55 protein-coding genes and 3 tRNA genes (2 of these 58 only partly in view) are annotated in these 54,973 nt (G+C 72.7%); 33 read left to right on the top strand and 25 right to left on the bottom strand.

Going from position 1 to position 54,973, the window contains the following annotated elements; genetic code table 11:
• The 4 genes from ACFVNO_RS27900 to ACFVNO_RS27885 form a co-directional block, all read left to right on the top strand.
• A protein-coding gene (locus ACFVNO_RS27900; protein ID WP_355268271.1) for a helix-turn-helix transcriptional regulator crosses the window boundary here: on the top strand, window positions 1-772 show its 3' portion. It extends 47 nt beyond the left edge of the window; 772 of the gene's 819 nt are visible here — the last part of the coding sequence; its start codon lies beyond the left edge, outside the window; the stop codon is at window positions 770-772.
• 101 nt (window positions 773-873) lie between these two features.
• A complete protein-coding gene (locus ACFVNO_RS27895; RefSeq protein ID WP_218619584.1) occupies window positions 874-996 on the top strand; it encodes a DLW-39 family protein in 123 nt (40 codons plus the stop codon).
• A gap of 194 nt (window positions 997-1,190) precedes the next feature.
• A tRNA-Ala gene (locus ACFVNO_RS27890) sits at window positions 1,191-1,263 on the top strand.
• A 285-nt stretch (window positions 1,264-1,548) separates the two neighbouring features.
• Entirely contained in the window at window positions 1,549-1,923 is a 375-nt protein-coding gene (locus ACFVNO_RS27885) for a YciI family protein (RefSeq protein WP_355268274.1), read from the top strand.
• Between the two features lie 127 nt (window positions 1,924-2,050).
• Here ACFVNO_RS27885 and ACFVNO_RS27880 read toward each other — a convergent pair whose 3' ends face one another.
• Window positions 2,051-2,587: a dihydrofolate reductase family protein gene (locus ACFVNO_RS27880; protein ID WP_355268277.1), complete on the bottom strand. Its 537-nt coding sequence runs from the start codon at window positions 2,585-2,587 to the stop codon at window positions 2,051-2,053.
• Between the two features lie 1,124 nt (window positions 2,588-3,711).
• Between ACFVNO_RS27880 and ACFVNO_RS27875 the strand changes: the two genes are divergently transcribed.
• On the top strand, window positions 3,712-4,044 hold the full coding sequence (locus ACFVNO_RS27875; protein WP_220564073.1) for a WhiB family transcriptional regulator: 333 nt from the start codon (window positions 3,712-3,714) through the stop codon (window positions 4,042-4,044).
• A 295-nt stretch (window positions 4,045-4,339) separates the two neighbouring features.
• Window positions 4,340-4,960 carry a DUF1707 and DUF4870 domain-containing protein gene (locus ACFVNO_RS27870; RefSeq protein WP_378896987.1) on the top strand — a complete coding sequence of 207 codons (621 nt, stop codon included), beginning with the start codon at window positions 4,340-4,342 and terminating at the stop codon, window positions 4,958-4,960.
• 83 nt (window positions 4,961-5,043) lie between these two features.
• Here the strand turns inward: ACFVNO_RS27870 and ACFVNO_RS27865 are convergent, their stop codons facing one another.
• Entirely contained in the window at window positions 5,044-5,640 is a 597-nt protein-coding gene (locus ACFVNO_RS27865) for a hypothetical protein (protein ID WP_378896984.1), read from the bottom strand.
• Between the two features lie 310 nt (window positions 5,641-5,950).
• On the opposite strand from ACFVNO_RS27865, the gene ACFVNO_RS27860 reads away from it, so the two are divergent.
• Together ACFVNO_RS27860 and ACFVNO_RS27855 are read left to right on the top strand one after the other, a co-directional pair.
• Window positions 5,951-6,475, top strand: coding sequence for a peptidylprolyl isomerase (locus ACFVNO_RS27860; RefSeq protein ID WP_378896981.1), 525 nt, complete (start codon window positions 5,951-5,953; stop codon window positions 6,473-6,475).
• 89 nt (window positions 6,476-6,564) lie between these two features.
• Window positions 6,565-7,473, top strand: coding sequence for a rhomboid family intramembrane serine protease (locus ACFVNO_RS27855; protein WP_378896978.1), 909 nt, complete (start codon window positions 6,565-6,567; stop codon window positions 7,471-7,473).
• A 159-nt stretch (window positions 7,474-7,632) separates the two neighbouring features.
• On the opposite strand, the gene ACFVNO_RS27850 is transcribed toward ACFVNO_RS27855, so the two are convergent.
• The 8 genes from ACFVNO_RS27850 to ACFVNO_RS27815 form a co-directional block, all read right to left on the bottom strand.
• Entirely contained in the window at window positions 7,633-7,887 is a 255-nt protein-coding gene (locus tag ACFVNO_RS27850) for a cell division protein CrgA (RefSeq protein WP_220564078.1), read from the bottom strand.
• Between the two features lie 167 nt (window positions 7,888-8,054).
• Window positions 8,055-9,869, bottom strand: a complete 1,815-nt coding sequence (gene pknB, locus ACFVNO_RS27845) for a Stk1 family PASTA domain-containing Ser/Thr kinase (protein ID WP_378896975.1) — start codon at window positions 9,867-9,869, stop codon at window positions 8,055-8,057.
• A gap of 62 nt (window positions 9,870-9,931) precedes the next feature.
• Entirely contained in the window at window positions 9,932-11,425 is a 1,494-nt protein-coding gene (locus tag ACFVNO_RS27840) for a serine/threonine-protein kinase (RefSeq protein ID WP_355268289.1), read from the bottom strand.
• Window positions 11,425-12,873, bottom strand: coding sequence for a peptidoglycan D,D-transpeptidase FtsI family protein (locus ACFVNO_RS27835; protein WP_378896971.1), 1,449 nt, complete (start codon window positions 12,871-12,873; stop codon window positions 11,425-11,427). The genes ACFVNO_RS27840 and ACFVNO_RS27835 overlap by 1 nt, the downstream gene beginning before the upstream one ends.
• A complete protein-coding gene (locus ACFVNO_RS27830) occupies window positions 12,870-14,279 on the bottom strand; it encodes an FtsW/RodA/SpoVE family cell cycle protein (RefSeq protein ID WP_355268295.1) in 1,410 nt (469 codons plus the stop codon). The genes ACFVNO_RS27835 and ACFVNO_RS27830 overlap by 4 nt, the downstream gene beginning before the upstream one ends.
• Window positions 14,280-14,285: 6 nt before the next feature.
• The gene (locus tag ACFVNO_RS27825; RefSeq protein WP_355268298.1) at window positions 14,286-15,683 is read right to left on the bottom strand and encodes a Stp1/IreP family PP2C-type Ser/Thr phosphatase; all 1,398 of its coding nucleotides are present in this window, start codon (window positions 15,681-15,683) and stop codon (window positions 14,286-14,288) included.
• Window positions 15,680-16,240, bottom strand: coding sequence for an FHA domain-containing protein (locus tag ACFVNO_RS27820; protein WP_277615496.1), 561 nt, complete (start codon window positions 16,238-16,240; stop codon window positions 15,680-15,682). Before ACFVNO_RS27820 ends, ACFVNO_RS27825 begins: the two co-directional genes overlap by 4 nt.
• 252 nt (window positions 16,241-16,492) lie before the next feature.
• Entirely contained in the window at window positions 16,493-17,251 is a 759-nt protein-coding gene (locus tag ACFVNO_RS27815) for a DUF3662 and FHA domain-containing protein (protein WP_220565429.1), read from the bottom strand.
• Window positions 17,252-17,519: 268 nt separating this feature from the next.
• On the opposite strand from ACFVNO_RS27815, the gene ACFVNO_RS27810 reads away from it, so the two are divergent.
• A tRNA-Leu gene (locus ACFVNO_RS27810) sits at window positions 17,520-17,602 on the top strand.
• 209 nt (window positions 17,603-17,811) lie between these two features.
• Here the strand turns inward: ACFVNO_RS27810 and ACFVNO_RS27805 are convergent.
• Window positions 17,812-20,193 carry a beta-glucosidase gene (locus ACFVNO_RS27805; RefSeq protein ID WP_378896966.1) on the bottom strand — a complete coding sequence of 794 codons (2,382 nt, stop codon included), beginning with the start codon at window positions 20,191-20,193 and terminating at the stop codon, window positions 17,812-17,814.
• 270 nt (window positions 20,194-20,463) lie between these two features.
• Here ACFVNO_RS27805 and ACFVNO_RS27800 point away from each other — a divergent pair, with 270 nt between their 5' ends.
• Window positions 20,464-21,078 (top strand): TenA family protein, encoded by a 615-nt coding sequence (locus ACFVNO_RS27800; protein WP_378896964.1) that lies wholly within the window; start codon window positions 20,464-20,466, stop codon window positions 21,076-21,078.
• Window positions 21,079-21,148: 70 nt separating this feature from the next.
• Here ACFVNO_RS27800 and ACFVNO_RS27795 read toward each other — a convergent pair whose 3' ends face one another.
• Window positions 21,149-21,697, bottom strand: coding sequence for an SSI family serine proteinase inhibitor (locus ACFVNO_RS27795; RefSeq protein ID WP_355268306.1), 549 nt, complete (start codon window positions 21,695-21,697; stop codon window positions 21,149-21,151).
• A gap of 95 nt (window positions 21,698-21,792) precedes the next feature.
• Between ACFVNO_RS27795 and ACFVNO_RS27790 the strand changes: the two genes are divergently transcribed.
• From ACFVNO_RS27790 to pheA, 7 genes are all read left to right on the top strand, one after another.
• Window positions 21,793-22,122 (top strand): rhodanese-like domain-containing protein, encoded by a 330-nt coding sequence (locus ACFVNO_RS27790; protein ID WP_220564088.1) that lies wholly within the window; start codon window positions 21,793-21,795, stop codon window positions 22,120-22,122.
• A gap of 76 nt (window positions 22,123-22,198) precedes the next feature.
• Window positions 22,199-24,247: an ATP-binding protein gene (locus ACFVNO_RS27785; protein WP_355268309.1), complete on the top strand. Its 2,049-nt coding sequence runs from the start codon at window positions 22,199-22,201 to the stop codon at window positions 24,245-24,247.
• A gap of 123 nt (window positions 24,248-24,370) precedes the next feature.
• A complete protein-coding gene (locus ACFVNO_RS27780; RefSeq protein WP_378896959.1) occupies window positions 24,371-25,003 on the top strand; it encodes an ATP-binding protein in 633 nt (210 codons plus the stop codon).
• A gap of 121 nt (window positions 25,004-25,124) precedes the next feature.
• The gene (locus ACFVNO_RS27775; RefSeq protein ID WP_355268315.1) at window positions 25,125-25,481 is read left to right on the top strand and encodes an STAS domain-containing protein; all 357 of its coding nucleotides are present in this window, start codon (window positions 25,125-25,127) and stop codon (window positions 25,479-25,481) included.
• Window positions 25,482-25,492: 11 nt separating this feature from the next.
• Window positions 25,493-26,281 (top strand): glycosyltransferase, encoded by a 789-nt coding sequence (locus ACFVNO_RS27770; protein ID WP_355268318.1) that lies wholly within the window; start codon window positions 25,493-25,495, stop codon window positions 26,279-26,281.
• A 69-nt stretch (window positions 26,282-26,350) separates the two neighbouring features.
• Window positions 26,351-26,995 (top strand): DUF4446 family protein, encoded by a 645-nt coding sequence (locus tag ACFVNO_RS27765; protein WP_378896955.1) that lies wholly within the window; start codon window positions 26,351-26,353, stop codon window positions 26,993-26,995.
• 37 nt (window positions 26,996-27,032) lie between these two features.
• Complete coding sequence (gene pheA / locus ACFVNO_RS27760; protein ID WP_220564093.1) at window positions 27,033-27,980, top strand: prephenate dehydratase; 948 nt, start codon at window positions 27,033-27,035, stop codon at window positions 27,978-27,980.
• Window positions 27,981-28,005: 25 nt separating this feature from the next.
• On the opposite strand, the gene ACFVNO_RS27755 is transcribed toward pheA, so the two are convergent.
• A complete protein-coding gene (locus ACFVNO_RS27755) occupies window positions 28,006-28,161 on the bottom strand; it encodes a hypothetical protein (RefSeq protein ID WP_355268517.1) in 156 nt (51 codons plus the stop codon).
• Between the two features lie 137 nt (window positions 28,162-28,298).
• Here ACFVNO_RS27755 and serS point away from each other — a divergent pair, with 137 nt between their 5' ends.
• The gene (gene serS, locus ACFVNO_RS27750) at window positions 28,299-29,564 is read left to right on the top strand and encodes a serine--tRNA ligase (protein WP_378896950.1); all 1,266 of its coding nucleotides are present in this window, start codon (window positions 28,299-28,301) and stop codon (window positions 29,562-29,564) included.
• 86 nt (window positions 29,565-29,650) lie between these two features.
• On the opposite strand, the gene ACFVNO_RS27745 is transcribed toward serS, so the two are convergent.
• Together ACFVNO_RS27745 and ACFVNO_RS27740 are read right to left on the bottom strand one after the other, a co-directional pair.
• The gene (locus ACFVNO_RS27745; RefSeq protein ID WP_355268330.1) at window positions 29,651-30,190 is read right to left on the bottom strand and encodes a bacterial proteasome activator family protein; all 540 of its coding nucleotides are present in this window, start codon (window positions 30,188-30,190) and stop codon (window positions 29,651-29,653) included.
• A 34-nt stretch (window positions 30,191-30,224) separates the two neighbouring features.
• On the bottom strand, window positions 30,225-31,199 hold the full coding sequence (locus ACFVNO_RS27740; protein WP_378896945.1) for an NAD(P)H-quinone oxidoreductase: 975 nt from the start codon (window positions 31,197-31,199) through the stop codon (window positions 30,225-30,227).
• Between the two features lie 188 nt (window positions 31,200-31,387).
• Here ACFVNO_RS27740 and ACFVNO_RS27735 point away from each other — a divergent pair, with 188 nt between their 5' ends.
• From ACFVNO_RS27735 to ACFVNO_RS27725, 3 genes are all read left to right on the top strand, one after another.
• Complete coding sequence (locus tag ACFVNO_RS27735; RefSeq protein WP_378896942.1) at window positions 31,388-33,040, top strand: MinD/ParA family protein; 1,653 nt, start codon at window positions 31,388-31,390, stop codon at window positions 33,038-33,040.
• Window positions 33,041-33,100: 60 nt separating this feature from the next.
• The gene (locus ACFVNO_RS27730; RefSeq protein WP_355268339.1) at window positions 33,101-34,018 is read left to right on the top strand and encodes a universal stress protein; all 918 of its coding nucleotides are present in this window, start codon (window positions 33,101-33,103) and stop codon (window positions 34,016-34,018) included.
• Window positions 34,019-34,091: 73 nt separating this feature from the next.
• Window positions 34,092-35,015, top strand: a complete 924-nt coding sequence (locus ACFVNO_RS27725) for a universal stress protein (protein WP_355268342.1) — start codon at window positions 34,092-34,094, stop codon at window positions 35,013-35,015.
• 81 nt (window positions 35,016-35,096) lie between these two features.
• Here the strand turns inward: ACFVNO_RS27725 and ACFVNO_RS27720 are convergent, their stop codons facing one another.
• The 3 genes from ACFVNO_RS27720 to ACFVNO_RS27710 all read right to left on the bottom strand — a co-directional run bounded on the left by ACFVNO_RS27720 (window position 35,097) and on the right by ACFVNO_RS27710 (window position 36,214).
• Window positions 35,097-35,471, bottom strand: a complete 375-nt coding sequence (locus ACFVNO_RS27720) for a VOC family protein (protein ID WP_378896937.1) — start codon at window positions 35,469-35,471, stop codon at window positions 35,097-35,099.
• Window positions 35,472-35,557: 86 nt separating this feature from the next.
• Window positions 35,558-35,989 carry a DUF6892 domain-containing protein gene (locus ACFVNO_RS27715; RefSeq protein ID WP_378896934.1) on the bottom strand — a complete coding sequence of 144 codons (432 nt, stop codon included), beginning with the start codon at window positions 35,987-35,989 and terminating at the stop codon, window positions 35,558-35,560.
• A gap of 136 nt (window positions 35,990-36,125) precedes the next feature.
• A tRNA-Ser gene (locus ACFVNO_RS27710) sits at window positions 36,126-36,214 on the bottom strand.
• Between the two features lie 131 nt (window positions 36,215-36,345).
• Between ACFVNO_RS27710 and ACFVNO_RS27705 the strand changes: the two genes are divergently transcribed.
• Both ACFVNO_RS27705 and dnaN read left to right on the top strand, forming a co-directional pair.
• A complete protein-coding gene (locus ACFVNO_RS27705) occupies window positions 36,346-36,804 on the top strand; it encodes a DUF4442 domain-containing protein (protein WP_220565431.1) in 459 nt (152 codons plus the stop codon).
• A 137-nt stretch (window positions 36,805-36,941) separates the two neighbouring features.
• Entirely contained in the window at window positions 36,942-38,087 is a 1,146-nt protein-coding gene (gene dnaN / locus ACFVNO_RS27700; RefSeq protein ID WP_355268348.1) for a DNA polymerase III subunit beta, read from the top strand.
• 277 nt (window positions 38,088-38,364) lie between these two features.
• Here the strand turns inward: dnaN and ACFVNO_RS27695 are convergent, their stop codons facing one another.
• Window positions 38,365-39,174: a DUF2786 domain-containing protein gene (locus ACFVNO_RS27695; RefSeq protein ID WP_355268508.1), complete on the bottom strand. Its 810-nt coding sequence runs from the start codon at window positions 39,172-39,174 to the stop codon at window positions 38,365-38,367.
• 88 nt (window positions 39,175-39,262) lie between these two features.
• The gene (locus tag ACFVNO_RS27690) at window positions 39,263-39,661 is read right to left on the bottom strand and encodes a hypothetical protein (protein ID WP_220564102.1); all 399 of its coding nucleotides are present in this window, start codon (window positions 39,659-39,661) and stop codon (window positions 39,263-39,265) included.
• Window positions 39,662-40,044: 383 nt separating this feature from the next.
• On the opposite strand from ACFVNO_RS27690, the gene ACFVNO_RS27685 reads away from it, so the two are divergent.
• Window positions 40,045-41,679, top strand: coding sequence for a serine hydrolase domain-containing protein (locus tag ACFVNO_RS27685; protein ID WP_378896929.1), 1,635 nt, complete (start codon window positions 40,045-40,047; stop codon window positions 41,677-41,679).
• A 58-nt stretch (window positions 41,680-41,737) separates the two neighbouring features.
• Here the strand turns inward: ACFVNO_RS27685 and ACFVNO_RS27680 are convergent, their stop codons facing one another.
• Entirely contained in the window at window positions 41,738-42,223 is a 486-nt protein-coding gene (locus ACFVNO_RS27680) for an NUDIX hydrolase (RefSeq protein WP_355268354.1), read from the bottom strand.
• Between the two features lie 166 nt (window positions 42,224-42,389).
• Between ACFVNO_RS27680 and ACFVNO_RS27675 the strand changes: the two genes are divergently transcribed.
• On the top strand, window positions 42,390-43,664 hold the full coding sequence (locus ACFVNO_RS27675; RefSeq protein ID WP_378896997.1) for a hypothetical protein: 1,275 nt from the start codon (window positions 42,390-42,392) through the stop codon (window positions 43,662-43,664).
• A 9-nt stretch (window positions 43,665-43,673) separates the two neighbouring features.
• On the opposite strand, the gene ACFVNO_RS27670 is transcribed toward ACFVNO_RS27675, so the two are convergent.
• From ACFVNO_RS27670 to ACFVNO_RS27660, 3 genes are all read right to left on the bottom strand, one after another.
• A complete protein-coding gene (locus ACFVNO_RS27670; protein WP_378896926.1) occupies window positions 43,674-44,459 on the bottom strand; it encodes a hypothetical protein in 786 nt (261 codons plus the stop codon).
• A gap of 718 nt (window positions 44,460-45,177) precedes the next feature.
• A complete protein-coding gene (locus tag ACFVNO_RS27665) occupies window positions 45,178-45,831 on the bottom strand; it encodes a hypothetical protein (RefSeq protein ID WP_378896923.1) in 654 nt (217 codons plus the stop codon).
• Between the two features lie 2 nt (window positions 45,832-45,833).
• Window positions 45,834-46,367 (bottom strand): hypothetical protein, encoded by a 534-nt coding sequence (locus tag ACFVNO_RS27660; protein ID WP_355268370.1) that lies wholly within the window; start codon window positions 46,365-46,367, stop codon window positions 45,834-45,836.
• 638 nt (window positions 46,368-47,005) lie between these two features.
• On the opposite strand from ACFVNO_RS27660, the gene ACFVNO_RS27655 reads away from it, so the two are divergent.
• Both ACFVNO_RS27655 and ACFVNO_RS27650 read left to right on the top strand, forming a co-directional pair.
• The gene (locus ACFVNO_RS27655) at window positions 47,006-47,170 is read left to right on the top strand and encodes a hypothetical protein (protein ID WP_355268373.1); all 165 of its coding nucleotides are present in this window, start codon (window positions 47,006-47,008) and stop codon (window positions 47,168-47,170) included.
• A gap of 130 nt (window positions 47,171-47,300) precedes the next feature.
• Complete coding sequence (locus ACFVNO_RS27650; protein WP_378896918.1) at window positions 47,301-50,282, top strand: BTAD domain-containing putative transcriptional regulator; 2,982 nt, start codon at window positions 47,301-47,303, stop codon at window positions 50,280-50,282.
• Here the strand turns inward: ACFVNO_RS27650 and ACFVNO_RS27645 are convergent.
• On the bottom strand, window positions 50,215-51,063 hold the full coding sequence (locus ACFVNO_RS27645; protein ID WP_355268379.1) for an oxygenase MpaB family protein: 849 nt from the start codon (window positions 51,061-51,063) through the stop codon (window positions 50,215-50,217). The genes ACFVNO_RS27650 and ACFVNO_RS27645 overlap by 68 nt on opposite strands.
• A gap of 72 nt (window positions 51,064-51,135) precedes the next feature.
• Between ACFVNO_RS27645 and ACFVNO_RS27640 the strand changes: the two genes are divergently transcribed.
• The 6 genes from ACFVNO_RS27640 to ACFVNO_RS27615 form a co-directional block, all read left to right on the top strand.
• Entirely contained in the window at window positions 51,136-51,651 is a 516-nt protein-coding gene (locus ACFVNO_RS27640; RefSeq protein WP_378896915.1) for a hypothetical protein, read from the top strand.
• A gap of 539 nt (window positions 51,652-52,190) precedes the next feature.
• Window positions 52,191-52,736: a lytic polysaccharide monooxygenase auxiliary activity family 9 protein gene (locus ACFVNO_RS27635; protein ID WP_355268511.1), complete on the top strand. Its 546-nt coding sequence runs from the start codon at window positions 52,191-52,193 to the stop codon at window positions 52,734-52,736.
• Window positions 52,737-52,895: 159 nt separating this feature from the next.
• Entirely contained in the window at window positions 52,896-53,666 is a 771-nt protein-coding gene (locus tag ACFVNO_RS27630) for an ABC transporter ATP-binding protein (protein WP_378896912.1), read from the top strand.
• On the top strand, window positions 53,666-54,397 hold the full coding sequence (locus tag ACFVNO_RS27625) for an ABC transporter permease (RefSeq protein WP_355268388.1): 732 nt from the start codon (window positions 53,666-53,668) through the stop codon (window positions 54,395-54,397). The genes ACFVNO_RS27630 and ACFVNO_RS27625 overlap by 1 nt, the downstream gene beginning before the upstream one ends.
• A gap of 87 nt (window positions 54,398-54,484) precedes the next feature.
• Window positions 54,485-54,832 (top strand): ribosomal protein L7/L12, encoded by a 348-nt coding sequence (locus ACFVNO_RS27620; RefSeq protein WP_355268391.1) that lies wholly within the window; start codon window positions 54,485-54,487, stop codon window positions 54,830-54,832.
• A 1-nt stretch (window position 54,833) separates the two neighbouring features.
• Window positions 54,834-54,973, top strand: partial view of an Lrp/AsnC family transcriptional regulator gene (locus ACFVNO_RS27615; RefSeq protein WP_220564114.1) — the start only. Its footprint extends 817 nt past the window's final position; 140 of the gene's 957 nt are visible here — the first part of the coding sequence; its start codon is at window positions 54,834-54,836; its stop codon lies off the right edge, out of view.

The following is a 54,973-nucleotide window of genomic DNA, read 5'->3' as shown; positions in this document are numbered from 1 at the left end:
CCGCCGTCGTGTTCAAGCGGGTCTGACCCTCAGCGATGTCGCCGAAGAACTGGAATGGTCGCCGGCGAAGCTGGGCCATATCGAAACGGGGATCCGCAAGTGGCCGTCGGTCATGGAGATCTCCGCGCTGCTGCGGTTGTACGGGGTCACCGGCGGACAGCGGGAGGCGATCCTGACGCTGGTGCGCGAGTCGCGGATGCGGCCCTGGTGGACCGAGTACGAGGACGTCCTCTCCTCCGCCTACGTCGGCAACGAGGCCGGGGCGGTCGCGCTGCGGGTGTACGGCGGGATCCTCGTGCCGGACCTGCTCCAGACCCCGGACTACACAGCGCTGGTGGGCCGCGCCCTCGGGTACGGGGACGCGGCGGTGGAGCGGATGGTCGCCGCCTACCTCAAGCGCCAGGAGCTCCTGGAGCAGGTGCACTACCACGCGATCGTGGAGGAGGACGCCCTCCAGCGGATCTCGGGCGACCGAGGGCTGCTGCGGGCGCAGGCCACCCGGATCATCGAGTCGGCCTCCGAGCGGGTCACCGTGCAGCTGCTGCCGACCTCGGCGGGGCCGCACCCGGGGATCGCCGGACCCTTCTCCGTGCTGGAGTTCGACGAGGACGAGGCGGACCTCGCGTACGTCGACGCCACCCAGGGAGGAACGATCGTGGAGGCGGACGAATCGGTCGCCACCTGCAAGAAGGTCTGGGCGGAACTGACCCGGATCGCCCTGCCCCCCAAGGCCACGACCGGGATCCTGCGGCGGATGGCGCTCCTCACCTGACGGCTTGCTAGTCTGCTAGGTGACAACCTCATAAAGTTCTCTACGGAGCCCCCTGACGGGGGTCTTCCATGACGAACCGGATCAACGAAAGGGTCCAGACAGTGAAGAAGATCATCGTTCTGGCGCTGGTGGCCCTCGGGGCTTTCGCCATCTACCGCAAGATCCAGGCGGACCGTGCCGAGCTCGACCTGTGGACCGAGGCCACGGCGGCCGGCGAGAACTGAGCCGGTTCGGCGCGGCGCGCGCCGTCCGATGCCAGTGCGCGGCACGAAGACGTGGGTGGGCCGGCGTTCCCGTGGTGCGGCCCACGGCTTTGTGGCGTTCGATCCCTGACTCCACGGCCCCGCGGTCGTGAACGGGGCCACGCCCTGGTGAGGGTATGCTCTGCGTAGCGACCGGGCCTGGTGCCGGGGTGCGAGGGGCCATAGCTCAGCTGGCAGAGCGCCGGTTTTGCATACCGGAGGTCAGGGGTTCGACTCCCCTTGGCTCCACAGCGGACAACAGCAGGTCGGAAGTAACGGGCGGGGACTCCTTCGGGGGTCCCCGCTTCGCGTTCCCGGGGATCGCGGCAGGACCCGGCCGGAGCCCCCGCCGTTCCCCGGCCGACTCCCCCGGGCTCGGCTCCGCGGACCCCTGGCGCGGGTCTTTCGATCCCCATCAAAACTGTGGCGGGCGTCATGCCTTTCGGTGGAGGGTGGGGTCAACAGGAGGCCGGAACCACGGATCCGCGAACGGGTCCCGACCCGGCCGGCAGCCCGAAGGAAAGAGAGCCGATCATGCCGCAGTACTTCCTCACGATGCCGCACGACAGCGCCGACGAGCCGACCATGGAGTCGATGCAGGAGATGGACCCGGCCGAGCTGGAGGCCGTGCTGGCCGCGGCCAACGCCCTCAACACCGAGCTCCAGGAGTCGGGCGCCCTCGTCCACGCCGGCGGCCTCCACCCGCCCTCGACCGCGGTCACCGTGGACGGCACCGGGGCCGAGGTCAAGCGCACGCCCGGTCCGTTCGTCGAGGCCGCCGAGTACGTCGGCGGGTTCTGGATCATCGACGTCCAGGACGAGGAGGCGGCGCTCGGCTGGGCCGAGAAGTGCGCCACCGCCCTGAAGGCGCGCATCGAGGTCCGCGCCTTCCAGGAGGTCCCCGAATAGGCTCGGGACGGCGCACCGGCACCGTTGACGGCTTCCCCGGCCCCGGGGGAGCCGCCGTGGCGTCGGGGCCGCGGAACCCGGTGTGCGCGCCGCCCGGCCCGCCGCCGGGGACGGCCGCACCGATCCGCTACACGCGCCGATAGGTCAGGAACAGCGTTCCCGCCGCCGACCGGGAGAGGGCGGTCAGTTCGAGCCGCTCGGCGGGGAACCCCTCCTCGAACAGCCGGCGGCCGCGTCCGGCGACGGCCGGGGCGACGACCAGCTCGAGGACGTCGACCAGCCCCTCCCGCCAGAGCGACCGGGCGAGCCGGATGCTCCCGTGGACGCCGATGTCGCCGCCCTCATCCCGCTTGAGCCGGGCCACGTACTCAGCCGCGGGCGAGGACACGAACGTGGATCGCTCCCACCGTTGGTCGGGGTCGGCGGAGCCGAACACGACCTTCTCCGTCCGGTTCACGAACGTCGAGAACGGCTCGACGTCCGAGGTCGGCCAGTAGTCGGCCCAGTAGTCGTAGGTGCCGCGGCCCAGCAGCACCGTGTCCTGTCCGGCGATGACCCGGCCGAGGTTGTCGAAGACCTCCCGCCCGGGGTCGGAGAACCAGTCCCCCGGCTCCTCGGCCACTCCGTCGAGCGACAGCAACTGGTAGAGCACCACGTCCCGCATCGGCGAGACTCCTTCCGTCCGTGCGCGGCCGGGGGCCGGGCCCCGGGCTCCGCCCCCGAGTATGGCGGGCCGGGCCGGCGGTGTCAGGGCCATTCGGTCGGGTTCCCGGACATCCCGGCCGCACGGCGGCCCGGGCCGGCCGAGCACCGTCTTCCGCCGGAGCGCGCAGGAGGCCCCTCGGTGCGGAACAGCGGCAACGCCCGCACGGCCGCCATCGCCCCCCGCCGCCGGGGCGCCGACCCCGGCCGCCCGGTTCCGGCCGCCCGCTCCGCCTCCGCTTCCCGACTTCGCGCTTTGTCGATGTGGAGAGATGTCGCCGGGTCGCCGCCGGGCCTTCCCCGCCCCCGGCCCGACCCTCCCCGCCCCCGCTCCCGGACCGGGCACCGGTCCGGGACGGGCACGTGCCCGGGTCCGTCGGGGCCGGAGGGGCGCGTGTTCTCCCAGGCCCGCCTTATCCGAATTCATCGCCATTGGAGTGTTCGCCTGATAGGCGAGAAAAGCGCGCGTTGAGGCTCCGTGTCAGGGTCGAATGGGGGCTTTGTGCGCACGACGCCGGGAATCCTTTCCGTTACCGGCCGGTAGGGATGCGGGGCCTGTCGACCCCGTGCGAAATGGGTGACCTGCGGGGTTGCGGAGTGTGTGTGCCGTGGCGGCCGTATAGTCCGTTCGGGGGATGCGAGGGCCGGGTAGCCCGCTTCGGTGAGCTGTGTCCGACCCGGGACGAACGCCCGTCGGGCGAGATGAAACCGCAGGTCATCCCGCTTGTCGTGGAATGGTGCGGGTGGAGTGTTTCGCTGGGGTCACAGTAGTCCCCTTCTCTGATGTGGCGTAACTCTCCGTGTGTGTATGATGACACTCCATCTAGGTGCAATGGTCCTACTGGGCCATATGAGAAATAGGCCAGTTGGGGTCTGTTGGTGAACTGAGACGATCCGTAGTTTCGACACCAGCGACAACGAGGAAGACAGCGCGCCGAAACGATCGACCCCCGAAGTCGGCCCGGGCGGCCCCCCGTCCGGACACGTTCCCGTCCTCGGGTTCGGCCCGCGTCCTCCTCCCCCGCCGGTGCTGCCGGCCGGCGGGTTTCCGATCACCACACATGCTGATCTTGGGAGTGGGGCAACATGTGGAATGAGAAGATGGCGGCCCGCGCCAAATGCCGGGAGATCGACCCGGACGCCCTGTTCGTGCAGGGAGCGGCCCAGAACCGCGCCAAGCTGATCTGCCGGGGCTGCCCGGTCCGCACCCAGTGCCTCGCCGAGGCGCTGGACAGCCGCATCGAGTTCGGTGTCTGGGGAGGCATGACCGAACGCGAGCGGCGGGCCCTGCTGCGCCGGCGCAAGGACGTCACCAGCTGGTACGACCTGTTGACCAGTGCCGAGCGCCGCTACGAGGAGAACCGGGGCCGCCAGGAGGCCCCCCGCGAGGAGACGTCCCCCGTCACCGCGCACCACTAGACCCACGGGGGCCGCGGGGGAGGACGCGGCCCGTACCGGACGCGCCGGACACGGCGCGGGCGGGGCCGGGGAGGGAGAGCCCCGGCGGGGACCGTGCACGGCACGCGGCCGTGCGGAGGGACGGTGCCCACCCCCTACGAAGGTCGGGGCCCGCACCCACGAAGGTCCGCCACCGGGAGGAGAGGCGGATCAGGGGAGCATCAGGGTCGATCCCGATACCGGAGGACCCTCACGTTGCGCATCATGGAGGGAGTGCGGCCGTCGCGGTCGCACTCCCAGCGCGGGGGAGAGGGAAGTGGTCGTGCAGGAACCTCAGCACCCTGTGAGGCGCCCCTGGGAGCGCCCACAGCCTCAGATCCGGCTCACCCATGCCGACAGGGACGCCGTGACCGAAGTCCTTCGGGAGGCGTACGGCAAGGGTCAGCTCGACGAAGACGAGTTCGAGGAGCGCCTCGACCGGGCGATGCGCGCCAAGTTCGGCGCCGACCTCGAACCCCTCACCCAGGACCTGGGGCTCACCCCCCAGGGGCGTCCGGCCGCGCCGGTCGGCGCACGCGCCGCCGGGGGCGGGGAGGCCCCCGAGAGCACGTCGGTGGAGCGGGTGGTCGCCGGGCTCGCCCACGCGGGCAACTACTTCTTCCCGCTCATCGCCCCGCTGGTCCTGTTCCTGGGGGCCGCCAACGTCTCGCCGTACGTCCGCCGCCAGGCGCTGGAGTCGCTCAACTTCCAGCTGGCCTGCATCATCGGCGCCGTCCTGAGCCTGGTGACCTTCTGGCTGGTGGTCCCCATGTTCTTCCTGGTCGCCATCATGGTCGGCTGGGCCGTCATCCCGGCCATCGGCACCATCGCCGCCCTCATGGGCAAGGACTGGCGCTACCCGCTGCCCCGCCGGCTCCGCCTCGTCAAGGACGAGTAGGAGCCGCACGGGGCACCGAGCGCACGGCGGCGGGCGGGGGCGCGGGCGGGACCGCGTCGTCCCGGCCCGCCACCCGCGGCCGGCTAGCTTCCGGAGCGGCCGTTCTCCTTCGAGCGGTCGCCCGCGGCGGCCTTGACCGCCTCCTTGGCGTCCTTCGCCTTCCGAGCGGCGGCCCCGGCCTTCTCACCGGCCTTCTCCGCCGCCTTCCCGGCCTTGTCCTCCAGGTCCTCCCGGGTCTCCCTGACCTGCTCGCGGGCCTGGTCCAGGTGCTCCTGCCATTCGGCGTCCTGGGACGCCTGGCGCATCCGGACCAGGGAGTACACGATCACACCGCCCACCAGGGCGGCGCCTCCGATCAGGACGGCGCGGGGGACGCGGCGCCCTCCGTTGCGCAGGCCGCGCAGCCCGCGCCGGGCGGGCCTGGGGTCGACCCGCTGGGCCGCCGCCGTGAGCAGCCCTGCCACGCGGGGGGCCACGGTGTCCTCGACCCTGCTGGCCGCCGTCTCCAGACGGGGCGCGGTCCAGCCACGGGCCTGGAGGAGCGTCCGGGCCGCCTGCTCACGGGCCTGGTCCGCGTACGGGCCGAACCGGTCGGCCTGTTCCCTGGCCAGGTCCTGCAGCCGGGTGATGGCCACCTCGGCCTCCTTGCGTGCCTTGCGACGCTTGGCAGTGATAGGCACGTCGTCAGCTCCTTCGGTCGTTCACCGGTTTCATGCGGTCGCACCCGGTGCGGCCGACGGCGGTGCCGACGGCTCGCGTCCGGGCCTTCCCGTCGTCCTTCCCCGTTATCCGGGTGTTATCTCAACATACGTCCTCTCCGTCGGCGATCGGCGTTTCGACACCGCGGACGGGGTACGTCCGCCACAGGGGGCGAACCGGGCGTACCGTGACGTGGGGGACGTTCCCCCCGGTCCCGCCGGGTTCCGCCGAAGCCCGTGTGTCGGACGGGTAACGTGATCTCGTCAACGAAGTCGACCGAAAGGCACTCAGGTGTCGGACTCCAAGGCCCAGCCGACCGCACGGCTGAACACCTCCAAGGGAACCATCGTCATCCGGCTCTTCGAGGAGGAGGCGCCCGAGACGGTCGCCAACTTCATCGGCCTGGCCGACGGCTCCAAGCAGTGGATGGACCCCGCCACCGGCAAGCCCGGCAAGGGCAGCCTCTACGAGGGCACGGTCTTCCACCGCGTCATCGAGGGCTTCATGGTCCAGGGCGGCGACCCGCTGGGCAGCGGCCGCGGCGGCCCCGGCTACACGTTCAAGGACGAGATCCACCCGAGCCTGCGCTTCGACCGCCCCTACCTGCTGGCCATGGCCAACGCGGGTCCGGGCACCAACGGCTCCCAGTTCTTCATCACCGTGGACAAGCCCTACTGGCTCGACGGCCGCCACACCATCTTCGGCGAGGTCACCGAGGGCAAGGAGATCGTCCAGGCCATCTCCGAGGTGGAGACCGACGCCCAGGACCGTCCCCGCGAGGACGTCGTGATCAACAGCGTCGAGATCACCCGCTAACGGCCCGGAGCGCTCCCTCCGGGGGTGCGACCACGGGACACGGGAGCACCCATGGGATCACGGCAGCGCACAGGAGGTAGACCCAGACCATGACCGCCTCTCCCCCGCCGCCCGGAGCCGATCCGAAACCGCAGCGGCCCGTCCGGCCCACCTGCTACCGGCACCCCGACCGGGTGACGGGGCTGTCGTGCACCCGGTGCGAACGGCCCATCTGCCCGGACTGCATGACGGCGGCGTCGGTGGGGCAGCACTGCCCCGAGTGCGTCGCGGAGGGCAACCGGAGGGTGCGCCGGGCCCGCACCGTCTTCGGCGGCGGGGTCGTCTCGGCCCCGTACGTCACCTGGACGATCCTGGGGCTGATGGGCGTCGGCTACGTCGCCCAGATGCTCACCTCGGGCTCGCCGCTCAGCACCTCCGGTTCGTCGCTGGTGCAGTGGCTGGCCATGTGGGGGTACGGGGTGGCCTTCCAGGGGGAGTGGTACCGGCTCATCACCGCCGCGTTCCTGCACTCGGGCCTGTGGCACATCCTGTTCAACGGGTGGGCCATGTACGCCCTGGGCCCGCAGCTGGAGCGGTGGCTGGGCCACGGGCGCTTCCTGGCGCTGTGGGTGCTGGGCGCGCTGGGCGGTTCGGTGCTGAGCCTCCTGGCGACGCCGGACGCGGCGTCCATCGGTGCCTCGGGCGCGATCTTCGCGCTGTTCGGAGCGGTGCTCATGCTCGGCCGCAGGCTCGGGCTGGACGTCCGGATGGTGTTGATGCTGATCGGCATCAACCTGGTCATCACGGTCGTGTTCCCGAGTATCTCCTGGACCGCCCACATCGGGGGGCTGGCCGTCGGCATACTGCTGGGGGCGGTCTTCGCCCACCTGCCCGGCAGGTCGGCCTCCCCGCGCACCAGGAACCTCGTCCACACCGCGGCGCTGGTCCTGCTGGCGGCGGTGCTGGCGGCGCTGGTGTTCGCGTCCCCGGTGCTCCTGACGGCGTTCTACGCGAGCTGAGTCCGCCGTGACGCCGAAGGCCCCCGGAGCGGTGCTCCGGGGGCCTTCGCGCGTCCGCGGCCGGCCCGACCCGGCCGCGGGCAGCATGGAGGGAGCCGCCCACCGAACGGGGCGGCCCTTCATCGCGGGGGCGCCGGCCGGGGGCCGGCGCGCGGGAGGTCAGTGCCAGCGGGTGGCCAGGATGATGGCCACGATGATGCCGGAGAAGCCGACGGCGAGGTTCCAGTTGCCGAGGTCCTGCATGTAGGGCACGTACTGTCCCGCGATGTAGAAGACCGCGATCCACAGGATGCCCAGGATGAAGAAGCCCAGCATGGTGGGGACCAGCCAGCGTGGGCTGACCTTGGGCTTCTCCTTCGAAGGAGGCGGCGTGTAGACGACCTTCTTCTTGCGATCGTTGCGGGACTTGGGCACGGTCGCTGCTCCAGTACGGGTGGGGCCGATCATAACGGAAACACAGTCTATGCCCAGCCCGTACCCCGCCGTCACCCCCGGGGGCGGCTACGCCGGGGACGCGAACGGCGGCGGGGCCGCCCCTTCAGGGACGGCCCCGCCGTTGTCCGCTTCCGTACCGCTCCGGTCTAGTCCCGGGTCCCGTGCTCGAACACGAACCCGTCCCCCTCCGGCGGGTTCTCGCCCTCGGGGGGAGTCTCCCCGCCGTTGTCCGGCGGCTCCGGCGAGTTCGGGTCGGTGGGCGTCTCGGGCTGGCTCGGTGCGATCGCCACCGTCACGGTGACCGTGGTGCCCGGCGCCACCTCCTGGTTGGCCGCGATCGACTGGCTGACGACCGTGTTGGGCGGGTTGTTGGGGTCCTCCACCTCGTGGAAGGACGCCGTCAGGCCGCGCTCCTGGAGGGCCGCCTCGGCCTGGTCGCGGGTCATCCCCACCAGGTCCGGGACCTGGGCGTTGCCCGGGCCGCTGGAGACGTAGAGCCGGATCTCGGTGTCCGGGGCGACCGCGCTGCCCGCGGGCGGGTCGGTGTTGATCGCCGTCCCGGCCGCGACGGTGTCGTGGTTCTGCTCTTCGACCGTGACGTTGGTGAACCCCGCCTCGCTGAGCGTGTTCTGCGCGTCGGTCTGGCTCTGCCCGTCCACCGAGGGGATCTCCTGGGCGTCGGGGCCGCTGGAGACGTACAGGACGATCCGTTCGTCCAGCGCGATCTCCTCGCCCGCGGGCGGGTCGGTCTCCACGACCGTCCCCTCCTCGGCCTCGGGGTCGGCGCGCTGCTCGACCGTGACCTCGGTGAACCCGGCCTCCTCCAGCTCGGCCTGGGCGTCCTCCGTCGACGCCCCGACCACGTCCGGGACCGCCGTCGTCTCGGGCTCCCCCGGCCCCTGGTTCATCAGGAAGAAGACCAGGATGATCGAGGCGACGACGCCGATGCCGAGCAGCGACCACAACACGATCTTGCCCGTGTTGTTCTTCTTCTCGTCCCGGTAGTCGTCGTAGTCGTCGTCGTAACCGTCGTCGTAGCGGTCACCGTACCGGTCGTCCGCGGGCGGCAGCATGGTGGTCGCGCCGGCGGCGGCCATCGCCATGTTGCCCGCCTGGGTGGGCATGCCCGCCAGGCCGCGCTGGATGTCGGCGCGCATCTCCGCGGCGCTCTGGTACCGCTGGTCGCGGTCCTTGGCCATCGCCCGCAGGGTGATGTCCTCCAGCCAGGCCGGCACCTGCGGGTCCACCTGGGACGGCGGCACCGGCTCCTCGCGGACGTGCTGGTAGGCGATGGACACCGGGGAGTCGCCGGTGAACGGCGGACGGCCGGTCAGCAGCTCGTAGAGCACGCAGCCGGTCGAGTAGAGGTCGCTGCGCGGGTCCACCCGCTCGCCGCGCGCCTGCTCCGGGGAGAGGTACTGGGCGGTGCCGATGACCTGCGAGGTCTGGGTCATGGTCGCCTGGTTGTCGTCCATGGACCGGGCGATGCCGAAGTCCATGACCTTGACCTCGGCGTTGCGGGTCAGCATCACGTTCGCGGGCTTGATGTCCCGGTGGACGATCCCGTTGTCGTGGCTGTACTCCAGCGCGCGCAGGATGCCGTCGACGAGCTCCGCGGAGCGGTCCGGCAGGAGCCTGCGGTCGTCGTCGAGGAGTTCCTTGAGCGTCCGGCCGTCCACGTACTCCATGACGATGTACGGGATCGACAGTCCGTCGATCACGTCCTCGCCGGTGTCGTAGACGGCGATGATCGTCGGGTGGTTGAGGGAGGCCGCCGACTGGGCCTCCCGACGGAAGCGGGCCTGGAAGACGTGGTCGCGGGCCAGATCGTGCCTGAGCGTCTTGACGGCGACCAGGCGGTCGAGTCTCAGGTCACGCGCGCGGTAGACCTCGGCCATGCCGCCGCGCCCGACGATGCCGTCGAGTTCGTAGCGCCCGCCGAAGAGCCGGGGTTGGGACATGTCGTGTACTGATCCTTGTTCTGGGCCCGCGTGCGGACCTTCTTACTCCGAGCGTCTCTCGCTCATGGCCTCGTCACGGAATCCGTGTCACCGCCGGCCGGGGGGCCCTCGCCGCCGCCACCGCCGCCACCGCCGCCGTTCTCACCGCCACCGCCCCCTTCACCGGGGTCGGTGGTGCCGGGGTCGGTCTCGCCGTCGGTGGGCTCCTCGCCCCCCTCTCCCGGGTCGGTGGTGCCGGGGTCGGTCTCGCCGTCGGTGGGCTCCGGGGTGCTGCTCGGGGTCTCCTCGGGGGTGGTCGGCGTGTAGTCGGGTGTGTAGTCGGGGACGGCGGGCACGTCGGCGGTCTCCTCCTCCACAGGTTCGGAGGAGGGGCTCGACGAGGGCTCGTCGACGACGGCGGGGGACCGCGTGTCGCGCACGTTGTTCGCCCCCTCGGAACCGTTGCCGCTCAGGAAGAAGCCGCCCAGGACGGCTGCGACGATGAGGACCGTCGCACCGAGGGCGGCGAGGAGCACCGGCAGCCCGATCCGCCGTTGGGACGCCAGCCTAGCGGAGTCGTCTTCCTGACCAGGCGTTACGGTCTGCTGTCCGGTGGTGCGCCGGGGTGTGGCCCCGGTGGTGCGCCCGGCGTCGGGGACCGCGGCCGCCACCCGGGTGGCGGCCACTCCGCCGAACCCGGCGGAGGGGGTGGGCGGGCCGGTGCCTGCGTTGGACCGGATGACCGCGGCCATGTGCGCGACCTCGCCCGCCGACGCGGGCCGGTCCTCGGGGTCCTTGCACAGCAGCAGGAACACCAGGTCGTCGAGCTCGGCGGGCACGTGGTCGGGCAGGGGCGGCGGCTCGTCGCGGGTGTGCGCCAGGGCGAGCGCGACCGGGCTGTCGCCGGTGAACGGCGGTTCCCCGGCCAGGCACTCGTAGGCGACCACGCCGAGCGCGTACAGGTCCGAGGACCCGGTGGCGGGCCGCCCCGACGCCTGCTCGGGGGAGATGTACTGGGCGGTCCCCATGACCATGCCGGTCTGGGTCAGGGTGACCGACATGTCGCCGCGGGCGATGCCGAAGTCGGTGAGCTTGAGCCTGCCGTCCCCGGTGACGAGCAGGTTGCCCGGCTTGATGTCGCGGTGCACCACCCCGCGGGCGTGCGCCGCGGCCAGCGCCTGGGCGGCCTGGCCGATGAAGTCCAGGGTCTCGTCGGGGGTGAGGCCGCCGCGCTCCTTGAGGACCTGGGAGAGGGGCTCGCCCACCACCAGTTCCATGATGAGGTAGGCCCGGCCGTCCTCCTCCCCGTAGTCGAAGACCTGGGCGATGCCCGGATGGGACAGGCCCGCGGTGATCCGCCCCTCGGTGCGGAACCGCTGTCTCGCGGTGGGCTCGGCCATCTGCGACGGGTGCAGGAGCTTGACCGCGACGGGCCGGTTGAGCAGGGTGTCGGTGGCTCTCCAGACCGTGCCCATGCCGCCGGAGCCGATCTGCTCCTCGAGTCGGTAGCGGTCGCTCAGAACGGTCCCGGTGAGTCCACCGGGACCGTTCTGGGAAGAAGGTTCGTAGGTGCCCACTACTGAACCACTGCCTCCATCAGTGCCCGTGCGACCGGAGCCGCGAGTTCGTTGCCGCTGCCGCCGCCGAACTCCACCACCACGGCGACCGCGACCTGCGGGTCGTTCGCCGGGGCGAACCCGATGAACCAGTTGTGGGTCGGAGTGTCGGGGCCGGTCTCGGCGGTACCGGTCTTGCCCGCCACGTCGATGCCCGGGATGGCGGCGTTGGTGCCGCTGCCGCCGGGTCCGGTGACCAGGACCATCATCTCGGTGAGCAGATCCGCGGTGCGGGCGTCGACCGCCTCGGAGTAGGTCTCCGGGGAGGTCTGCGTGATCACCGACAGGTCGGAGTCGCGCACCGACTCCACCACGTAGGGTCGCATGACCTCGCCGCGGTTGGCCACACCGGCCGCGACCATGGCCATCTGCAGCGGGGTCGCCTCGATCGTCCCCTGGCCGATGCCGTTGCGTCCCAGGATGTTGTTGTCGGTCTCCACCGGGGCGTTGCTGGGGACCACCGACAGCGGGACCGTGAGCTCCCCGTCCGGGTTGAACCCGAACGCCGTCGCCTGCTCGCTGAGCGCCTCTCCGCCCATCGCGATCGCCCAGTTGGCCATCGAGGTATTGCACGAGATCTGGATCGAGTGGGCCAGGGTGTCCGGCTGGCCGCCGTTGCAGCTGCCCATGGCGTTGCGCAGCTCGGCTCCGAGCGGGAGCACGTCCGGGGCCTCCTGCCTGCTGTCCGGTCCCGCGTCCAGGTTCTCGATCGCCGCGGCGGCCGTGACCACCTTGAACGTCGACCCCGGCGCGTAGCGCTCGTTGAGCGCCCGGTTCAGCAGCGGCTTGCGCTCGTCGTTCTCCAGCTCGACGTAGTTGGCGACCGAGTCGTTGGGGTTGTTGATGTCCACGACCGTGTTGGGGTCGTAGGACGGGTAGGAGATCGCGCCCAGGATCGCCCCGGTGTTCGGGTCGAGGGCGACCGCCGCGCCGTTCTTGTCGCCCAGCGCCTCGAACGCGTTGAACCCGGCCTCCTGGACCTCGGGCAGCAGCGTCAGCTGTACCTGGGCGCCCTCGGGCTCGCGGCCGGTGATCATGTCGCGGAAGTTGCGCACGGCCAGCCGGTCGTCGCTGCCGTTGAGCAGGTCGTTCTCGACGGCCTCGATACCGGAGGCGCCGTAGTTGCGGAAGGAGCCCACGATCGGCGTGTACATCGAGCCGCCCTCGTAGACCCGCTGGTAGCGGGCCGGGTCGCCCTCCTCCGCGATGTTCTCCGAGTAGGCGACGTTCTCCCCGCCCACCAGGATGGGGCCGCGGGGGGCGCTGGCCTGCTCGGCGTACTGGCGCCGGTTGAGCGGGTCCTCCTTGATCGTGGGCGCCTGGATGCCCTGGATCCAGGTGATGTTGGCCATGAGCACCAGGAACATGAGCAGGCAGAAGATGCTCAGTCTGCGGATCGTCGTGTTCATCGTCGGATCACCTGGGTCGCGCCCTCGTCCTGGATCGCCTGCGGTGCCGGCCGTCGTGCGTTGTCGCTGATGCGCAGCAGGATGCCCATCATGATCCAGCTGGTCAGCAGTGCGGTGCCGCCGGCGGACATGAACGGTGTGGTCGAGCCGGTCAGCGGGATGACCCGCGAGACCCCGCCGAGCACGATGAAGGTCTGGTACACGAGCACGAACGCCATACCGCTGGCGAGCAGCTTGTTGAACGTGCCGGTGGAGGCCAGCGCCACCCGCATCCCGCGCTCCACCAGGACGAACAGGACCATGAGCACGGCCAGCAGGCCGGTCACGCCCAGCTCCTCACCGATGGAGGCGAGGATGAAGTCGCTGTCGGCGGCGAAGATGTCGGTGGGCCGCCCGGCGCCCAGGCCGGTGCCGAACAGGCCGCCGTAGGCCATGCCCACGATGCCCTGCACCAGCTGCTGGCTGCCGCCGACCGCCTCGTAGACCTCCTGGTCGAAGGCGTTGATCCAGATGTTCACACGTGCGCGCACGTGCCAGAACAGGAAGTAGGCGATGGTCGCGCCGCCGCCGAACAGCACCAGGCCCAGGGTCACCCACGAGGAGCGCTGGGTGGCGACGTACAGCATCGCCAGGAAGGTGCCGAAGAGCAGCAGCGAGGTGCCCAGGTCGCGCAGGACGACCAGCATGCCGATGGCGATCAGCCAGCCGACCAGGATCGGGGCCAGGTCGCGGGCGCGCGGCAGTTCCATGAGGGTGAAGCGGCCGACCTTGATCGGCTTGCCCACGATCTGGAGCACCTGGCGCTTGCTCATCAGGTACGAGGCCAGGAAGATGACCAGCGCGATCTTGGCGAACTCCGAGGGCTGGAACGTGATCGGGCCGATCTTGATCCACAGCCGGGCGCCGTACACCTCGTGGCCGATGACCGGCAGGGCCGGCAGGGCCAGCAGGACCAGCGCCACCAGGGCGCTGATGTAGGTGTAGCGCTGCAGGACCCGGGGGTCCTTCAGGAAGATGATGATGAGGAAGCAGAAGATCAGGCCCAGGGCCGTCCAGACCAGCTGCATGCCCACGCCGGCGCTCTCGATGTTCTCGCTCTCGACGGCGTTGAGGCGCCAGATCATGGCGACGCCGATGCCGTTGAGGAACAGTGCGCAGGGCAGGATGAGCGGGTCGGCGTAGGGGGCCACGAACCGCATGGCCGCGTGGGCGGCGACGGCCAGGGCGCCGAACGTCAGCCCGACGGTCCAGGTGGCCGCCGGGACCCGGCCGCTGAGGTTGAGGCCGGCGATCGCGATGCCCAGCATCGTGATGACGACGGCCACCACGATCAGGACCAGCTCGGCGTTGCGCCGTTTGACGGGGGGGAGTGCGGTGGGGGCCTCGGGTGTCGACGTGTCACTCACCTGGCCTCACCCGCTTCCTTCCTCGGTCCCCGTGCCCTGTCCGCCCTCGGCGGCGGTGCTCTCGCGGAGGTCCTCCACCCGCTGCCGCGCGTCCTGGAGGTCGTCGGCCGGGATGTTGTTCTCGATGGACTGGCGCTCGGCCTCGGAGAGCGTGTCCAGCGCGAGCCCGGAGTCCTCGACCTCCTCGGAGAGGCTGAAGCCGGCGATGTCGGTGTTGATGCCGCGGTAGATCGCGACGTTCTGCCCAGACTCGGACGGCGCGATGAAGTACTGGGAGTCGATGTACTGGCGCCCGAAGTAGTAGCCCGCGCCGGCGACGAGGGCGACGATGACCAGGAAGCCGACGATCATCGGCCACCAGCGGCGGGTCTGGAGCTCCGGCTCGCCGTTCCCTCCGCGCGGGCGGCGCGGGGCCGGGGGCTCCTCGTACTCGGCGTAGGGCTGCTCCTCGTAGGGGGCGGCGGCGTAGGCGCCGCCCACCGGGGGGCCGCTCGGCGCCGGGGCGCCGGCGTAGGCCGGCTCGTCGACGACGGGGTCCATCTCGGCGGTGTCGCCGCCGGTGGAGCGCAGCTCCTGGGCGCGTCTGGCGGGGCTGTCCTGCCCCTGCTCCATCATGTCCCGGCGCTGGTCGGCGGCGCCGACCACCTGGGCGGCGCGGGTGGGGCCCTCGCGGTCGGCGTCGGTCTCGATCACGTCGGCGATGACCGCGGTGATGTTGTCCGGGCCGCCGCCGCGGATGGCCAGGTCGATGAGCTTCTTGGCGGCCGAGCGCAGGTCGGGCTCGGTGGCCAGGGTCTCGTGGATGGTCTTCTTGCTGACCACACCGGACAGGCCGTCGGAGCACAGCAGGTAGCGGTCGCCGACCTTGGCCTCGCTGATGGAGATGTCGGGGTCGACCGGGCTCTTGCCGTCGAGGGCGCGCAGGATCAGGGACCGCTGCGGGTGGGTCGCGACCTCCTCCTCGGTGATCTTGCCCTCGTCGACGAGGGTCTGCACCAGGGTGTGGTCGTGGGTGATCTGCTCGAAGCGCGAGCCGCGCAGCAGGTAGGCGCGGGAGTCGCCGATGTGGATGAGGGCGACCCGGGGACCCGACCACAGCATGGCGGTCAGGGTGGTGCCCATGTTCTCCAGCCGGGGCTCCTCCATGATCCGCCGGGACAGGGAGGCGTTGGCCTGCTCGACGGCCTGCTGGAGGGCCTCGGCCATCTCGTCGGCGGGGTGGTCCTCGGCGTCGAGGCGGCTGATCGAGGAGATCGCGATGGAACTGGCCACCTCGCCGCCGGCGTAGCCGCCCATGCCGTCCGCCACTGCGAGCAGGTGCTGGCCTGCGTAGCCGGAGTCTTCGTTGCCTTCGCGGAGGCATCCTACGTCGGAGTACGCCGCGTATCGGAGAGCGATTGTCATTTGCGCAGTTCCAGGACGGTCTTGCCGATACGGATGGGCTGACCCACCGTGATGGGCTGGGGGCGGTTCAGCTTCTGTTGGCCGAGGTAGGTGCCGTTGGTCGAGTTGAGGTCCTCGACGAACCAGCGGCCGTTGTCGGAGTAGACGCGCGCGTGGCGGCCCGACGCGTAGTCGTCGGTGATGACGAGCGTCGAGTCGGGCGCGCGCCCGATGAGGATGGGCTGGGACGCGAGCGGGACGGTGGTGCCCGCCAGCGGCCCCTGGGTGACGGCGAGGATGGAGGGCTCGTTCCGGCGCGGGCGCTGGGGGCGGGCGGGAGCGGCACCCGAGTGCGAGGGGGTGCCGCCGCCGCGCGGTGCCTGCCGGGGGGCGGGGCGCGGCTTCTTCTTCGGCTTGCGTTTGGAGGGACCGAAGAGGTCGGTGCGGACCACACCGATCGCCATGAGGATGAACAGCCAAAGCACCGCGAGGTACGCGATCTTGATCAGTATGAGGGTCAAGTTGGACATCGAACTGCTCTTCAGCCCCTGTCGTGCTCCGGCCGGGGTGGCGGTCATCGGCGCCGCCACCGTGTCTTCCCCACCTTCGTTCCGGTGAGTTGAGGTCGCTGGTCCGCGGACCGTCGGGTCGCGGCCATTGTGCCCGATCGGTCGGGTCTTCGCGGAGACTACCTTCCCGGCCGGATATCCGACAGCAGGTCCGAATGGACCCGACCCCGGACTTGACCTTTGTGACGCCGACGCGACGGTGTTGGTTGCGCCCGGATCGCGCCGGCCGGCCGGAGTCCTCGACTGTTGCCGGTCTTCGGCTCAGTCGCGTCGGAAGGTCATGGTGGTGCGGCCGAGGCTGATCCGCGTGCCGTCCACCAGACGGGCCTGGCGCACCTGCTGGCCGTTGACGAAGGTCCCGTTGGTGGAGCCCTTGTCGACCAGGATCGCCTCGTCGCCGTCCAGGCGGATCTCCACGTGGTGGCGCGAGACGCCGTTGTCGACCAGGCGCAGGTCGCAGTCGGTGCCGCGGCCCAGGAGCGTGACCGGGGTGGTCAGCTCGAAGGACTGCTGCATCCCGTGGCTGGCGATGCTGCCCTCGGCGGTGGCGCCGCCGGGGGAGATCAGCAGGCGGGGACGGCCGGCCTGGCGCTGCGCGCCGGGCGCGGGGTCGCCCACCGGGGTGCGGACCTCGCCCTCCTTGCTCACCATCGTTCCGCGGACCACACCGGAACGGATGCGGAAGCGGCCGGTCTTGAGGCCCTCGTCGGACCTGAAGTGGACCCGTACCGGACCGACGAAGGAGTAGCCCTGTTCGGTCGCGTAGTCGCGGGCGAGCTTGGAGAGCTCCTGGCCGAGGCTGTCCGCGTAGACCTCCAGGCGCTCCTTGTCGCTGGCCGCCAGTTCGACGATGAAGTCGTTGGGGACCAGGGTCCGGCCCTGGGCGACGATCGCCGCGCGCTCGTCCATCTCCCGCTGGACCGCACTCGCCACCTCGACCGGTTGCAACTCGGACTTGAAGGCCATCGCGAAGGTGCCTTCGATCATGCCCTCAAGCCTGCGCTCGAAGCGTTGGAGCACTCCCACGAGCTACCTCCCTTTGTACTCCACATCCGTATGTGTAGACGATCGTAACCGGGCGATGGTGCCCCTGGTTTCATACGTACCCCCGCAAGAGGGGCGGTGGGCCCCCGCGGGAGGGGCGGCCGGGGCTCCGGAGGGGTCCGGAGGGGGTCCCGGGAAACGATGTGCGACCCGCGCTCAGAGCGTGCTAGCCTTATCCATGTCGCCAGGGGGAAACGGACGAAAAGCCCGGATCACCTGGCAACACAACTGAATGCAGTCACTCGGGCGGGTGGCGGAACGGTAGACGCGCACGGTTCAGGTCCGTGTGTCCGAAAGGATGTGAGGGTTCAAATCCCTCCTCGCCCACAAGATACCCGGTGGAGATCGCGAGACGATCACCACCGGGTTCTTCTTTTGCCCGGGACCCGGTCCGACGTGGCCCGCGGGGCCGGTGGGCGCCCGCACGGGGACCCGTGGCCGTTCCCGGCCACGGGCGCGCCCCGCGTCCACCGGACGGGTCCCCCTCTCCCCTCTTTCCGTCCCTCTTCTTCTCCCCGTCCGCTCCGCCGCCGTCCTCAGCGGCCCGGGCCGCCGTGCGCCGCGGCCTCACCGTCCACCGGGTCCAGCCGCACCGCGCAGGTGAGGCGACGGGTGTGGTCGACGGTGCGGGCGGGGCCCGCCAGGTCCACGGGGAAGGTGTGGCGGAGGTCCTCGGAGGACGCCGCCAGCGACAGCTCCAGCCGGCCCGGGTCGACGGCGCGCACCCCGTCCGGCCCGGTGTAGGAGGACTGGTCGGCGTGGACGGTGAAGTCGACGGCGCGCGCCTCCCCCGGCTCCAGGTCGATCCGCGCGTAGCCCACCAGCCGCCGTACCGGCAGCGCCACCCGTGCCACCGGGTCGTGCAGGTACACCTGGACCACCTCCGTCCCGGGCAGGTGGCCGGTGTTGCGGACGGTGCAGCCCACGGTCACCTCGCCGTCGGTGGGGACGGACACCGGGGCGCCGTCGAAGGGGCGGCCGCCGACCCGCGGGTCCTCCCAGGAGAAGGAGGTGTAGGTCAGGCCGTGCCCGAAGGGGTGGCGGGGAGTGGGGTCGACCGAGCTGACCTCGCTGCGCCGGGCCAGGGGCGCGCCCAGGTAGGTGGCGGGCTGGCCGCCGGGGGAGCGCGGGACGGAGAGGGGCAGCCGTCCCCCCGGGCCGATCCGGCCGGACAGCACCCCGGCGATGGCGGAGGCGCCCTCCTCCCCGGGCATGAACGCCTGCACGACCGCGGCCGAGGCGTCGGCGACCGCGCCCAGGGCGTAGGGGCGGCCGGTGACCAGGACGGCGACCACGGGGGTGCCGGTGGCGACCAGCGCCTCCCACAGCTCCTGCTGGACCCCGGGCAGGCGCAGGTCCTCGGCGTCGCAGCCCTCGCCCGAGGTGCCGCGGCCGAACAGGTCGCTGCGGTCGCCGAGCACCACCACGCACACGTCGGCCTCCCGGGCCGCCGCCAGGGCGGAGTCGAACCCCTCGGTCCCGGGCCCGTCCACGGAGCACCCCTGCGCGTGGACGATCCGGGTCTCGGGCAGCTCGCCGCGCAGCGCCTCGTGCACGGTGGGGACGTCCACGCCCAGCGGGGTGCCGGGGTGGTTGCGGCCCACGTGGGCCGGGAAGGTGTAGCAGCCGAACATGGCGTCGGGGGTGTCGGCGAGCGGCCCGACCAGGGCCAGCGTGCGCGGGGCGGCCAGCGGCAGGACCCCGCGCGGGTTGTCGAGCAGGACGATGGAGCGCTCGGCCAGCGCGCGGGCGAGGGCGCGCTGCTCCGCCGGGTCGAGGTCGACGGGGGAGTCGTCCGGGTCGGGCGACCAGCCGGGGTCCAGCATGCCCAGCGAGCACTTGTGCAGCAGGACGCGGCGGGCGGAGCGGTCGACCAGCGCCTCGTCGAGCTCTCCGGCGCGGACCAGGGCGACGAGCCGGTCGCCGTAGCAGTGCGGGTCGGGCAGCTCGACGTCCACGCCGGCCTCCAGGGCCAGGGCGCCCGCGTGCCCGGGGTCCCCTGCGACCCGGTGCACGGTGTCCAGGAAGGTGACGGCGAAGTAGTCGGAGACGAGGGTGCCCTCGAACCCCCAGCGGTCGCGCAGCAGCCCGGTGAGCAGCCGGCGGTCGGCGGCGGCCGGGAGCCCGTCGTTGTCGTTGTAGGAGTTCATGACGGACTTGGCGCCCTCGCGCACGGCCGCCTCGAACGGGGGCAGGACCACGTCGGCGAACTCGCGGGGGCCGACGGACACCGGGGCGTGGTTGCGCCCGGCCCGGGAGGCGGCGTACCCGGCGAAGTGCTTGAGGGTGGCGATGACCCCGGCCGACTGGAGCCCGCGCACGTAGGCGGCGCCGATGGTGGCCACCAGGTAGGGGTCCTCGCCGATGGTCTCCTCGACGCGGCCCCAGCGCAGGTCGCGGGCGACGTCCAGGACGGGGGCGAGCCCCTGGTGGACGCCGAGCCGGCGCATGGTCCCGCCGATGCCCGCGGCCATGCGCTCGACGAGGCCGGGGTCGAAGGCGGCGCCCCAGGCCGGCGGGACCGGGTGGATGGTGGCCCGCCAGGCGGCCAGGCCGGTCAGGCACTCCTCGTGTGCGATGGCCGGGATGCCGAACCGGTTGGCGGCCATGACCTCGCGCTGGCTGCGGGCCAGGGAGGCGCGGCCCGCGACCGGGTCCACCGGGGCGGTGCCGAAGGGCCGGGTGAGCTGGCCCAGGCCGTTCTCGATCACCTTCTCCCAGGCGAGGGGTTCACGGGAGGCGTCGTGCTGGTGGGGGGCGACCGGGGCGCCGGAGGCGTCGGCGCTCACCCAGACGCCGTTGAGCTGGGCCGCCTTCTCCTCCAGGGTCATGGCGGCGAGCAGGTGGTCGACCCGCTCGCCGTCGGGCAGGGAGGTGTCCCGCCAGGCACCGTCCAGGGGTTCGGGGGGTGGGGTCATCGGGAGGTGCCCTTTCCGTGGTCCAGAAAGTTTCGGAAGTTTTATCGAAACCAATGGAACGAGAATGTACGTTCGGCGGGCAGTCGGGTCAAGGAGAGAAGAGAGGTGAATCACAGGGCGTGCGACTGCCTGGGGAAAACAGCCTGTTCATCACGGTATGTAGACGAAGGTCCCTTGAGTGTCAACGGGAGTGTGCTCCGAAAATTTCGGAGCCCCGTGGCGGCGGGGGCGCCCGCTCCGCCCGAACCGGACAGATGACACACTGCGGGCGTGGGAATCACCGAACGCCTTCACGAGATCGGGCGGCCGATGGTCGCCGAACAGCTCGCGCACCCGACCGTCGCCGGCATCGCCCGCGGCGACCTCGACGACCGCGCCTTCCGCTACTGGCTGGAGCAGGACCACCTCTACCTACTCGACTACGCCCGCGCCTTCTCCCGGCTGGCCTGGCAGGCGCCCGACGCGCACCTCGCCGACCTGGTGGGCATCGCGCACAGCACCCTCAACGAGGAGCTGGAACTGCACCGCTCCCTGTCCGGGGAGTTCGGCGCCGACCTCTCCACACGCGACAAGGGGCCGGCCTGCGCCGCCTACACCGCGTGGATCATCGACGCCGCGGCCGACTACCGCGACGGCCTCGCCGCCGTCTACCCGTGCATGTGGGGCTACAACCGATTGGGCATCGCCCTGGCCCGGAACCGGCCGGCCGAACCGCGCTACCGCCGCTGGGTGGACACCTACGCCGACCCCGGGTTCACCGAGCTGACCGAGCGGTACGGCCGGATGCTGGAGGAGGCGGACCCCGACCCCGAGCGCGCCGAGCGCTTCTTCCGCGAGGGCATGCGCCACGAGCTCGCCTTCTGGGACACCCCGTACACCGGCTGACCCCGACCGCCTCCGCTCCGACGGGCAAGGGGTGCGGGCCGACGGCCCGCACCCCCGTGAAGCCGCCCGGTCAGGGGTTGATGACGGCCTCGACGTCGGCGAAGCGGTCGATCTCGCAGCCGTTGCTCTTGTTGAACTCGGTGTCGACCTCGGTGTCGCCGATGTGGCCGGTCACCCGGACCACCTCGGGCCCGCCGATCTGCATCGTGCACATCATGTCGGTGGTGTCGAGCAGGAACGGGTCGGTCCCGACCTCCCCGATCTCCGCGCACGCGGCCTCCGGGTCGGGGTGGTCGCCGCCCTCGGGGGAGCAGGTGAGCGTCCACACCCCCTCCTCGAAGCCGGATTCGGGGGAGAGGCCGCCCTCGTCGCTGAGGGAGCGCTCGATGGTCAGTTCGGTGGCGGAGCCGCCGTCGGGCGCCTCCTGAGGGGATTCGGTACCCTCCTCCTCCGCGGAGGGGGCATCCTGGTCGGGGGCGGAGGGACTGGATTCGTCGGACCCGGGCGCCGGGGCGCCCACCTCGGCGGGCTCGTTGCCGCAGGCCGTCAGGAGCAGGCCGAGGGCCGCGAGCGCGGCGAGGCGGGTCGGCAGGGCCGTCGCGATGGTGTGCTGAGCCATGACGCTTGGACGCCGCCGCGTCACACACGGTTCCCTCCCCCCGGGAGAAATCTCCGGAGGATCTCCGGAGCGGACGGATCTGATGGAGGTCATGGATGTTCGGCAACGTGCCCGAGGTCGGCGTCACCGAGGTGCCCGAGGACGGCTACCTGCTCGACGTACGCGAGAACGACGAGTGGGAGGCGGGCCACGCGCCCACCGCCGTGCACATCCCGCTCGGCCTGCTCAACACCCGGGCCGGCGAGATCCCGCAGGACCGCAAGGTGTACGTGGTCTGCCGCGCGGGCGGCCGCTCGGCCCAGGCCGTGGCCGCGCTCAACAACGCGGGCTGGAACACGGTCAACGTCGCCGGCGGCATGCAGTCCTGGGAGCGCGCCGGACTGGACATGGAGGCCGGCTCCGACGCCGAACCGAGGGTGATCTGAGTCGCATCGGGGCCGGAAAGCGATCGGATTGCCCAAAGCCCTGCCCCGCGGGGCCCTCGGGTGGCACTATGACGTCGTGAGTTCCGAGCGCGCGCCCCTCAGCGCCGAAGCCGTGCTGGCCTCGTCGGCGGACGCGGTGGTCGGTCTCGACAGCGAACTCCGGGTGTTCCTGTGGAACCCGGCGGCCGAGCGACTGTTCGGCTGGCGGGCCCGCGAGGTGCTCGGGGGCGCGCTGCCGATCGTCCCCGCGGAGCTGAAGGCCGAACACGGCGCGGTGCTCGAACAGGTGCGCGCCGGCCCCTCCCTCACCATTCACAGCCGTCGCGTGCGCAACGACGGCACCCCGATCGACGTGCGGATCAGCACCGCCGCGCTGCCCGCCGACGACGGCGGGCACGCCGGCTGGGTGCTCACCCTCTACCCCACGGACAACGAGGCGCAGGCGCACACCGCCGCCATGGAGCGCGCCCGCCTGGTGCGCCGCCTCACCGACGTGGTCGTCGACATCAACGCCGACCTGAGCCTGCAATCGGTGCTCGACCGCATCTCCAGCGCCATCACCGAGCTCACCGGGGCCGATGCCGGCGGCTTCGTGCTGCTCAACGAGGACCGGGTGGAGCTGGTGAGCATCACCCGGCTCTCCGACGAGCTCCAGGGTTACAGCGCCCCGCTGGAGACCAGCCTGTTCGGCGAGCTGCTGCGCAGCGGCAAGTCGGTGCTGCTCGCCAACGAGGACACCCGCGGCCTACAGGACCTGGTCTGGGCCGACCTGCCGGGACTGCACACCATCGCCCTGTGCGCCTCCAACGTGCACGGCCGCCCCTACGGCGGCCTGTACGCGCTCTACAGCCAGCGCCGGGTCGGCCACGTCGAGCTCGAACTGCTGGAACTGCTGGCCGCCCACGCCGGGGTGGCCATCGGCAACGCCATGGCCTACGAGGAGCTCAACCACCAGCGGGTCCACGAGCAGGCGGTGGCCGACTCCAGCGCCGACGGCATCGCCGTGCTGGACTTCGGAGGCCGGGTCCGCAAGTGGAACCGCTCCGCCGTCGAGCTGACCGGCTACCCGGCCGAGGTGGTGGAGGGCCGCCACCCGCCGTTCCCGATCCCCGCCTGCCACGGCCGCCCCATCAAGCACCGGCTCAAGGACGGGCGCTGGCTGGAGATCCTCATGGCCCGCATCCCCCGCACCCACGAGTGGGTGGTGGACTTCCGCGACATCACGGCGCAGAAGGCCATGGAGGACGAGCGCGAGGCGTTCCTCGCCACCACCGGCCACGAGCTGCGCACCCCCATCACCGCGATCCACGGCTTCGCCACCACGCTGATCCGCAAGTGGTCGCGGATGAGCTCGGAGGCCCAGCGCGAGGCGGTGGGCAACATCGTGGACCGGTCCACGGCGCTGACCCTGCTGGTGGAGCGGCTCAGCCTCGGCTCCGACGCCTCCCGGGGCGAGCTGGACGTCAACCCGGTCCCGTTCGAGCTGCCCCGCGTGCTGCGCCAGGCCGTGATGACGTTCCGGTCCCTGTCGGACCGGCACGACGTGGTGCTGAGCGCGCCCGAGGGCCTGCCCACCGTGTTCGCCGACCCGCTGGCCACCGGCATCATCATGGACCAGCTGCTGGACAACTCCATCAAGTTCTCCCCCGAGGGCGGCACGGTGCACGTCGCGGTGGCGGTGGAGGGCGACGCCGTCGCGGTCTCCGTGGACGACGACGGCCCCGGCCTGCGCCCGGGAGACGAGGAGCGGGTGTTCGACCGGTTCTTCCAGGGCGGGGTGCGCGGCGACCGGCGGCGTTTCGGCGGCCTGGGACTGGGGCTGTACATCGTGCGGAAACTCGCCCAGGACCAGGGCGGGGACGTCACGGCGCGCAGGCTGGAGCGCGGCACCCGCATGTGCTTCACCCTGCCGCTGCACCGGGGCGAGGGCCCCGGCCCCCTCGGGGACGGCGACGACGGCGCGGTCGTCGAACCGCCCGGGGTGGCGGCGGTCCGGGTCGGCGTGACCGGACGGGAGGCGCCCCAGGGGCCACCCGCGCCCCAGGAGTCGCCGAAAATCTCAACCGGCCCCGAACCCCTTCCACGTCAGCGATCCACGCGCCCCAAGGCCGGCCGACCCGTGTGATTCACCGGGGCGTTGGTTTCCGTTCGAGGTGATCGGGGCATTTCCACCCCTGGCGGAATTCGCCGTCACACAACGGGCGGGTTCCGGACCGCACCAGAGCACGAACGCGCAGGGACGAAAGCCGTGTCAGGAGATCACACCCCGTTCGACCCGGGGGAGCACCCCACCAAGGTCGAACGGCACGTCATCCTCCCCTACGTCCCCACCACCGTCATGGACGCGCGCCGCCGGCTGGGTGACGACCTGCGCTCCCTGGGCGTCGCCGAGGAATGCATCGACGACGCCGCCCTCATCATCAGCGAACTGGTCAGCAACGCGCTGCGCCACGCCAGCCCCCTGCCCACCCCCGCCAACCCGGCCAACAGCGTCGGCGTCGCCTGGCGGGCCGAGACGGACGCCTCCGGCCCCGGCGGCTGGCTGGAGATCTCCGTCCGCGACGGCGGCTCCACCACCATGCCCCGGGTCGCCGACCCGGGCACCGCCGGCCTGGGCGGGCGCGGACTGGGGATCGTCCAGCACCTGGCCGGGCGCTGGGGCACCGAGATGGACGCGACCACCACCACGGTCTGGGCCGTCCTGGACCTGCCCGCCGAGGACGTCGGCCGCGCCGGACGGGAGGCGGGCGCCGAGGCCGGCACCGCCGCACCGGCCGCCGGGACGACCGGCCGGGCCCGGGACCCGCGCGCCGGCGGCCCCGTGGTGTCGCTGCCCTTCACGGTCCACGACGGGGGACGCGCCCGCGGCGCCCTGCTCTGACCGCTCTGAACCCGCCGCCCGCACGGCCCGCTGCCGGGGCGCCGGGAGGGAACGTGACCGATGTCGCGAAACACCGTCAACGAGGTGGCCCGGCCAGGACCTGGCCGCTACAGTCACGACTGTGGAGTTGAAGATATCGAGCCGATCTCAAGATGACCTCGCGGTGGTAACCGTCGGAGGCGAGATCGACCTGTACACGGCACCCCGATTGCGCGACGAGCTCATCACGGCCCTCGACGAGGGGGCCCGGAGGCTGGTCATCGACATGTCGTCGACCGAGTTCTGCGACTCGACCGGCATCAGCGTCCTGCTCTCGGCGATGAAGCGCTCCCGCGACAAGGGCGGCGACCTGGAGCTGGTGGCCCCCAAGCCGGCCGTCATGAAGGTCCTGGAGGTCACCGGCCTGCACGAGGTCTTCGTCATCCACCCCGACACCGACGCACTGCCGGTGGCCGCGGGGACCGGAACAGCCCCGTAGGCCGGACCGCGGTGACACGGGGCGAAGTCGGCGGACCCGGAGCGGCGGGGGTCGCCGTGGTGATCGCGGCCAAGGACGAGGAGGCCCGCGTCGGGCGCACCGTGGCCGCCGTCCGGGCGCTGCCCGGGGTGGACCTGGTCGTCGTGGTCGACGACGGGTCCACGGACCGCACCTCGGAGGTGGCCCTGGAGGCCGGCGCCCGGGTGCTCCGGCACAACCGCAACCGGGGCAAGGGCGCGGCGATGGAGACCGGGGCCGAGGGCGTCCGGCTCATCGAGGAGCACGAGGAGGGCGCCGACGGGATCCGCCCGCCCCGGCACCTGCTCTTCCTCGACGCCGACCTGGAGGCGTCCGCCGCCGGGGCGGCACCGTTGGTGGAGCCGGTCGTCGAGGGCAAGGCCGACATGGCCATCGCGCTGTTCCCCGCCACCCGGCTGCGCCTGGGCGGCCACGGGTTCGTGGTGCGCCTGGCCCGCGGCGGCGTGCGCCGGGCGACCGGGTGGGAGCCCGAGCAGCCGCTCAACGGACAGCGCTGCATCACCCGCGCCGCGTTCGAGGCGGCCCGGCCGCTCGCCCCGGGGTTCGGGGTGGAGACCGGGCTGACCATCGACGTGCTGCGCGCCGGGCTGCGGGTGATCGAGGTCGAGGTGCCCCTGGAGCACCGGGCCACCGGCACCGACCTGCGCGCCCAGCTGCACCGGGCGCACCAGTTCGTCGACGTGCTGCGGGCGCTGGCCGCCCGCCGGGTGCGACCCGCCGTACGGCGTGTCCTGTCCGGAGGCCGTGGCAGGCGGGGATAGGAGACCCTTTCTCCGCGAAATCGCCGATAGTGACACCGCTGGCGCTCTCGGTGGCGATACGCTCACAGAATGTTCACCATGATCCTGGCCGTCGCGGGCGTGCTCACGGGTCTGGGCGGACTCGCCCTGGGCGGGTACGCGCTGGCCAGGGCCCGCGCCATCGATGCCGACACCCGTGTGCTCGCCCAACGCGCCGCCGCCTCCGCACAGGTCGGCGGCACCGACCCGCTCGCCGTGCGCGATATGGCGGTGCTCCACTACGACGCCCTGGAGGAGATGTCCGGGGCGCGCTCCTTCTCCCTCGCCCTGCTCAACGGCGACGGCGACGGAGTGGTCGTCACCTCCATCAACGGCCGGACCGAGTCGCGCACCTACGCCAAGGCCGTGGTGCGCGGCGAGTCCGAGACCCTGCTCAGCCCGGAGGAGTACCGCGTCGTGCGGGCCGCCCGGCTGGGCGAGGGCATCGGCACGACCGTGCCCGCCCCGCGGGTCTCCGGCCCGGTGGTCGCCGAGGACGCCGAGGACCCGGTCACCGTCGTCCCCGACCCCGAGGCCCCGGAGCCCGGCGGGGAGGCCGTGGAGAAGGGGGACGCCGAGCCGGCCGGGGAGAAGAGGGACATCGTCGCGGTGCCCGACATCGACGCCGACGACACCGACCCGCAGCCCCGCACGGGCCTGCGCAGGGCTCCCGCGCCGCGCAGCGGCCCCGAGTGACCGCCCCGCCGTCCCGCGTGCGTATAGCCTGAACACCATGCCCAACCGTTACGCCTACCTCGGCCCCGAGGGCACCTTCACCGAGGCCGCGCTGCGGGCCCTGCGCCCCGACGCGCCCGCCGCCGCGCGCGTCCCCTGCGAGGGGGTCGCCGCGGTCTTCGACGCCGTCCGCTCCGGCGCGGTCGAGGGCGGCGTCGTGCCCCTGGAGAACTCGGTCGAGGGCGGCGTCACCTCCACCATCGCCGAGCTCATCAACGGCGAGCCCCTGGTCATCAGCGGAGAGACCGCGGTCCCGGTGGAGTTCGCGCTGTTCGCGCGGCCCGGCGTCACGCTGCACGACGTCAAGACGGTGGCCACCCACCCGCACGCCCTGGCCCAGTGCCGGGGCTGGCTGGCGCGGCACCTGCCCGACGCCGAGACGCACACCGTCTCGTCCACGGCCGCCGCCGCCCGCAGCGTCTCCGAGCCCGGCGCGCCCTACGACGCCGCCATCTGCGCCGTCATCGCCGGTGAGCGCTACGGGCTGCACGCCCTGGCCACCGGGGTGGGCGACCGCGCCGACGCCGCCACCCGGTTCATCTACCTGTCCCGGCCGGGCCGCCCGACCGCGCCGACCGGCGCCGATCTGACGTCGGTGGTCGCGTTCATCGCCGACGACCACCCGGGCGCGCTCATCGAGGTCCTCACCCAGTTCGCGGTGCGCGGGGTCAACCTCACCCGGCTGGAGTCGCGTCCCACCGGCGACGGGCTGGGCAGCTACTGCTTCTGTATCGACGCGGAGGGGCACGTGGCCGACGCGCGCGTCGGCGAGGCCCTGATGGGGCTGCGCCGGGTCTGCCGCGACGTCCGCTTCCTGGGCAGCTACCCGCGCAGCGGGCGGGCCACCGAGCTCGACCCGCCGCTGCGCCCCCGACCCGCCACCGAGGCCGACTACGCCGAGTCGGAGCGGTGGCTGGCGCGGATCCGCTCCGGCGGCGTCGACTGACCTCCCCCCGGAGGGCCACCCGGGTTCAGTCGTCCAGGACGTCGCCGCCCTCGGCCTCGAACACCCACTCCTCCGCCGCGGCCCGGCGCAGCTCCAGGTAGAGCGCCAGCCGCAGCGCGGTGTCGCGCGGCCGCTCGGTGTCGAGCGCCTCCAGCGCGGCGCTCAGTTCCTCGGTGGTCATCTCGCTCAACGGTTTCACTGCCGTCCCCTCCCCGGAACCGGTGATGTCTCATCGTGAGGACGTGGTGACACCGCGTTCATGACGCGAACCCGGAAAAGATGTCGGCGGGGGCCGGACCGAACGGTAATCTGCAAGACGTGATCGACCTTCGCGCTCTCCGAGAAGACCCCGAACGACTCCGCGCCTCGCAGCGCGCACGCGGGGAGGACCCCTCCGTCGCCGACCGGCTGCTCGAACTGGACTCCGAGCGGCGCTCCGCGCTCACCCGGTTCGAGACCCTGCGGGCCGAGCAGAAGAGCGTGGGCAAGTCGGTCTCCAAGGCGTCCCCCGAGGAGCGCGAGGCGCTGCTGGCCCGTGCCAAGGGGCTGGCCGCCGAGGTCAAGGCCGCCGAGGCCGAGGCCGACCGCCTCGCCGCCGAACTCGACCGGGCCGTGGCCGCGGTGCCCAACCTCGTCGAGGAGGGTGCCCCCGAGGGCGGTGTCGACGACTTCCGGGTGCTGGAGACCGTCGGCACCCCGCGCACGTTCGACTTCACCCCGCGCGACCACCTGGAGCTGGGCGAGAAGCTCGGCGCCATCGACATGGAGCGCGGCGCCAAGGTGTCCGGGGCGCGCTTCTACTTCCTCACCGGGGTCGGCGCCCAGCTGGAGCTGGCGCTGCTGAACATGGCCATGAACCAGGCCGTCGCGGCCGGGTTCGTCCCGATGATCCCGCCCGTCCTGGTCAAGCCCGAGACCATGGAGGGCACCGGCTTCCTGGGGGCCCACGCCGACGAGGTGTACCGGCTGCCCGCCGACGACCTCTACCTGGTGGGCACCTCCGAGGTGCCGCTGGCCGGGTACCACGCCGGGGAGATCCTGCCCGCCGACGCCCTGCCCAACCGGTACATCGGCTGGTCGCCGTGCTTCCGCCGGGAGGCGGGCTCCTACGGCAAGGACACCCGCGGCATCATCCGGGTGCACCAGTTCAACAAGGTGGAGATGTTCGTCTACACCCACCCCGACAACGCCCACGAGGAGCACAAGCGGCTGCTCGCCTGGGAGCGGGAGATGCTCGACAAGCTGGAACTGCCCTACCGGGTCGTGGACATCGCCGCCGGCGACCTGGGCACCAGCGCCGCCCGCAAGTACGACTGCGAGGCGTGGGTCCCGACCCAGGGGACCTACCGCGAGCTGACCTCCACCTCGAACTGCACCGAGTTCCAGGCCCGCCGCCTCAACGTGCGGTTCCGGGACGAGGACGGCAAGCCGCGCTTCGCCGCCACCCTCAACGGCACGCTCGCCACCACCCGGTGGATCGTCGCCATCCTGGAGAACCACCAGCAGGAGGACGGCTCGGTCGTGGTCCCCGAGGCGCTGCGCCCCTTCCTGGGCCGCGACGTCCTGGAGCCGGTCGGGAAGTAGGCCGTCCGCGGAGCACACGAGGAGCCCGTCCCCGAGGATGAGGGGGCGGGCTCCTCGCGTGTGCGGGGCGTTCCCCGGAGGGGTCCCTACAGGTAGAGCCCGGAGCTGCCGTCCTCGCGGCCCGGCGCCCGGCCCTGGCCCTGCTCGGCCTGCAGGCCCGCGACGCCCGGGGGCAGGGCCTTGCGCATGTTCTCCAGCTGGGCGCGGGCCGCCATCTGCTGGGCGAACAGGGTGGTCTGGATCCCGTGGAACAGGCCCTCCAGCCAGCCCACCAGCTGGGCCTGCGCGATGCGCAGCTCGGCCTCGCTGGGGGCGCTGCCGTCCGCGAACGGCAGGGTGAGGCGGTCCAGCTCCTCGATCAGCTCCGGCGCCAGGCCGTCCTCCAGCTCCTTGATGGAGGACGTGTGGATCTCCTTGAGGCGGGTGCGGCTGGCCTCGTCGAGGGGCGCCGCCTTGACCTCCTCCAGGAGCTGGCGGATCATGCTGCCGATCCGCATCACCTTGGCGGGCTGCTCCACCATGTCCGCGAGCGTGCGGGGCTCCTCGTTCCCGTCGTCGTCCGCGTGCGGGTTCGCGCCCATGACCAGGACCTTGGGCTGCTCGTTCGGATCGTCCGTATTGCTCATGTGTCCCCTTACCGAATGTCGTCGACCGCGCCCGTCAGCGGGTGAGCAGGATCTTGCCGGTGTGCGCGCTCGATTCCATGACGTCGTGCGCCTCCGCCGCGTTCCGCATCGGTAGGACGCGGTCCACGACGGGGCGGATGGCTCCTTGTTCTACCAACGGCCATACCTGCTCCAGTACTCCCGCGACGATGGCCGACTTCTCGTCCCTGGGGCGCGAGCGCAGGGTCGTGGCGTGCAGGGAGAGGCGCTTGGCGAGCATGCGGCCCAGGTCGGCCTCGCCGGAGCGGCCGCCCATCAGCCCGATGATCACGAGGCGGCCGCCTGTGGTCAGGGAGCGCAGGTTGGCGTCGAGGTAGGAGCCGCCGATGATGTCGAGGATCAGGTCGGCGCCCCCGGCCTCGCGCATCCGGGCGGCGAAGTCCTCGGTGCGGTGGTCGATGGTGATCTCCGCGCCCAGCTCCCGGCAGGCCGCCAGCTTCTCCGGGCTGCCCGCGGTGACGGCCACCCGGGCCCCCAGGGCACGGGCGAACTGGATCGCGAACGTGCCGATGCCGCTGCCGCCGCCGTGCAGGAGCACGGTCTCGCCGCTGCGCAGACCGCCCACCATGACCAGGTTCGACCACACCGTGCAGGCGACCTCGGGCAGGGCCGCGGCCTCGACCAGGCCCACACCCGCGGGGATCGGGAGCAGCTGGCCGACCGGCACGGCCACCTTCTCGGCGTAGCCGCCGCCGGACAGCAGGGCGCACACCCGGTCGCCCACCGCCCAGCCGGAGCCCTCGGTGCCCGGGCCCAGTTCCAGGATGGTTCCGGAGCACTCCAGCCCCGGGTATTCGGACGCCCCCGGCGGCGGCGGGTAGGTGCCCTGCCGTTGGGCGACGTCGGCGCGGTTGACCGCGGTGGCGGCCACGTCGACGAGGACCTCCCCGTCGCCTGGGACGGGATCGGGGACCTGGGACCAGGCCAGGACCTCGGGTCCGCCCGGTTCGGTGATAAGGATCGCGTGCATGGGAACGACCGTATCCGCTGCGGCGGCCGGTTCCCGGCGGTGGCCGGAAGTGGATCGTGTTCGAGAAGGGATGGGGGATGCTTCGGCGGGCCGCGGCGGGTAAGAGTGAACCCAGGGAGCGACCCCCGCTCCCCGGCGGGGTACCCCTCTCCCTCCGCAGTACACCCCCTTCACGCAGGAGAACTCCGGTGTCACACCAGGATCAGAACGGGACGGACGCAGGCTCGGTGTCCGAGGAGTCGGAGGTGTCCCCGTGGCGGCGTGCGGAGGACGGGCCCGACGAGGCCGGGGCCCCCGTCACCGAGATCGCCTCGCGCAGGCCCGCCGCGCCCTCGCCGCGCGAGCAGTGGTTCGGCGGCGACGCGCCGCCTCCGCCGCCCTACGCGGCCCCGATCCCGCTGGAGACCCCGATGGCCCCGGCGCCGCCCCCTCCCGTAGAGGCGGACGGGGCCACCGGGGCGGACGGGGCCTTCGGGGCGGCTGCGGCGGACGACGATGACGACGACGGCGAGGACGAGGTGCGGTCCGACACCGTCCGGCTGATGCCGCGCATACGCGAGCGTCCGGCCCGCCCGCTGCGACGGCCCGCGCACCCCGGTCCGGACGGCGGGGCCGACCCGCTGGCCCCGCGCGACCTGCGCCGCGACGCCGACGTCCCCGAACCCGAACAGCTGCCGCCGCTGGAGGCGGGCGCCGCGGACCCGGAGCCGCCCGCTCCGCCGGCGCCGCAGGCGGGGCCCGCGGGGCCCGCGGAGGGCCGGGACCCGGCCGCCGCTCCCCCCGTCGCCGCGTCCCCCTTCACCGGGACCGGGGTCCCGCAGCCCCCGGCCGTCCCGGGGCCTGCGGCGCAGGCGTCCCCGCTGCCCGGGGTGCCGCCGACCCCGCCGGTGCCGGGGATGACCGGGGAGCGGCAGACCTCCGACTCCCTCAACGCCGCCACCCTGGTCCGCAACCGGCACCAGGGTCCCAGCGGCGGGTGGCGGCGCGCCGTGCACACCGCCACCCTGGGGCTCATCAACCCCGGCGAGTCGCCCAAGGTGCTGCGCCGGCGCGAACTCATCGCCCGCGCCTGCACCCCCGTCGCCACCGGCCACCACCGGGTCGCCGTCCTCAGCCTCAAGGGCGGGGTCGGCAAGACCACCACCACGGTCGCCCTCGGTGCCACCCTGGCCTCCCTGCGCGGCGACCGGGTGCTGGCCGTGGACGCCAACCCCGACCGGGGGACCCTCTCCGACAAGGTGCGCCTGGAGACCGCGGCGACCATCCGCGACCTCCTCAACGAGCGCCACCTCGTGTCCCGCTACGCCGACATCCGCGGGTTCACCTCCCAGGCGCCCAGCCGCCTGGAGATCCTCGCCTCCGACCGCGACCCGGCCGTGTCCGAGGCGTTCGGCGACGAGGACTACCGGGAGGTGGCCCGGATCGTCGAGCACTTCTACTCCATCTGCATCACCGACTGCGGGACCGGGCTGCTGCACGCCGCCATGCGCGGCGTCCTGGGCCTGGCCGACCAGGTCGTCCTGGTGAGCTCCGCGTCCGTGGACGGGGCGCGCAGCGCCAGCGCCACCCTCGACTGGCTGGAGGCGCACGGCCACGAGGGGCTGGTGCGCGACGCGACCGTCGTACTGTCCATGGTGCGCTCCGACAGCAAGAGCAGCGTGGACCTCGACCGCCTCGAAGGCCACTTCGCCGCCCGCTGCCGCGCCGTGGTCCGCGTCCCCTGGGACGGCCACCTGGAGGAGGGCGCCGAGGTGGACCTCGACCGGCTCGCACCCGCCACCCGCGACGCCTACCTGCGGCTCGCCGCCACCGTCGGGGAGGGATTCGCCCGCCACGGGTGACGGTCCGAGGATTGACGGCCCCCCTTACCGACAATGAACCGGGAAGAGGGGGGTCGAAGGATGAGCGAACGGAAGCGTCCGCCGGCGGTGGTCGTGGGAGTGGACGGCACGTCCGGCGCCCGTGCCGCACTGGCGTGGGCGGTCGGGGCGGCCGCGCGGCGCCGGGTCCAGCTGCGCATCGTGCACGGGCTGGGCCCGGAGGCGGTCGTCGGCGCCGCCGCCGTGGGCCGAGGGACCGCGGGGCGCGGGTCGGCGGGCGAGGCGCGCGCCTCGGCGCACGAGCTGCTCACCGAGAGCGCCGAGTACGCCCGCCGCGCCCGCCCCGACGTCGAGGTGATCACCGTCCTGGCGGTCGCGGACGCCCCGGCCGTCCTGTTGGAGGAGGCCCGCCGCGGCGACGTCATCGCGGTCGGGTCGCGGGGGCTCGGCTCGGTGCGCGCCATCATGCTCGGCTCCATCGGCGTGCGCACCTCCGCGCACGCGCCCTGCCCGGTCGTGGTCGTCCCCGACGCCGAGCCCCGCGGGTACCGCGGACGCGTCGTGGTCGGGGTGGACGGCTCGCCGTCCTCGCGGCGGGCCCTGCGCTTCGCCCTGGAGGAGGCGCTGGCCACCGACGCCTCCGTGGTCCTGGTCCACGCGCTGGGGGAGGACGCGCCCGCCGCCGACGCGGCGACCGGCGACGAGGCGCCCGACCGGCGGCCGGATGAGGTCGTCGACGGGGTGCTCGCCGACGTCGTGGACGAGCGCACCGGACACCTCGACATCAGCGCCGTGCGCGTGCGGGCCGACCCGGTCCGGGCGCTGCTCGACGCGGGCGCGGACGCCGACATGGTCGTCGTCGGCTCGCGCGGCCGCGGCGGAGTGCGCGGCCTGGTCCTGGGCTCGGTCAGCCAGGGGGTGCTCCACGACGCGGGGATCCCGGTGGCCGTCCTGCCCCCGGGTTCGGACGGGGCCGACGGACGTCCCCCGAACCGGTGACCTTGCGCCCTGTGCCGTTCCGGGGCCCATGGGGTGTACTCGGTGATGATGGGTGCCTAGAGGGGGTTGTCACATGGTGAACGAGGACCGCACACCGCGCGTGGTGGTGGGCATCGACGGATCGGACAACGGGCAGGCCGCCCTGGAGTGGGCCGCGGCCGAGGCGGACCGCCGGGGGGTGCCGCTGCGGATCGTGCACGCCCTGGGCATGCCGCTGATCGTGTCCGCGTACGGCGGCCCCGCCCGGTTCGAACCGACCGAGGAGATCCAGGGGCAGGCCACCGAGGTGCTCCAGGACGCGGTGGCGCACGTGGCCGAGGGGCGGCCGGACGTGCGCACCGAGACCGTCACCGCCCTGGAGGAGGCGCCGCTGGCTCTGCTGCGCCAGAGCCACCGGCACGACCTCCTGGTGGTGGGAACCCGGGGGATGGGCACCGTCAAGTCGATGTTCGTCGGCTCCGTGAGCATCCGGGTGGCCGCCCAGGCGCCCTGCCCGGTCGTGGTGGTGCCCTCGCAGGGGGGCGGGCCCGCGACCACGGGGCTGAAGCGGATCGTGGTCGGCGTCGACGGGTCCCGCAACGGCCGCCGCGCCCTGGGCCTGGCGGTCGCCCTGACCGCCGAGACCGAGGGCGAACTGGTCGTGGTGCACAGCTGGGAGGTGCCCTACCCGTACGACCCGGTGGCGATGACCGCGGCGGGCTACCAGCCCCAGGAGGACCTGTTCGAGAAGCAGTCCGAGGAGCTGGTCGCCGAACTGCTCGCGGAGGCCATCGACGAGCAGCGCGACGACGTGAACATCGACGTCACCGTGGTGCGCACCCAGAACGGGCCCGTGAACGCCATCCTGGAGGCCGCCGAGGGCGCGGACGCGATCGTCGTCGGCTCGCGCGGCCGCGGCACCGTCCGGGGCCTGCTCCTGGGCTCGGTCAGCCAGGGGGTGCTCCACCACTCCGAGATCCCGGTGATCGTGCTCCCCAGGCACGCCGACGAGGACTGAGCGCACGCCCCGGCGGGAACGCCCCGCCGGGGCCGCCGCTTCCGCGCGGCGGCCGGCGCTCCGAGCCCCGTGTCTCCGGCGCTACCGGGCCTCGTACTCCAGGCAGAAGGGGTGCCCGGCGGGGTCCGAGTACACCCGGAACCACACGCCGGTCCCGTTCTCCTCGGTGCGCAGCAGCGTCGCGCCCATCTCCAGCACCCGCTGCTCCGCCGTGTCGATGTCCTCCACCCAGATGTCCATGTGGGCCTGCTGCGGCCGCTCCGGATCCGGCCACCGGGGCTCCTTGAGCCCCTCCACCGCCTGGAACGCGAGCACCGGCCACTGCTCCCGGTCGCCGATGACCACCCACCCCTCGTCCCGCAGGGTGACGGGCCGCCCCAGCAGCTCCGAGTAGAACCCCGCCAGCCTCTCGGGGTCGGGGCAGTCGTAGACGAATGTGTGCAGCCGTCCGATCATGACGGCAGCCTTTCACGGCCCCCTCGGGGGCCAAGCCCTTTCCGCGGCGCGGCCGGGGACCGGGCGCCCGCCGCCGGGGTCCGGCCTCAGTCGTCGATCTCGATCCCGCGGGCCCGCAGGACCTCCTGCAGCTCCTCGTTGAGAGCCTCGGCGAACTCCACGCGCTTGAGATTCGGCAGCAGGTCGAGGTCCTCCAGCGAGGCGATGGCGAACAGGTCGTCCTCACCGTCCCAGACGGGGGCGCACTCCTGGTAGACCTGGTTTCCGCCGTCCAGGCACAGCTCCTCCACGCCGGCGAGGAGCTCGTCACTGATCTCCAACCGCTCGAAGAACTCCCGTGACTGCGGGACGACCTTGTAGGCGAGGCCGTTGTTGTACGCCCAGTCCCAGGGGTCGGCGCCCAGGCCCTGCTCCTCGAGGACGGCGGCGAGGCTGTAGGCGGGCGTCAGCACCTCGTCGGTGTACATGAGCTGCTCGACGACGGCGAGCTTGAAGTTGAAGTCCTTGAACCTGGTCATGGCGCGACCCTAGCCGGTCCCCCCGACGCCCCCGCCGCCCCGCCCGGCCGGACGCCGCCGGTCCGCGCACCCGGCTCCCGGCCCCGCCGAACACGAAGGGCCGCCCGCTCGTCGAGCGGGCGGCCCTTCGCCACCGCGGAGGGTGTGGGATTTGAACCCACGAAGCCCCGTCAAGGACTTGGTGCTTTTCAAGAGCACTGCACTCGGCCGCTATGCGAACCCTCCCGGTGACCCCGCGGGTCTCCGCGAGTCATCGTAGCCGACATGCCCCGCCGGTACGCGCGGGCCGGGGAAGTCGCCGGGCGGTGGGTGGCGCATTTCGGTTACTCGCGAGTAACATTCGGGGCATGGCAAACATGAACGCCGAGACGGCGGAGATGGTCAAGTCCGGTTTCCTGGCCGCGGTGCCCTTCGCCCGCACGCTCGGCCTGTCGTTCGAGTCCCTCGACTTCGGCCGGGCGGTGATGAACCTGCCGGACAGGCCCGAGCACCACAACCACATCGGCGGCGCGCACGCCGGGGCGATGTTCACCCTGGCCGAGTCCGCCTCGGGCGCCATCATCATCGGCACCTTCGGCGACACCATGGATCGCGCGCTGCCGCTGCCCACCAAGGCCGAGATCCACTTCCTCAAGATGGCCACCGGTGACATGACCGCCGAGGCCGTGCTGGGCCGTCCGCGGGACGAGGTCGTCGCCGAGCTCGACGGCGGTCAGCGCCCCGAGTTCCCCATCGACGTCGAGATTCGCATGGCCGACGGCACCGTCACCGGCAAGATGACCATCACCTGGACCCTGAAGCCGAACCGCCGGTGACACCCGCCCCCACAGCCACATCCTGAACACGATCGGCCCTGGTCGCACCCCGTTCCGCGGGGCCGCCCGGGGCCCGTCGATTTGTCGGCACCGCTGGGTAGGTTGACCCTGACCACGCCGACGAGGAGGCAGAGATCGTGAAACTCCGTGTGGACCGCGACGCGTTCGCCGAGGCCGTCGCCTGGACGGCGCGCGCCCTGCCGAACCGCCCGGCGGTGCCGGTGCTGGCCGGGATGCGCCTGGAGGTCCCCGACGGCGGTTCCGCCCTGCACCTGTCCGGGTTCGACTACGAGGTCTCGGCCCGCTCCTCGGTCGAGGTGCTGGCGGAGGAGGCCGGCGCGGTGCTGGTCCCCGGCCGGCTGCTCGCCGAGATCGTGCGCAACCTGCCCGGCGGCTCGGTGCACATCGACACCGACGGAGCCAAGGTGCGGATCAGCGGCGGCGCCGCCCGGTTCACCCTCATCACCATGCCGCTGGAGGACTACCCCACCCTGCCCGGCATGCCCGAGCGCATCGGCTCGGTGCCCGCGGACACCTTCGCCGAGGCGGTCCGCCAGGTCACCCCCGCGGCGAGCCGCGACGACACGCTGCCGATGCTGACCGGCGCCTACCTCGACTTCACCGGCGACACGCTGAGCGTGGTGGCGACCGACCGCTACCGCATCGCGGTCCGCGACCTGTGGTGGAAGCCGCAGGACCCGGCGGTCGACACCTCCGCGCTGGTGCCCGCGCGCACCCTGCACGACATGGTGCGGGGCGTCATCGGCGGCTCCAACGTGGAGGTCGCGCTGTCGCCGGGCGGGGCCGGCGGCCTGGCGCCGGGGGAGGGCGCGATCGGCTTCGAGAACGGGGACCGGCGCAGCACCACCCGGCTGATCGACAGCGACTTCGTCAAGTACGCCTCCTGGTTCCCCGCGGAGTTCTCCTCGCGGGCCGAGGTGGCGGTGGCGCCGCTGACGGAGGCGGTGAAGCGGGTGGCGCTGGTGGCCGACCGGCACACCCCGCTGCGGCTGGTGTTCACCGAGGGCGAGGTGACGCTGGAGGCGGGCTCGGGCGAGGACGCCCAGGCGGTGGAGGCGATCGCCGTGGACTACCAGGGCGACCCGCTGCGGGTGGCGTTCCGCCCCGACTACCTGATGGACGGCCTGTCGGCGATCGCGACCGACTCCGCCCACCTGAACTTCACGGAGCCGACGAAACCCGCCGTGTTCACCGATGTCCCGGCGAAGGAGGGCGAGGCCCCGTCCTTCCGGTATCTGGTACAGCCGTTGCGGGTGTCCTGATCAGGGGATTCGGGCCTTATCCACAGCTTGCCGCCGAGTTATCCACAAGGTTTTCCACAGGGTGGCGCCCAGCCTGTGGATAACCCGGGGTGATCGGTCCCGGGAGGACCCGAATCGCCCCTGATGTGCTCTCGCATTTCCGCTTTGACGTGCAAGAACGACTTCGGCGGCGATTCTGTGCACAGCCTGTGGAAAACTTCGCGGGATCGGCCTCTTTTTGAGGTCGGAAAACGTACAAAACGGGGCAATTCACTTGATCCGGTTGGATCGGGTTCTGTCACTCACCAGCGGGCAGAGTGGACGAACCCCCACCGGTTACGGACGTCTCCAGGCCGAGCTGCGCCTGCCGTCCCCGCTGGTACCCCGCCCTGGCCCCGGCCGCGCTGTGCGTCCGTTCGGGCCGGTGCTTGCGCAGCTGCGGGAACTGCTTCTGGAACTCCTCCTGGACCCGGTGCACATCGGCGCGCAGCACCAGCTCCGCACCCCGGGAGGGCGCCGCCCCGCCCTCGGCGGAACCGCCGCCCGCGCCGGTCGGGCGCGACATCTCCTGCAGCCGGCGCCGGAACTCGCGGATGCGCTCGGCCACCGCCTGCCCGTAGGCCCGCACGAACGACCGGTAGTACCGCTTGCGCTCGGTCTCCAGCTCGGACCGCGTGTAGTTGCGCAGCTCCCGGATGTCGGCCACGTGCCCCGAGCTCATGAACTTCGCCGACGACTCCATCTGCATGGAGATCGACGGCATGAGCATGCGCAGCGCGTCCAGCGCGCTCGCGGTCCCCACCAGGATGAGGATCCGGTCGGTGTTCTCCGAGGAGTTGCCCCGGACCGCCGACTGGCACCCGTAGGCGGCGGCGATGTCGGCCAGCGCCCGGACCCGGGCCTTGCCGTGGCCGCCCACCCCGGACACCGTGTAGTCCATGCGCCCGATCGCGTCGGGTTCCTCGCCCCGCTCCGCGCGGGCCTCGGCCTCCGCGATCGCATGGCGGGTCATCAGCTCGGCGGCCTTGGCGGTGAACGCCTGGCTCTCGGCATCGGTGACCGAGGGGTCCTCCGCCATGCGGAGGAGCCCTCGGACCCGCTCGACCATCTTCTGACGAGCTGCTTCAGTCATCGGCGCCCGGTTGCTCCCGTAGGTGTGTTCTCCTTCTTCCGCGACTGGGCGGAAAACACCGAGCCTACTTCTTGTCGCCGAGTACCATCGCGATCACGCCGACCGTCGCCCAGATCGCCAGGGCGGCGAACAGGCCGCCGAACAGGCTCAGGGAGAGGATCCCGTAGCCCACACCGCCCACGACGGCCGGCACGGCCGCGTAGCGGAAGGGGTAGTTGGCCGCGTAGCGGCGGCCGCGCCGGTCGGACTTCTTGCTGATCACGCCGCCGACGCCGCCGACGAGGGAGAAGAAGATCACGGCCGCGCCCAGGCCCGACATGACGGCGGGGAGCAGCCCGCCGCCCAGGTTGAGCAGGAAGAAGAGGGCGCCGCCAGCGGCGCCGCCCAGCACAGACGTCGTCCAGGGCCAGATCATCGTCGCCGAGGCGACGGGAGTGAATGCGTTACCGCGCTCCAGCGTCATGTCCACCGCTCCAGTCCGTTCGCGTGACGACCGCTCCGGACGGGCCGTCTCCACCAGCATGCATTGCCCCGGTCCGCGCGCACATCAGGGCACATCCCTGACTTACCCCGGAGTGTCCGCGGCCGCACCCCGCGGGTGCGGCCTGTGGATGTCCGGGAGAGCGCGGACCACGAACGGTCAACGAACGGCCGGCCCCGGGAGTGCCCGGCCCGGCACGGCACCGCCGGTCCGCCTTCGCGCCGGCCGCCCGCCGTCTCCTACGGGCCCCGTCCGCCGGACGGTCTCCCGCCGCGGTCCGGACCGCACACCCTGAGGAGTACCCCAGCAGGACCGGGTGGAGCGCACCATGGGCGGGAGCGCGCCGGGTGCCTAGCGTTCTCCGTATGACCCTCCCCGCGCCCGCCCGCCCCGCCCACCCCGTCCGCCCGGCCCACCGGGGCGGCCCCGCCCGCGCCCTCCGCGGCGCGTCGGCGCTGCTCGGGGCCTGTGCGCTGCTGCTCCTGTCCGCGGCCCCCTCGGCGGCCGCGGCGGTCGCCTCCGCCCCGCCTCCCCCCGCCGGGGCGGGCCCGGCCACCCCTTCTCCGGAGGCCGTCGACGCCCTGGTGGAGGACTACCGGGAGGCGACCGGCCTGCCCGGGGCGGCGGTGGTGCTGACCCACGGTACGGACATCGTGCACGTCGGCGGTTACGGCACCACCCCGGACGGCGCCCCGGTCACCGGCGGCACGCCCATGGCCATGGCGTCGGTCAGCAAGTCGTTCACCGCGCTGGCGGTCCTCCGACTGGCCGAAGCGGGGGAACTGGACCTGGACGACCCGGTGCGCGAGCACCTGCCCGAGTTCACGATGGCCGACCCCCGCGCGGAGCGGATCACCGTGCGCCAGCTGCTCGACCAGACCTCCGGCATGTCCGACGCCGAGTTCGCCTCCTACAGCCGGGGCCGGGAGACCCTCACCCTGCGCGAGTCGGTGGCCGACCTGCGCGGCGCCCGCCTGGCGGCCGAGCCCGGCACCCGCTGGGAGTACCACAACCCGAACTACCAGGTCGCCGCCCGGCTGGTCGAGGTGGTCGGCGGTCGGCCCTTCGCCGACCACCTGAGGGAGGAGGTGTTCGCCCCGCTCGGCATGGACGCCACCACGACGATCGACACGGACCTGGACCTGCCCGCCGGCGCCCGGGGCCACATCGTCGTGCTCGGCCTGGCCCTGCCCGCGGACGAGCCGCCCGGGTTCGGGAACGGCTCCGGCGGGGTCGTCAGCACCGCCGAGGACATGGGGGCCTGGCTCACCGCCCACACGGAAGGGGGCCGCGGGCCGGACGGGGCGGAGACGGGCCTGCTGTCCCCCGAGGGCTTCGAGGCGCTGCACACCCCCTCCGAGGCGTCCGGCTCCTACGCGCTGGGGTGGTCGCTGGGGCGGACCGCGTCGGGCGCGCGGGTCGTGGAGCACAGCGGGCAGATCATGACCGCCACCTCCCACCAGGCCCTGCTGCCCGACAGCGGGCACGGCATCGCCGTCATGGCCAACACCGGCACCTCCGGCGCGGGGGCGAGCGGGCTGGCCGACGCGCTCGTCGAACTCGTGGACTCCGGCGCGGCCCCGGAGCGGCCCGGGGCCGAGGGGGCGTGGGCGGCGCGGACCGACGCGGTCCTGCTCCTCCTGGCCGCCGCGACCGTCCCGCTCAGCGTCCGCGGGGTGCGCAGGGCGGGCGGATGGGCGCTCGCGCGCTCGGGCCGGGCGCGGTGGGCGACGGCGGCGCGCCTGCTGCCGTACGCCCTGCCGCCGGTCTCGGCCGTGACCCTGCACGAGGTGCTCGGATGGCTGTACCAGGGGCGCGACATGGCCTGGTTCCAGCCGCCCTACCTGTTCCCCGCGTTCTGGGCGGCGCTGGTCGTGTGCTCCCTGGGCTGCTGCGCGGTGCTCGCGGCCCGGCTCGCGCGCCTCGCCGCGCCGGCGGGGCCGGGCCGACCCGGGGACCCGGAACGGTCGTCGGCCGCGGGCGTGCGCACCGACGGCTGAGGACGGCCTCGGAAACCCCCGGCCCGGAATCCCCGCGCGGGGCCCGGCGCCGCCGGCGTCAGCCCGCCGTCTCCACCGACCTCTGCAGGTCCGCCACCAGGGCCGGCCACGCCGTCCGGAACGCGGGCAGCAGCGGCAGCGCCTCCGCCGCCGTCACCGGGACCCACCGGACCTCGATGCTCTCCGAGTTGGCGGGGGAGAAGGGGGCCAGCTCCGGCACGCTCAACAGGAACGTGTCGTACCGCCACACCGCCAGGTCGTGCTCGTGCGTTCCCACCACCGTGTACCCGCCCAGGTCGCCGGAGATCTCCTCGCGGAACTCCCGCACCGCGGCCTCCAGCGGTGTCTCGTCCCGGTTGCGCGCACCGCCGGGGATCCCCCACATGCCGCCCATGTGCGTCCACTCGGCCCGGTGCTGGAGCAGCACGTGTCCGGTTCCGGCCATGTCGGTTCCGTACAACAACAGCCCCGCGGCACCGTAGACTCCCCAGCGCCTGGACCCGTCCGGCAGGTGCACCCAGCCGTTGCCGTCGCCGTCCTCCATCAAGCCCTCCTGAATTCCCACGCGTCCCGCCCCCGCGCGCCGACCACCGTCCGCGACCGGGGGCCGGACACGGAAAGCCGCACCTCGTCGCGGTCCCTCCGTTCCCTACCCTCTACCCTTCTGAGAACCGATGGCCCGCTCGACGACTTCCGCAGCCCTGTTGCCCGTGTACGCGCTCGGCCTGGCCGCACGCTACTGGGTCCCCCTCCTGTGCGTCCACACCGTCGGCATGCTCGTGCACGCGGTGCTGATGCGCGGCCTGGTGCGCCTGTCCGACGTCGAGCAGACGCTCTCCCTGACGGGCCTGGGCCTGACCCTGCTGGTCACCCTCGTGACGTTCGTGATCATGTTCCAGCTGCTGCGCCCGGGGCTGCCCGTGATCGACTCCGAGCTGCGCTCGGAGGTGGTCCGGGAGGACCGGCAGCGCGGGTTCGTCGAACGCGAGCGCCGCGTGGTGGACGGGGTCGCCCTGGCGATCCTGCCGTTCCTGCTGTTCTACGCCGCCTGGGGCCTGATCCGCGAGCAGTACGACATGTACAGCATCGCCCTGCTCAACACCGGCGGCCTGGAGGCGTTCCAGGCGCCCGTCAACGTGCCCTGGTACGGGCTGCCGCTCATCGTCGCCGTCTCCGCGTGGCTGCTGCGCAAGCTCTGCTCGCACTTCTACCGCAAGGGGCACAGCGCCCTCCTGGGCATGCTCACCGCCCTGTTCGAGGGCGTGTGGGTGTTCATGTTCCTGTTCTCCCTGGGCATGGCGATCACCCAGGCGGAGGCCTGGGTGACCGGCCGGGTCTTCTGGGTGGAGATGCAGACCGGGGCCAAGGACCTGTTGAACGGGGCCGGCGCCCTGGTCGGCCAGCCCGAGCTCTACGCCCGCATCCCGGTGTGGTGGGCCAAGGCGTGGAAGGCGGTCTCGACGGGGTTCGTGGGCCCGCTGCTGTGGCTGACGATCGCCGCGGTCGTCTACCGCGCCCAGGTCGACGACCATGACAGCGTCTTCGAGGAGCACCGCGTCCGCAACGGCCTGGACCGGGCGGTCAACCGGCTGGCCGGCACCGGCCGCTTCCTCGACCGGTTCGTTCGCAATGACCTCAAGGAGCAGATCTACCCCTGCCTGCACGCGCTGCGCTTCGTCCTGCGCGTGGGCCCGGTGTTCTACCTGTCGTACTCCCTGTGCTTCGTGCTGCTGGAGGTCGCGTTCACACAGCTGCACCGGCTGGTGTTCGTCCTGGCGGGCCCCGGACCGCTGCACGCCGAGTGGTGGCCGCTGCTCCAGCCGATCGACTTCGTGATCGGCTCCCTGCACATGCTGCTGCGGGTGTGCCTGCTGGCGGCGGCCTTCGAGGTCGCGCTGCGCAAGGCGGAGGAGGACAGCGTCGGCCGCCGGGTGCGCCGGGTGGCGACGCACGCCCCCTCCGGCGGCTCCCGCCACGCCGGCTGACCCGTCCGGCTACTCCTCCAGCTCCTCGGCCTCGAAGACCAGGGCGTCGGGCCGGGGTCGTTCGGGGTCCGCCGAGGTGTCGACGGTGACCTCGTAGCGGAGGTCCCCGACCACGTCCTCGGGCACCAGGAACGACAGGATGATGGACTGCTCCTGACCGGGGGCGATGGTCTCGCCCTCGCCCGTGGTGCAGCCGTAGGCCCCGTCGCCCGCCTCCTCGCCGAAGTCGCGCATGGAGAACAGGTGCGTGCGCTCCCAGGAGCGGCCCCGCCCGTCCACGGCGCGGAACGCGCAGCTGTTCCGCAGCAGTTCGGCGGCCTCAGCGTCACCGGGGGTGACGCGGAAGCCGACGTCGAGGATCTCCAGCCCCTCGGGCGGCGGCTCGGAGCCGCCCAGGAACCCGGTGATGTACCCGGTGACCCGCCACCGGCTGCCCGCGAGGTCCGCGGTGTCGCCGACGTTCACGGGCCTCGGCTCGGGCGGGATCAGCCCGGCCTCGGTCCCGTCGCGCACCTCGGTCGTGTAGGGCCAGACCAGCATGACCGGGAACAGCAGCACCAGCACCGCCGCGTAGGGCAGGTGCAGGCGCTTCCACAGCGGCCGGGCGTGCCGGACGGCCTTGCCCCTGGCCCCGGTGGGCGGGGGGTCGGGCTCGCCGAAGGCGCCCGGGGGCCCGCCGTGCGCCCCCGCGAACGCCTCCGGGCCCCGGAACGGTCCGGGGCGGGGGCCGTCGAACGGCCCGCCGACGGGACCCCGGGGCGGGGGCCCGCCGACCGGGGGCCGCGCGCCGTCCACGGGCCCCGGGGGAGTCCGGCGGCCGGGCGGGCCCGGCGGGTACGCCTCGGCGGGCGTCCCGTCCCCGGGACGCCGCGGTGCCCGGCGGTGCCCGCCGCGCGGTTCCTGAGGAGGGTGCCCTCCGGCGGGACGGGGCGAGGGAGCCGGCGCGTCCGGCGGACCCGGCGCCCTGCGCCGTCCGGCCTGCGGCCCCTGCCGCGGCTCGGCGGGCGGCCCGCCTCCCGGATACCCGTCGGCCCCGGGCCCCTGCGGCGCCCGGCGGCGTCCCGCCCGAGCGTCCTGCGGCGGCTGTCCCCCGCCCGGCTGAGTTCCGGGCCCGGGCCCGTCCGGGGGCCCCGGAGCCCGGCGGCGGCCCGGGCGCGGACCCTGCCGGGGCCCCTGCTGCGGGTCCTGCCGCCGGTACGCCCCGCCGTTCACGGGGTCGCGCGGGTCCTGGGGCGGCCGCCCCGGTGCGCCGCCGAACCCCTCGGAGCCCGCGGACCGGTCCACCGGCCCCGGCCGCTGACGCACGGGGCGCCGGGGGATCCGCTGCTCCGGCGTTCCGGGAGGCTCCCCGGGGTAGCGGCCGTATCCGTCGGCCCGGCCCGCCGGGGTCGGGCCGGACGGCGGTCCGGGCACACGGTACGGCGACGCCGGCGGCCCGCCCTCCCGCGGCGCGTCGCCGCGCCGGGGCCCGCCGGGCCTGTCGGACCCGCGGGGGTCCCGGGGGTCTCCGGGCTCATTCGGACGCATCCGCGGCCTCCCCTGCGTCGTCTCCGCCCGGGCCGTCCCCGGACATGTCGATCTCGGGCCCGGTCAGCACCACCGCTTCGGGGCCCGGTTCGGCGTCGACCCCGTCCAGGGCGACCTCCACCCGCGAGGACAGCCGCTCCTCGTACCCGGGCCGGTGCGTGAGCACCAGCGTCGGCCCGTCCAGGCGGTCCGGGGGCACCTCGAACACGAACGCGCCCCGCTGCGGGATCGCGGGGGAGAAGGACCCCCGGTCCAGCGACGCCCAGAACCAGCCCCGCTCCTCGTACACCACGCCGTCGGCCATCCGCAGTTCCGCCGAGACCCCGTGCATCGTGTCCTCCAGGGCGGTCACCCGCGCCCACACGACCACCCACACGCCGTTGGCGGGGATCTTCTCGGCGTCGCCGACGACGCTGCCGGTCACCTCGATCTCGGAGGTGACGTCCACCCCGGTCACCTCGGCCTCGAACGCGCGGCTGGACACCACCGACCCCTGTGCCCCCGCGGTCGCGACGGGGTCCACCAGCGCGTCGTTGGTGACGATGAAGCGCTGGACGAAGAAGATCGCGGCGATCAGGCCGAGGCACAGCACGAGGTTCAGGGCGCGGCGCCCGAAGCCGGGACGGGACTGCGGGGGCACGGTCAGCCCTCCCCGATCGGCAGGTCGACCGTTCCGACGCTGGAGCCGGCGATCGGGGTCCAGAAGAACCCGCCGCCGCCCGTCGTGACGAGCTTCTCCGCCTGGCGCACCGTGATCCGGACCGTGTCCACCTCGTCGGGGGAGACGCCGTCGGGCAGGGGCCAGCTGAGCAGGGCCTCCTCGCGCATGTGCGGCTGCAGCCGGGTGGTGACGCCCTGGGGGTAGCGGGTCAGGGTCAGGTCGGGGTGCTTCACCCGGTGGTCGCCGGGGAACAGCCGCACGTCCATGGTCGAGCCGATGTCGAACATCGGCACCGGCAGGTCGGAGCCGTGCAGCTCCACGTCCACGAGGACCTGGACGACGGCGCCCTCCACCTCGTCGGAGGCCGGCGCCGCCTCGTGGGGGGTGATCTCGTACAGCACGTTGCGCAGCCGGGTGCCGGGCGGCTCCGGGGTGGGAGTGGCCGCGTCGAGTCCGCCGAACAGGTACAGGCCCAGCACGGCGACCGCCACGACGGCGGCCCCGACGGAGATCACCGCGGCACGCTGAACACGGTCGCCGGGGAGGAGGGGGTTGGGGCGACCGGGGGTTTCGTCCAGATGGGCGTGATGGGCCACGCGCCGCAGTGTAGGCGCAAACCCTCCTGACTCGCCGTAAACGGCCGGAAGAGGTCACACCGTCACCTGGGTCCACTCCCCGCACGGGGGACGGCACGGGGCACCCCGCCCACCGGGCCCGAACCCCGTGGGGGAGGGGGGAAACAGGGCCGTGAATGGCGACCGGATTCCTGTTTGCCCGGTGTCCGCCCGGGTATCGGAAAAGGCGAATGTGTCACCCCGGGTGCACGTCCATTCCACACTGCGTCGTTTCCCGAGCCCCCGGCTCCGGCCCCTTTCAGGGCTGTAAGTGGACTGAAAGCGGCCTGGAAGAGGATCTCTCTAGTGTCGAAGGCGTTCGGCACGACCGGTCGCCGCGAGAGGACGGCTCGCGAACCTCCCGACCGGATCGTCGTTCGTTGGACACATGCCACCCGTGGCGTTCCCTGAGGCGGAGTCCGCCACGGGTGGCCCGTCCGCCCAGAAGGGCGGTGAAGTCCGTGATGGTTCGCAGGCGACGTAGGGCCACCTTGCGGCTCTACACGAGTGCGGTGAGACGAGGAGTGCGAGTCCCCCAGATGCTGACTCTCGATGACCGCTTCGAGGAGATCGTGGCCGACGCGATGCCCGAGGCCAAGATGCAGCCCTACCGGGAGCCCGAGCCGGAGCCGGTGAAGCCGGTGCCCGCCGAGCACCCGGAGGAGGGCGTGCCCGCCGAGGAGAAGCCCGCCGAGGAGAAGTAACAGCCCGGTGTAGCCAAAAGGTCACTCCGAGTATCTTTGACAGAGGGGGAGATACTCGGAGCTTTTGGCTTGCCCGGATTCCGCTTTTCCAGAATTCCGCTTGCTAGGGTTGCTCCTTGTGGAATTCGGTGTGCTCGGCCCCATCGCCGTCTGGTCCGACGGCCGACCGGTTGCGATCGGCGGACCACGCCAGCGCTGTGTGCTCGGCGCGCTCCTGGTGAACCTCGGCCGAGAGGTCACCGTGGACCGGCTCATCACCTACCTGTGGAGCGACGACCCGCCGCGCACCGCCCGTTCGGTCATCCAGGTCCAGGTCTCCCACCTGCGCAGATCGATTCCCGGAAGTATCTCCACCACGGCCGGCGGCTACATCTTCGACGCCGATCCCGACTCCGTCGACCTGTACCGCTTCCGGCGGCTGCGGGACGAGGCCGCCCGGGCGGCCCCCGAAGAAGCGCTGGAGCTCCTCGACCGCGCCCTCTCCTGCTGGCGCGGCGTCCCCTTCTCCGGGGTCGGCTCCGAGGCACTGGAGCACACGGTGGTCGGCCCCCTCCGGGAGGAGCGCTGGTCGGCCGTCATCGCCTGGGCGACGTGCGCCCTGGGCCTGGGGCGGTACGCCGAGGTCGTCTCCCGACTCACCCCGCTGGCCCGCGAGGAGCCGTTCCGGGAACGCCTGCAGCACCTGCTCATCACGGCGCTCTGGCACGACAACGAGAAGGCCCGCGCCCTGGCCGCCTACGAGGACTTCCGGGTCCGGCTGGCCGACGAGCTCGGCGTCGACCCCGGTCCCGAACTGGCGGCCCTGCACGCGCGCATCCTCCGGGAGGACGCCGACCAGGGGCGCCGGACCGCAACGGAACCAACGGAATCCGAGACGGTCTATCGCGTCCGCAACGACCTGCCCCGGGACCTGCCGGACTTCACCGGCCGCGTGGACGTCCTGCGCAGCCTCGAAAAGATCTCCCTCGCGGACGAGGAGGGGGCCGAGGTCTGCGTCCTCACGGCCGCCGGCGGCGGGGGCAAGACCACCACGGCCGTGCATTTCGGTTACGAATCCGCCAAACGTTATCCCGACGGGCAGCTCTTCATCGACCTGTACGGGTACACGGCCGGCAAGGAGCCCCTGGACCCGTCTTCCGCGCTCGGGTCCCTCCTGCGCGCGGTGGGGGTCCCGCCCGAAACGATTCCCGAGTCCCTGGAAGAGCGGTCCGCCCTGTGGCGCGCCACCCTCATGGGGCGGCGGACCCTGCTCATCCTGGACAACGCGTCCAGCTACTCCCAGGTCAGCCCGCTGCTCCCGTCCTCCCCGGGCTCCCTGACCCTCATCACCTCCCGCAACGAGCTGTCGGGGCTCAGCGGCGCCCGGTTCCTCTCGCTGGGCATGTTCGACGAGCGGTCCGCCCTGGACCTCTTCTCCCGGGTCCTGGGTGAGGAGCGCGTCAGGGCCGAGGAGGACCTGGCCCGCGAGATCGTGCGCATCTGCGGCGGACTCCCCTTGGCCCTGCGCGTGATCGCCGGTCGCATGCTCAGCCGCCCCCGCTGGACCTTCGGGCACGTGGCGCGGCGGCTCGGCGAGCAGAACCGCAAGTTCCGCGAACTGCAGGTGGACGGCCAGAGCGTCGAGACCGCCATCGACCTGTCGTACCAGAGCCTCAACGACGAGCAGCGGAGCGCCTTCCTGACCCTGGGCCTGATGATCGGCGACAGCATCGACCTGGCGGGCGGGGCGGCGCTGCTGGGCGTTTCGGTGGAGGAGGGCGACGACATCCTCCAGGAGCTCGTCGGCGTCTGCCTGCTCGACGAACCCCAGGGGGACGTGTACCGCATGCACGACCTCATAAGGGATTTCGCGCTGGACAGGGCCACCGCCGAGTTCGGCGCCGAACGTGTGGACCGCATCCGGGGCAGGCTGGCGGAGCACTACCTGCTGACCGCCCAGCACGCCGCCGACCTGTTGGGTCCCAGGGCCCTGCACGACGACGAGCGGTCCGACTCCGGGTACCGCACCGAACTCCTGCGGCGCGAGGACGCCGAGGAATGGTTCGACCTGCACCGGGAGAACCTGGCCGACACCATCGACTACTTCGCCTCGCGGGACAACGGGGAGCACGCCTGGCGCATGGCCGAGTCGGTGTGGCGCTTCTACGCCCTGCACGGCCAGATGGGCCTGCTCGTCAGTTCCCAGGAGCGCGCGCTCCAGGTCAGCGACCGGCAGGGGAACCGGCGGGGGCGGGCCGTCACGCTCATCGGGCTGGGGATCGGCTACTACTTCGCGGGGCGGTTCGACGACGCCCTGCGCATGCTCACCGAGGCGAGGGACCTGCTGGCGGCGGTGGGGGACAGCCGGGGCAGCATCCGGGCCCTGGCGAACCTGGGGATGGTCTACGAGCGGGTCGGAAGGCTCCGGGACTCGGCCGAGGCCATCAGCGGAGTGCTCGACCACGCGGTCGCCCTGGGGGACCGGCGCCTGGAGTCCCTCCAGTGGAGCAACCTCGCGGTGGTCCGCCAGGCGCTCGGACAGTACGAGGAGGCCCTGCACTGCGCGGCGCGGTCGTTGGAGACGGCCCCCGAGGAGGACGTGGGAGCGTCGGCCGCCCTGGTCAAGCGGGTCATGGGGGAGGCCAAGGTCGGTCTGGGGGACCTCGAGGGGGCGCTGCGTGACCTCGATGAGGCACTGGAGCTGTCCCAGCGGCTGCGGTTGGTCGGCAGCCGGATCTACGTCCACAACTCCCTCGGCATCGCCTACCGGGCCGCGGGGTGTCCGGAGGAGGCCGTCGAGGCCCACCGGGCCGCGCTGGCCCTGGCCGAGGAGTCCGGGGACCGCAGCGGCGACGCCGAGATCCTCACCGACCTGGGGATCACCCACGCCGAGGCCGGCCACCACGAGGAGGCCGCGGTCGCCCTGGAGAAGGCGCACGCCATCGCCTTGGAGCGCGACGAGCGCTACACCGTCGCCCGCGCCTGCCTGGCCCTGGGCACCCTGCCCGCGCCCACGGTGACCGCCGACCGGGCCGAGGGGCTGCTGCGCACGGCGGCGGAGATCCTCACCGAGGTGGGGTCGCCCGACGCCGAGCGCGCCCGCGCGGCCCTGGCCGACCGCTTCGGCGGCTGAACCGGGCGGGGCCGTCCGACCGGCGCATCGACCACAGGCACACGGTGGCGGGCAGCACCCGCACCGGCCGGGGCACGCGGGGGTAGACGGCCCGCGTGACGGCGAGGATCCCGTCGAACAGCCGTTGCCGCCCCGGCGACCAGGGCAGGCCGAACCCGTCGCGCAGCCGTTCCGGCAGGAGCCCGGCGGTGAGCAACCGCTGGAGGGGCATCAGCGCCCGCAGCACCGGCTGACGGGGCCGGAACAGGCGGCGGGTGATGTCGCGGGCCTCGTCTCCCACCTCGAGCCGGGCCGACGCCTCCTCCCAGTAGGCGTCGAACGCCTCGGGGGTCTTCGGCCAGGCCTCGGCCGGCAGGCCCAGGGCGGTGCCGAACACCGACGCCTCCCGCAGGAAGAGCGCGTACTCCTCGTCGTCGCGGAACCCGCCGAACACCATCGTGTACACGCGGGCGGCGTTGTGGCAGAGCGTCGCGGCCACCCACAGCAGGAGGTCGTCGTCCAGGGCGCGGTAGCCGGGGCCGGTGACCTTCTTGTGCATCGCCCGGACGACGGCGTGCAGGCGTTCGCGCTCCTCGGCGGTGCCGTACACCGTCCCGTAGACGTAGGCGAGCGTGCCGAAGAGCCGGGAGAAGGGGCGGTGCTCGAAGTCGCTGTGGTGGTACACCCCGTGGGCGACGCTGGGGTGGGCGATCTGGAGCAGCACGGCGTACCCGGCCCCGCCCAGGAGGCAGGACTCCGCGGTGATCCGACGGAGCGGCGATTCATCGGACGATCGGCCCATGTCCAGGATCGTAGGAGACGAAACGCTTTCTCCAGAAGGGACACGCGCCCTACCTTCTCTCTCATGCGAGACATGCGCGACGACGACACCGCCCTCCTGCGGCTGGTGGGCGAGGACGGGCTCGCCCGGGTCGACGCCGCCATCCGGGAGCGCGGCCTCCTCGCGGGGGTCATCGCCGTCCGGGAGGCGTTCCGCCCCCGGGGCGGCCTGAGCCTGTACGACGCGAGGGACATGGTCCTCGAACGGTTCGGGGAACTCGGGATCGACCCCTGTCCTCCCACGCCCCCGCTCGACGTGGAGGAGATGGCCTCCAGGGCCGAGGGGCACCCCTCCCGGCCCCGGGAGGTCGCGGCCGTCTGGGACGGGGACGACTTCGGGTGGTACCTGGTCCTGGAGGCGCACTGCGAGGACGGGTCGACCCTGGGCCTGGGGCGGATCCGGCGCGGCGGCGACCTGAGGCTCTTCAACGGCCGGGTCCCGCCCTGGCCGGAGGCCGTGGAGGGGCGCGAGGCCGGTACGGCCCTCGCCGCCCGGCTCGGGGTGCCGTTCCGGTTCGACCATCCGGACACCCCGGGCTTCTCGGACTGACGCCGGAGCCGGTCCGGCCGGACCGGCTCCGGCGTCGGTTCCGGGGTCGGTTCCGGGGGCGGCCGGGTTCCCGTGAGACGGGCTTCAAGGGCCGGGTAAGGGAAAACTATCCCTTTGGTGAGGTCCAGTGGTCGGACCCCCATCGGCCCGGATTGGTCTACACCTCTCTGCGGCCGGACCGCCCGCACGCCGGTGCCCCCATCGCTCCTGCTCTCACTCCACGTGCCCGGCCGGTCGCCACCCGTACCAGTGGTCGGAAAGCGCGCAGTGGTCCGGAAGGCGGTCCGGTCCCACCCTCCCCTCCCGTGTCACCAGGCCCCTTGCACTCTTCGTCACAGCCTGCCTACGGTCTTCCGCAACGGGCGGGAACCCCCGGTGCACAGGGGTTTCCGGGACGACGCCGTCCGGTGCCCGGGGCCCATCCGAACCCCGAGCGCCCAGCCCGGCCCTGGACCGGGAACGGTCCGGGTCATCCCGCTACGCGTCCCCCGGTGTGCCCCCACACCATCGGGACCTTGACCCACACAGAAGGGCCCCGCATGCAGACCCGCAGGAACGACAGCCCCCGCAAGCACCGTTCGCTCCGCGCCGCGACGGCGCTCGCCGCCGCCACCACCCTCTTCTTCGGCCTCATGCCCATGGGCACGGCCAACGCGCACGGCTACATCTCCAACCCGCCGAGCCGCCAGGCGCAGTGCGCCGCCGGAATCGTCGAGTGCGGTTCCATCCAGTGGGAGCCGCAGAGCGTCGAGGGCCCCAAGGGCCTGACCAGCTGTTCCGGCGGCAACGCCCGATTCTCCGAGCTGGACGACGACAGCCGGGGCTGGCAGCGGACCGACGTCGGCCGCACCCAGTCCTTCACCTGGACCATCACGGCCAACCACCGCACCTCCACCTGGGAGTACTTCATCGGCGGCCAGCGGATCGCCGTCTTCGACGACGGCGGCGCGCAGCCGCCCTCGACCTTCTCCCACACCCTGGACCTGTCCGGCTACAGCGGCCCGCAGAAGATCCTCGCGGTGTGGAACGTCTACGACACGGCCAACGCCTTCTACGCCTGCATCGACGTCAACGTCCGCAGCTGACCCCCGCCGCACCCCCCGTGCGGCCCCCGGCCCGGCCCCGCACCCGGGCCGGGGGCCGCGGCGGTTCCGGGACCGCCGACCGCTGAGCGGATCCGCATCCGGGGCCGTGACCTGGCCCGGCGCGTTGATCCGGCGGTGAAAGCGGCCTACCGTCCGAACATGGACACCGATGCGGTCACGGTGACCGGGCTGACCGTTCGCCGCGGCGAACGGGACGTGCTCACCGGACTCGATCTGAGCGTTCCGGCGGGCGAGGTGGTCGGCCTGCTCGGACCCAGCGGCAGCGGCAAGACCACGCTCATGCGCGCGATCACCGGAGTGCAGCGGATCTCCGCCGGCACCGTCACGGTGCTCGGCCACCCGGCCGGAGCGGCCCCGCTGCGCACCCTGATCGGCTACGCGGCCCAGACGCCCTCGGTCTACGCCGACCTCACCGTCCGGGAGAACCTCTCCTACTTCGCCTCCGTCCTGCGGGCGCCCCGGACCGATCCGGACCGGGTCATGGCGGAGGTCGGGCTAGCCGACCTGGCCCGCCGCCCGGCGGGCGACCTGTCCGGCGGCCAGCACGCCCGCGTCAGCCTGGCGGTCGCCCTGCTGGGGAAGCCGCGGCTGCTGGTCCTGGACGAGCCGACCGTGGGACTGGACCCGGTGCTGCGCGAAGAACTGTGGTCGCTCTTCCACGGACTCCGCGACCGCGGCACCACCCTGCTGGTCTCCAGCCACGTGATGGAGGAGGCCGGGCGCTGCGACCGGCTCGTGCTGATGCGCGAGGGCCGCCTGGTCACCGAGGAGACGCCCGCGCGGCTGCGGGCGCGCACCGGCGTGCAGGACCTGGAACAGGCCTTCCTCCGGATCGTCCGCGAACCCGGCCCGGGGCGCGGCCGCCACGAGCGCCCGGCGCCCGGTACCCCCGGCGGGGGTGAGGGCTGATGCACCCCGCCCTCACCGGCGCCACCGCGCTGCGCATCCTGCGCCAGCTCCGCCACGACCCGCGCACGGTCGCCCTGCTGCTGCTCGTCCCGTCGCTGCTGCTGGTGCTGCTGCGCTTCGTCTTCGACGACGAGGCGTTCTTCGCCCGGCTGGCCCCGCAGCTGGTGGCGATCTTCCCGTTCGTGGTGCTGTTCCTGATCACCTCGATCGCGACCCTGCGCGAGCGCCGCAGCGGCACCCTGGAACGGCTCATGACCCTGCCGGTGGGCCGGTTCGACCTGCTCCTCGGGTACGCCCTGGCGTTCGGCCTGGTCGCCGTCGCCCAGGTGGCCGTGGTGATCGCGGTGGCGCTGTGGCTGGGCATGGAGACCGAGGGGTCGCTGTGGACGCTCGGCGCGATCTCCCTGGCCGACGCGCTGCTGGGGGTCGCGCTGGGGCTGTTCGCCAGCGCGTTCGCCCGCAGCGAGTTCCAGGTGGTGCAGTTCATGCCGGCGTTCGTCATGCCGCAGGTCCTGCTGTGCGGGCTGTTCGCCCCGCGCGAGGACATGGCCGACGCCCTGTACCTGGTCTCCGCGGTGATGCCCCTGTCCTACGCGGTGGACGCCATCACCGAGGCGGTGGAGCGGCCCGAGGTGACCGGAGACCTGCTCGTGGACACCGGGATCGTCCTGGGCTCCGCCGTGCTGGCGCTGCTCCTGGGGGCGGCCACCCTGCGCCGCCGGACACCCTAGGAGCAGGGCGTCCCTGGTGGCGGGGCTACACTGCGGCGGAACGGAACGCTTCCCCGCACCCCCGCACCAGGAAGGGCGAAACGGATCATGGGCTTCTTCGACGGCCTGCGCCGACCCCCGGCACCGGCCCGGCCGCTGGACCAGGACACCGTGGACCGGGTGCTCGTCCTCGTCCGCGACCGGCGCAAGATCGAGGCCATCAAGCTCGTGCGCGAGCGCACCGGCATGGGGCTGGCCGAGGCCAAGTACACGGTGGAGGCACTGGAGGAGGGGCGCCGCGTCCCCGTCGAGCCGGCACCCGGCCGCAGCCTCGCCGACCGGGTCCGCGAACTGCTCGGACAGGACCGCGTCGCCGACGCCGTCGTCCTGGTCTCCCGCGAGACCGGCATGACCGAGACCGAGTCCGCGCGGTTCATCGACAGCCTCGGCCGATGAGATGAACCGCAGGCTGGACGGGCTGGAGCAGCGCATCGCCGCCGCGCTGCAGATCGACGGCCGGGCCTCCTGGCGCCGGATCGCCACCGTGCTCGCCGAGCCCGAGCGCACCGTCGCCCGGCGCGGCAACCAGCTGCTGGC

Origin of the sequence: Nocardiopsis sp. NPDC057823 (genome assembly GCF_042797335.1) — a bacterium.
Lineage (GTDB): Bacteria > Actinomycetota > Actinomycetes > Streptosporangiales > Streptosporangiaceae > Nocardiopsis > Nocardiopsis changdeensis.
This window is presented reverse-complemented; position numbering and strand designations above follow the sequence as displayed.

What these genes read in the sequence shown, in the direction of transcription:
- ACFVNO_RS27885 (WP_355268274.1), top strand. Translation starts at nt 1,549, where the DNA reads ATGCCGCAGTACTTCCTCACGATGCCGCACGACAGCGCCGACGAGCCG.
- ACFVNO_RS27880 (WP_355268277.1), bottom strand. Translation starts at nt 2,587, where the DNA reads ATGCGGGACGTGGTGCTCTACCAGTTGCTGTCGCTCGACGGAGTGGCC.
- ACFVNO_RS27875 (WP_220564073.1), top strand. Translation starts at nt 3,712, where the DNA reads ATGTGGAATGAGAAGATGGCGGCCCGCGCCAAATGCCGGGAGATCGAC.
- ACFVNO_RS27855 (WP_378896978.1), top strand. Translation starts at nt 6,565, where the DNA reads ATGACCGCCTCTCCCCCGCCGCCCGGAGCCGATCCGAAACCGCAGCGG.
- pknB (WP_378896975.1), bottom strand. Translation starts at nt 9,869, where the DNA reads ATGTCCCAACCCCGGCTCTTCGGCGGGCGCTACGAACTCGACGGCATC.
- ACFVNO_RS27835 (WP_378896971.1), bottom strand. Translation starts at nt 12,873, where the DNA reads ATGAACACGACGATCCGCAGACTGAGCATCTTCTGCCTGCTCATGTTC.
- ACFVNO_RS27825 (WP_355268298.1), bottom strand. Translation starts at nt 15,683, where the DNA reads ATGACAATCGCTCTCCGATACGCGGCGTACTCCGACGTAGGATGCCTC.
- ACFVNO_RS27820 (WP_277615496.1), bottom strand. Translation starts at nt 16,240, where the DNA reads ATGACCGCCACCCCGGCCGGAGCACGACAGGGGCTGAAGAGCAGTTCG.
- ACFVNO_RS27805 (WP_378896966.1), bottom strand. Translation starts at nt 20,193, where the DNA reads ATGACCCCACCCCCCGAACCCCTGGACGGTGCCTGGCGGGACACCTCC.
- ACFVNO_RS27795 (WP_355268306.1), bottom strand. Translation starts at nt 21,697, where the DNA reads ATGGCTCAGCACACCATCGCGACGGCCCTGCCGACCCGCCTCGCCGCG.
- ACFVNO_RS27790 (WP_220564088.1), top strand. Translation starts at nt 21,793, where the DNA reads ATGTTCGGCAACGTGCCCGAGGTCGGCGTCACCGAGGTGCCCGAGGAC.
- ACFVNO_RS27765 (WP_378896955.1), top strand. Translation starts at nt 26,351, where the DNA reads ATGTTCACCATGATCCTGGCCGTCGCGGGCGTGCTCACGGGTCTGGGC.
- pheA (WP_220564093.1), top strand. Translation starts at nt 27,033, where the DNA reads ATGCCCAACCGTTACGCCTACCTCGGCCCCGAGGGCACCTTCACCGAG.
- ACFVNO_RS27755 (WP_355268517.1), bottom strand. Translation starts at nt 28,161, where the DNA reads ATGACCACCGAGGAACTGAGCGCCGCGCTGGAGGCGCTCGACACCGAG.
- ACFVNO_RS27745 (WP_355268330.1), bottom strand. Translation starts at nt 30,190, where the DNA reads ATGAGCAATACGGACGATCCGAACGAGCAGCCCAAGGTCCTGGTCATG.
- ACFVNO_RS27740 (WP_378896945.1), bottom strand. Translation starts at nt 31,199, where the DNA reads ATGCACGCGATCCTTATCACCGAACCGGGCGGACCCGAGGTCCTGGCC.
- ACFVNO_RS27730 (WP_355268339.1), top strand. Translation starts at nt 33,101, where the DNA reads ATGAGCGAACGGAAGCGTCCGCCGGCGGTGGTCGTGGGAGTGGACGGC.
- ACFVNO_RS27725 (WP_355268342.1), top strand. Translation starts at nt 34,092, where the DNA reads ATGGTGAACGAGGACCGCACACCGCGCGTGGTGGTGGGCATCGACGGA.
- ACFVNO_RS27720 (WP_378896937.1), bottom strand. Translation starts at nt 35,471, where the DNA reads ATGATCGGACGGCTGCACACATTCGTCTACGACTGCCCCGACCCCGAG.
- ACFVNO_RS27715 (WP_378896934.1), bottom strand. Translation starts at nt 35,989, where the DNA reads ATGACCAGGTTCAAGGACTTCAACTTCAAGCTCGCCGTCGTCGAGCAG.
- ACFVNO_RS27705 (WP_220565431.1), top strand. Translation starts at nt 36,346, where the DNA reads ATGAACGCCGAGACGGCGGAGATGGTCAAGTCCGGTTTCCTGGCCGCG.
- ACFVNO_RS27695 (WP_355268508.1), bottom strand. Translation starts at nt 39,174, where the DNA reads ATGGTCGAGCGGGTCCGAGGGCTCCTCCGCATGGCGGAGGACCCCTCG.
- ACFVNO_RS27690 (WP_220564102.1), bottom strand. Translation starts at nt 39,661, where the DNA reads ATGACGCTGGAGCGCGGTAACGCATTCACTCCCGTCGCCTCGGCGACG.
- ACFVNO_RS27685 (WP_378896929.1), top strand. Translation starts at nt 40,045, where the DNA reads ATGACCCTCCCCGCGCCCGCCCGCCCCGCCCACCCCGTCCGCCCGGCC.
- ACFVNO_RS27680 (WP_355268354.1), bottom strand. Translation starts at nt 42,223, where the DNA reads ATGGAGGACGGCGACGGCAACGGCTGGGTGCACCTGCCGGACGGGTCC.
- ACFVNO_RS27655 (WP_355268373.1), top strand. Translation starts at nt 47,006, where the DNA reads ATGCTGACTCTCGATGACCGCTTCGAGGAGATCGTGGCCGACGCGATG.
- ACFVNO_RS27645 (WP_355268379.1), bottom strand. Translation starts at nt 51,063, where the DNA reads ATGGGCCGATCGTCCGATGAATCGCCGCTCCGTCGGATCACCGCGGAG.
- ACFVNO_RS27640 (WP_378896915.1), top strand. Translation starts at nt 51,136, where the DNA reads ATGCGCGACGACGACACCGCCCTCCTGCGGCTGGTGGGCGAGGACGGG.
- ACFVNO_RS27635 (WP_355268511.1), top strand. Translation starts at nt 52,191, where the DNA reads ATGCAGACCCGCAGGAACGACAGCCCCCGCAAGCACCGTTCGCTCCGC.
- ACFVNO_RS27630 (WP_378896912.1), top strand. Translation starts at nt 52,896, where the DNA reads ATGGACACCGATGCGGTCACGGTGACCGGGCTGACCGTTCGCCGCGGC.
- ACFVNO_RS27625 (WP_355268388.1), top strand. Translation starts at nt 53,666, where the DNA reads ATGCACCCCGCCCTCACCGGCGCCACCGCGCTGCGCATCCTGCGCCAG.
- ACFVNO_RS27620 (WP_355268391.1), top strand. Translation starts at nt 54,485, where the DNA reads ATGGGCTTCTTCGACGGCCTGCGCCGACCCCCGGCACCGGCCCGGCCG.